Genomic DNA, 42,394 nt, shown 5'->3' with positions numbered 1-42,394 from the left:
GGAATACGCGTGGTCTTAGGGTCTCGTGGGCTCGAAGATTTGTATAAGAGACAGTCGCCCCGCTCACCGGCCGGCAGCGGGGCGCCCACGGACGACCTGAGGGCCGCCGCCTGACCCAGCAGGACCCCCGCCTCCTCGTGCCGTCCGGCGAGTGCCCGTGCGCCTGCCAGGCCCTCCAACGCCAGCGCCGTGGCCCGCGGGTCGCCGATCTTGCGGGCCACGGCGAGGCCCTGCGACTGAAGCTCCAGCGCGGCCGCCGCATCGCCGCGCTGCTCGGCGGCGAACCCCAGCTCGGCCAGGATCAACGCGGCTCCGGCCGCGCCCGCCACGTCCCTGACCCAGTCCAGCCACTTACGCAGCCGCCGCTCGGCTTCCTCCAGCCGGCCCCGCCGCCTGGCCACCAGCGCGAGCCCCAGCTCGGCGAACTCCTCGGCGGGCCGGTTCGACTGCGCCGCCGCCAGCCGCCTGGCCCGCTCGTGGTAGTCGTCGGCACTCTCGTAGTCGCCGGTCAGCAGGGCGATCCTGCCCAGCCGCGACAGCGCGTCCGGCACCGAGCTCCACAGGCCCAGCTCCTCGGCCATCCGCAGGCCCTCCCTGCGCAGTGCGGCGGCCTGACCGTAGTCGCCGGTGATCTCGGCGAGCGTGCCGAGGTTCTCCGCGGCCCGCATCTCGCCCCACCGGTCGCCGACCTTCCTGAACAGCGCCAGCCCCTGCTCGCCGTCCCGCCGCAGCGCCTCCAGGTCGCCCCGCATGGCGGCGTGCCGGGCGAGCACGTTCAGCGCCGCGGCGGTGCCCCACGTGTCGCCCAGCTCCCTGAAGACCTCCAACGCCTGGCGCACCAGGCTCATGCTCGCCGACAGATCGTCGTACCCGTACAGCGCGAACCCGGTGAACCACTTCGCCCTGGCCCTGACAAGGGGATCCTCGATGGCCTCGAACAACGCGGTGTCCGGTGCGTCGGGCTGCCCCGCCAGCATCCGCATCCCGGCCAGCCACACCCGGGTCTCCGCCGCATCGCCTACGGCCAGGGCGCTCTCCAGCGCCCGCCGGCCCTCGCCGAGCCTGCCGCGCAGCACCCAGTACCAGGCCATCGCGTTCACCAGCCGCACCGCCTCGCCGGCCGCGCCGAGCCGGACCGCCGTCTCCAGCGCCACCCTCAGGTTGGCGCCCTCGGCGTCGAGCAGCGCGAGCGTGCGCTGCTGCTCATGCCCTCGCAGGTACGGCTCCGCCCGCTCGGCCAGGGCCGTGTAGTAGCGGACGTGCCGCAGCGCGATCAGGTCGGCCTCGGCCGCCTCCCGCAGGCGTTCCTGGCAGTAGGCCGCGACCGACTCCAGCAGCCGGAACCGGGTCCCGCCGGCCCGCACCACCAGCGACCGGTCCACCAGCCTGGCAAGCAGGTCCAGCACGTCCACGCCCGGTTCGGCGCACACCTCCTCGGCCGCCTCCAGCGTGCACCCGTCGGCGTGCACGGCCAGCCGCCGCAACACCACCCGCTCGTCCGGGGAGAGCAGCTCCCAGCTCCAGTCGATCATCGCCCGCAACGTCTGCTGCCTGGCCGGGGCGTCGCGCGCGCCCGAGGCGAGCACTCGGAACCGGTCGTCCAGGCGGTCGGCGAGCTGGCGCGGGGTCAGCGCCCGCATCCTGGTCGCGGCCAGCTCCAGGGCCAGGGGGAGCCCGTCCAGCCTGGCGCAGATCTCCGCCACGTCCGCGTCCGGCTCGATCCCCGCCCGCGCCGCGAACAACTCCACCGCCGCCTCCGGCGCCAGCGGCGGCACGCTCCACAACCTCTCGCCCTCGATGCGCAGCGACTCCTGGCTGGTGGCCATGATCCGCAGCTCGGGCGCGGCACGCAGCAGGCGGGCCGTCAGCGTGGCGACCTGCTCGACGACGTGCTCGCAGTTGTCGAGGACGAGCAGTGTCCCCTTGCCTTCCAGGGCGGCCGCCAGCCGATCGACCATGGGCCCCGGCACGTCGTCCCGCAACCCCAGAACGCCGCCGACCGCCTCCGCCACCTCGACGACCCCCGCGTGCGGCCGCACCGCCGCCAGCTCCACCAGCCACGCGGCCCCGCCGAGCCCCGCCCCTTGGGAGGCGGCCGCCAAAGCCAGGCGCGTCTTGCCGACGCCTCCCGGCCCCGTGAGCGTGACGAGCCGGTTGGCCAGGAGCAGCGCACGAACCTCTGCCACCGCCGCCTCCCGCCCCACCAGACCGCTCAGGCGCGCGGGCAGGTTGGTCCGCGGCCGCACAGCGGCCACGTCCAGCGCCGGGTCCTGGCGCAGGATCGCCTGACGCAGCGCCGCCAGCTCCGGCCCGGGATCGAGCCCCAGCTCGTCGGCCAGCCGGCGCCTTAGATCCTCGTACGCCGCCAGCGCCTCGCTCTGCCGCCCCGCAAGGTAGAGCGCCCGCACGTGCACGGCCCGTAGCCGCTCGCGCAGCGGGTGTGCGGCCACCAGCTCGCCCAGGTCGGCGGCGACGAGCGCGGGCTCGCCCAGCTCCAGTCGCGCCTCCGCCAGCTCCTCCACGGCCGCCAGCCGCCGCTCCTCCAGCCGCGCCACGGCGGCCTGCGCGAACGGCTCGTCGGCGAACTCCGCGTAGGCGCCCCCACGCCACAGCTCCAGCGCCTCCCGGAGCAACGCGGCCCGGCCCCGGGGGTCATCGGCGCGTCGTGCGTTCGCCAGCAGCGCCTCGAAACGGCCGGCGTCCACCGCGTCCGGCTCCACGCGCAGCACGTATCCAGGCGCCCGGTACGCCACCAGCTCGCGATCCCCGAGCACACCGCGCAGCTGCGACGCTTTCACCCGCAGCGCGGCGGGCGCGTTGCCGGGCGGGCGGTCGCCCCACAGGTCCTCGATCAGCCGGTCGGCGGAGACCGTGCGGCCGGCGTGGATCAGCAGGTCGGCGAGGAGCGCCCGGACCTTGGTCTCGACCACCCGGACCGGCTCCCCGTCCGCCGTCCACACCGTGAGCGGTCCCAGCACCCCGAACCGCATTCCACCCCCCGTAACGGATTCCGAATCAGACCATAACGTCGCGCTCTGACACTTTTCGCATGCCTGACAACATCACCGTTCTCGGCCTCGGCCTCATGGGTTCCGCGCTCGCCCGGGCCCTGCTGGCCGCCGGCCACCACGTCACCGTGTGGAACCGCACGCCGGCCAAGGCCGACCCGTTGATCGCCAAGGGCGCGGCCCGCGCCGCCACCCCGGCGGAGGCCGTCGAGGCGAGCCCGCTGGTGATCGTCTGCCTGCTCGACTACCCGTCCGTCTACGAGGCCCTCAAGGAGGTCTCCCTGGCAGGGAAGACCGTCGTGAACCTCACCACGGGCCGGCCGGCCGAGGCGCGGGAGGCCGCCTCATGGGCGCGCGGCGCCGACTATCTGGACGGCGGCATCATGGCCGTCCCCCAAATGATCGCGGGCCCCGGCGCCCTCATCCTCTACAGCGGCTCCAAGGACGCCTTCGACCGCCACGAGCAGGCCCTCGCCGTCATGGCCGAGCCCAGGTACGTGGGGGCGGACCCGGGCATGGCGCCGCTGCTCGACCTGGCCATGCTGACCGGCATGTACGGCCAGATAGCCGGTTTCCTGGAGGCCGCGGCCCTGGTGACGTCGGCGAAATACCCGTTGACCGAGTTCACCACGACGTTGCTGATCCCGTGGCTCAACGCGATGGCCGCCCTCGGGTCGGCCTGGGCCGAGAAGATCGAGACAGGCGACCACCGCACGGAGGTGTCCAACCTGGAGATCAACAAGGCGGGCTTGGAGAACCTCGTCCGCACCTTCCGCGAGCAGGGTGTCAAACCCGACCTTCTGCTGCCCATGAAGACCGTCATCGACCAACGGGTGGCCAAGGGCCTCGGCCATGAGGGACTGTCGGTCCTGATCGAGGAGCTCGCCTAACGCGGCCGGAAGGCGGCCAGCGGGATGGGCAGCCACGTGGGCCGGTTCCTGGCCTCGTAGACCACCTCGTACACCGCCTTCGCCAGCTCGAACGCCCGCAGCAGCGCCGCGTCACCGCGGTTGATCCGGCCGCCGCCGGCCACGTACCCGTCCAGGAAGGTGCCCCGGTTGCGGTCCGCCCACTCCTGGGCCCTGGGCTCCAGCTCGGCGGCCTCGGGATGGCCGGCCAGCAGGTGCCTGGCCGCGTAGTCGAACGAGCGCAGCATCCCCGCCACGTCGCGCAGCGGCGACGACAGCGCCCTGCGCTCGGCCAGCGGTTGACCGGGCTCGCCCTCGAAGTCCAGCACCACCCAGTCGGTCGGTGTCCGCATGACCTGGCCCAGGTGGTAGTCGCCGTGAACCCGCTGCACGAACACCTCGTTGGTGAGCTGCTCCACCTGGTGGTAGGCGTCCTCAAGGGCGCCCACATGCTGCCGCAGCTCGGGCACCTCGGCCACGGCCCGGCCCAGCCGGCGTCTGAAGGCCTCCGCCATGCGCTTGACCTCGTGCGACTCCACGACATCCGTGGGGAAGGAGGCGGCCAGCTCGCGGTGCACGCGGGCGGTGGCGATGCCCAGCCGCTCCGACTCGGCCGCGAAGTCGCCGCCCGCCTCGGCGGCCGAGACCTCGGGCATGGAGGCGTACAGGTCGCGCACGCTGGCCAGCGCCAGGTCCCAGCCGTCGTTCGCGTTGGACAGGAACTCCTGCATGAACGCCAGCGTGGTGTCCGTGCCGTCGAGATCGGTCTCGATCCACCCGTACGGCTGCGCGATGTGCGGCGCGTTCCTGGCCGCCAGGGTGGTGATGATCTCCAGCTCCGGGTTGATCCCGGGGATGAGGCGGCGGAAGAGCTTGCAGATGTAGGCGTCGCCGTACACGAGAGAGGTGTTGGACTGCTCGGCCCCGAGCACGAGGCTGCGGGGCGAGGTGTCGATCTCGACACCGGGAACGTGGCGCATGCGCAGACCGCTGCGGGTCTCGTCGTGGGCCATGCCCTCGAGCAGCCAGCCGGTGCGGTCGGGGTCGTGTGCGGCGTCGTACAGGTAGATGTCGTCGATCGTGGCGATCAGGGCGTGGTTCAGCCGGTCGGGCAGCTCCGTGCGCTCGCCCAGCAGCAACTGGTAGCGGTCGCGCGAGTCGTCCTGCCAGACGGCGACGATCAAGTGTCTGAGTCCGGGCGTCAGCTCGACGTCCGAGTCGATCGAGAGCTGGTCGATCGGGCGCCCCTTGCCGCCGAACCATCGCTGGCGACTGATCCATGCGGCAAGGAGCTCAGCAAGCACGTCCTACTCCTCCTGGGTTATGGCCGGCGGGAGTGTGAACCAGTAGAACCCATGCCCAGGTAGCGTCAAAAGATACGGAAGTTCGCCAATTGCCGGAAATGGCACGCCTCCCATGGTTTCCACGGGGGAGACGCCGACGAATCTCCTCAGGTCTAGCTCGACCGGTTGCGGGAAGCGTGACAGGTTGTTCACGCAGAGCATCCGGTCGTCACCCAGCTCCCTGACGAACGCGAGCACGCTCGGGTTGGAGGAATTGAGCTCGATGTACTCGCCGAGGCCGAACACCGGGTGCCGCTTGCGGATCTCGATCATGCGCCTGGTCCAGTGCAGCAGCGAGCCGGCGTTCTTCTGCTGGGCCTCGACGTTGATGGCCTGGTAGCCATAGATCGGGTCCATGATCACCGGTAGGTAGAGCCGTCCCGGATCGGTGTCGGAGAAGCCGGCGTTGCGGTCCGGGTCCCACTGCATGGGCGTGCGCACGCCGTCGCGGTCACCGAGCCAGATGTTGTCGCCCATGCCGATCTCGTCGCCGTAGTAGAGCACCGGGGAGCCGGGCAGTGACAGGAGCAGCGCGGTGAACAGCTCGATCTGGTTGCGGTCGTTCTCCAGCAGGGGCGCCAGGCGGCGGCGGATGCCGACGTTCGCCCGCATGCGGGGGTCCTTGGCGTACTCGGTGTACATGTAGTCGCGTTCCTCGTCCGTGACCATCTCGAGCGTCAACTCATCGTGGTTACGGAGGAAGATCCCCCACTGGCAGTGCTCAGGAATCTTCGGCGTTTGAGCCAAGATTTCGGAAATGGGGTAACGGGACTCCCGGCGTACCGCCATGAAGATGCGAGGCATCAGCGGGAAGTGGAAGGCCATGTGGCACTCGTCCCCGCCGCCTACCGGGTCGCCGAAGTACTCCACCACGTCCGACGGCCACTGGTTGGCCTCGGCGAGCAGCACGCGGTCCGGGAAGAGCCGGTCCACCTCGGTACGGATGCGCTTGAGGTATTCGTGCGTCCTCGGCAGGTTCTCGCAGTTGGTGCCCTCCTCCTCGAAGAGGTAGGGGACCGCGTCCAGCCGGAACCCGTCGATGCCCAGGTCCAGCCAGAACCGCAGCACCTCCAGCATGGCCTCCTGCACGTCCGGGTTCTCGTAGTTGAGGTCCGGCTGGTGGTGGAAGAAGCGGTGCCAGTAGTACTGGCCGCGCACCGGGTCGTAGGTCCAGTTGGACGTCTCGGTGTCGATGAAGATGATCCGGGCGTCCTGGTACCTCTCATCGGTGTCGGACCACACGTAGAAGTCGCCGAACGGCCCCTCCGGATCGTGCCGGGAAGCCTGGAACCACGGGTGCGCGTCGCTGGTGTGGTTCATGACCAGGTCGGCGATGACGCGCATGCCGCGTTTGTGCGCCTCCTCGACGAGCCGCACGAAGTCGCCCAGGTCCCCGAACTCGGGGAGGATCTTCATGAAGTCGGCGATGTCGTAGCCGCCGTCCCGCAGCGGTGACTCGAACAACGGCAGCAGCCAGAGGCAGTCGACGCCCAGCCACTGCAGGTAGTCGAGCTTGTTGATGAGGCCACGGATGTCGCCGGTGCCGTCGCCGTTGGAGTCGGCGAAGCCCCTGATGAGCACCTCGTAGAAGACGGCCCGCTTGTACCAGTACGGATCGCGAGGCTTTTCCTCGTCAAAGGTGTTGGGAATGGGTGTGGAGCTCATGAGCGCCCTCGCCGAGTGCTCATGAGGGAGGCGCTTTCACACACGTTGAGGACTCCCCGCTGAATTCTGTTCTACCGTGGCGCGGCTCGGACGGTGAGAATGTGGGCAGGCTGGATGTGGGGGTCGAGGCGTACATAGTTGTTCTGCCTCCAGCGGTACGACTCGCCTGATAGCTCGTCGTCGACGACGAACTCGGCGCTCCAGTCGAGGCCGAGCGCGGGCAGGTCAAGATCAACAGTTGCCTCGTGGGTGTGGTGCGGATCCAGGTTGACCACCGCCAGAACGACGTCGCCCAGCCCGTGCCTTCGTGTGGCCGTGTCATAGGCGCCCGGAAGCCGCTTCGAGAAGCAGACGATGTCCGGTTGGTCGACCCTGTGGAACCGTAGATTACGCAATTCCTGCAGTGCCGGATGCGCTCTTCGGAACAAATTCAGGTGCGTGATGAAGGGAGCCAGGCTCCGCCCTTCCCGCTCAGCGGTAATCCAATCGCGGGGCTTGTACTGATATTTCTCGCTATCTAGATATTCCTCACTGCCTGGGCGAACCGGGATGTTTTCGCCGAGTTCGTACCCGGAATAGACGCCCCAGGTCGGCGACGTGAGCGCCGCCAGCACCGCCCTGATCTTGAACGCCGGGATCCCGCCGTGCTGCAGGTATTCGTGCAGGATGTCCGGCGTGTTGACGAACAGGTTCGGCCGCAGGTAGGCGGAGGTCTCGTGGGCGAGCTCCCCGAGGTACGTCTCCACGTCGTACTTGGAGTTCTTCCAGGTGTAGTACGTGTACGACTGGTGAAAACCGATCTTGGCCAGCGTGCGCAACATCGCCGGCCGGGTGAACGCCTCCGACAGGAAGATCACATCCGGGTCCGTCGTGTGGATGTCGGCCAGCAGCCGCTCCCAGAACCCCACCGGCTTGGTGTGCGGATTGTCCACCCGGAAGATCCGCACCCCGTGGCTCATCCAGTGCCGCACCACTCGTCTGACCTCGGCGTAGATGCCCTCGGGGTCCTTGTCGAAGTTGATCGGATAGATGTCCTGGTATTTCTTCGGCGGGTTCTCCGCGTACGCGATCGTGCCGTCGGCCCTGATCGTGAACCACTCGGGGTGCTCCTTGACCCACGGGTGGTCGGGCGAGCACTGCAGCGCGAGGTCCAGTGCGACCTCCATGCCCAGCTCGCGCGTGTGCGCCACGAACTCGTCGAAGTCCTCGATCGTGCCGAGGTCCGGGTGGATCGCGTCGTGGCCGCCGTCCTCCGACCCGATCGCCCAGGGCGAGCCCGGCTCGTCGGGCTCCGGGCTCAGCGTGTTGTTCCGCCCTTTGCGGAATGTGGAGCCGATGGGGTGGACGGGCGGCAGGTAAACGACGTCGAACCCCATCTTGGCGACCGCAGGGAGCCTCTTTGCTGCTGTCTGGAAATTTCCGGACTTGGAGATGCCGTTGTCGCTGACGATCGCCCCCTCCGACCGGGGGAAGAACTCGTACCACGAGCCGTAGAGCGCCCGGCGCCGGTCCACCCTGATCTTGTGGGACTTGGACCGGGTCACGAGATCGCGGTAGGGGTGCGCCTCCAGCAGCGCGGCGGTCTCCGGCAACTGCGCGATCGACAACCGGGCCCTGGGATCCAGGTTCTCGTCCCGCAACGTGGCGGAGATCGAGAGCAGCGCCGCCCGGTGCCCGCAGGCGCTCTCGCCGTTGCCGTTCTGTGTCTTGTGGCCTTTCGTGCCGCTCTGTCCGTTCTTGGGGGATCCGTTGGGGCAGTCCTGCATGCGTACGGCCTTGGCGGCCCGCTCGAAGAGCCTGGCGCCTTCCTCGCACATGAGATCGACGTCCATGCCGCGCGGAATCTTGATCTCCGCGTCGTGCAGCCACGTGTGGATGGGGTCGCTCCACGCCTCCACGCGGAACAGCCAGTCGCCCTCCGCGGGCAGAGTCACGTCCACGCCCCAGCGATCGGTGCCGGGCGCGAGCTCGCGCATCGGTCTCAGGCGACCACGCTGCCCGTCGGGCGCGGTCAGCACCACGCCCGCGGCCACGGCGTCGTGGCCCTCTCTGAACACGGTCGCCGAGACCTTGAAGGTCTCGCCGGCGACCGCCTTGGCGGGCCACTGCCCGCAGTCGACGACGGGGGAGATGTCCGTGATGGGAATTCGTCCGATCATCGCATTTCAAGGGTTTGCGGCGGCGCACCCGGTGCCGCCGGAGGCTTTCCTCGGCAGGATCGATCCTTGCACGTAAATTGTGGACAGCAGCGGATAGACCTCCCGAGTGTGGTGCGGGAGAGCCCAACAATAGGGAAAGTTGCCCCAATGCTCCCTCTTCATGCTCGTTCCCGGAAGGGGTTTGAACGGCCTTCGTGGGGGTGAAGGACTGACTGGTCCCTCCTAGCCCGTAGGGTGCACATCGTGAGAGCAATCCGCCGGTTCACCGTCCGCACCGTCCTGCCTGCGGAGCTGGCCGCCCTCGGCGAGCTCGTGCACAACCTCCGCTGGTCATGGCACCCGGAGACACTGGATCTCTTCGCTGAGGTCGACGCGGATCTCTGGGAGCAGGTCGGGCACGATCCCGTGGCCCTCCTCGGGGCCGTCACGCCGGCCAGGCTGACCGAGCTGGCCGCCGACCGCCGCTTCCTGCGCCGTCTCGCCGACGCCGCAGATGACCTGCGTGAATACATGACCTCGCCGCGCTGGTACCAGACGCTGCCGGACGGCGCGCGGACCATCGCGTATTTCTCACCGGAGTACGGCATCGCGGCCGCGCTGCCCCAGTATTCCGGCGGTCTCGGCATCCTGGCCGGCGACCACCTCAAGGCCGCCAGTGACCTGGGCGTGCCGATCCTCGCGGTCGGCCTGCTCTACCGGCACGGCTACTTCACGCAGTCGCTCTCGCCCGAGGGCTGGCAGATGGAGCACTACCCGTCGCTCGACGCGGGCGGCCTGCCACTGAGCCTGCTCAAGGAGGCCGACGGCACCGCCGTCAAGATCCGCCTCTCCCTTCCCGACGAGCGCGTGCTGCACGCGCAGGTGTGGGTGGCGCAGGTGGGCCGGGTGCCGCTGCTGCTGCTCGACTCCGACGTGGCCGACAACGACAACGCCGCCCGCGACATCACCGACCGCCTCTACGGCGGCGGCACCGACCACCGGCTCATGCAGGAGCTGCTGCTGGGCGTCGGCGGTGTGCGCGCCATCAGGGCGTACTGCCGCATCACCGGGCATGCCGAGCCCGAGGTCTTCCACACCAACGAGGGCCACGCCGGCTTCCTCGGCCTGGAGCGCATCCGTGAGCTGACCGAGGCCCGCCTCTCCTTCGACGAGGCGCTGGAGGCCGTGCGGGCGGGGACGGTGTTCACCACGCACACGCCCGTGCCCGCGGGCATCGACCGGTTCCCCGTGGACATGATCGAGCGCCACTTCGGCGGCACGGCCGCCTGGCCGACCGTGCCCGTCGAGCGCATCCTGGCGCTGGGCGCCGAGGCCGACCCCGGCCGGTTCAACATGGCCGTCATGGGCATGCGGCTGGCCCAGCGGGTCAACGGCGTGTCCCGGCTGCACGGCCATGTCAGCCGGGAGATGTTCAAGAATCTCTGGCCGGGATTCGACGTGGACGAGGTCCCGATCGGGTCGATCACCAATGGTGTGCACGCGCCGACCTGGGTCGGCCGGGAGTTCATGGAGCTGGCCGGCCGCGAGCTGCCCTCGCTGATCGAGCGGGCCCGCGGCTGGGAGGGCATCCAGAAGATCTCCGACAGCGACATCTGGAAGATCAGGGGCACGCTGCGGCGCCGCCTGGTCGAGGGCGCCCGGGTACGCCTGCGCAAGGCCTGGCGCGAGCGCGGCGCCTCCGACGCCGAGCTGGGGTGGATCGACGACGCGCTCGACCCCGAGGTGCTGACGATCGGCTTCGCCCGGCGCGTTCCGTCGTACAAGCGGCTCACGCTCATGCTGCGCGACCCGCAACGGCTGGCCGAGCTCCTGCTCGACCCGGAGAAGCCGGTCCAGATCGTGATCGCCGGCAAGGCCCACCCGGCCGACGAGGGCGGCAAGAAGCTGATCCAGCAGATCGTCAAGTTCGCCGACCAGCCGCGCGTCAGGCACCGGATCGTGTTCCTGCCCGACTACGACATGACGCTGGGCCAGCTCATGGTCCAGGGCTGCGACGTGTGGCTGAACAACCCGCTGCGGCCCTTGGAGGCGTCCGGCACCTCCGGCATGAAGTCCGCGCTGAACGGCGGGCTCAACCTGTCGATCCGCGACGGCTGGTGGGACGAGTGGTACGACGGCACCAACGGCTGGGCCATCCCCACCGCCGACGGCGTGGGCGATGCGGAGCGGCGTGACGAGCTCGAAGCCGCCGCCCTGTACGACCAGATCGAGCACGAGGTGTCCGACCGGTTCTACGACCGCCCCACCGACGGGCTGCCGCGGCGCTGGATGGAGATGGTCAAGCACACGCTGGCCTCGCTCGGGCCCAAGGTGCTCGCCGGGCGCATGCTCAGGGACTACGTCGTGGACCTGTACACCCCGGCCGCGAAGGCCGCCAGGGAGCTGTCGGCGGATTCGTACGCGCCGGCGAAGGCGTTCGCCGCCTGGCGGGTCCGGGTCACCAGGGCGTGGCCCGGCATCCGGGTGGAGCACGCGGAGGCGCTGGGCGTGGGGGACACGCCTGAGGTCGGTGCCACCGTCGAGCTGCACGCCACGATCGCGCTCGGTGACCTGGAGCCCGGCGACGTGCTGGTCGAGGCGGCCTATGGCAAGGTCGGGCCGCACGACGAGCTGATGCATCCCTCGTACGCGAAGCTGACCGTGGGGTCGGTGGACGACGACGGGAAGGCGCACTACACGGGCACGGTGCCGCTCGACCGCACGGGTGCCTTCGGGTACACCGTCCGGGTCGTCCCGTACCACCCGCTCCTCGCGACCCCCGCTGAGTTGGGGCTGATCGCCGTGCCCGAGGAGCCGGTGGGCATGACGAACGGCACGTTGCGTTAATCACGCCCTGTCGCAGCATTTCGGGCCCGGCTCGGCCATTCGCCCCAGGGGGGATAATCGGGACCGTGGACGACAGCGGCAACGGCCTGCGGGCCGACACTCTGGTGGCCACGGTTCGCGGTGTGCTGCCGTCCTTGACGCCGGCCGCCCAGACCGTCGCCCGGCTCATCCTGGAAGACCCGGCCACGGTGGCCAGGAGCACCATCACGGAGCTCTCCGCCGCCTCGGGCACCAGCGAGGCCACGATCGTGCGGACGGCCCGGCTGCTCGGGTTCGCCGGCTATCCGCAGTTGCGCCTGGCCCTGGCGGCCGCCGCCGCGCAGCCGGACCGGCTGGTGCCCGGCGACCTGGCCCCGGACGACCCGCTGTCGGAGGTGATCCAGAAGGTCGCGCGGGCCGAGTCCGAGGCGATCAACGACACGGTGGCCCAGCTGACCTCGGAGCGGCTCGGCCTGGTCGTGGACGCCATCGTCGCGGCCCGGCGGATCGACGCGTACGGAGTCGGCGCCTCCGGGCTGGTGGCCGAGGACGTGGCGCAGAAGCTGCTGCGCATCGGCCTGTCCAGCCACGCCTTCCAGGACGCGCACCTGGCGCTGACCAGCGCCGTCCTGCTCAGAGAGGGCGACGTGGCCATCGGGATCAGCACGTCGGGGGAGACCCCCGACGTGATCGAGCCGCTGTCGCGGGCGAAGGAGGCGGGCGCGACCACGGTCGCGATCACCAACAACCCGCGCTCGTCCATCGCGGAGCTGGCCGAACACGTGCTGATCTCCGCCGGGCGCGAGACGGAGTTCCGCCCCGGCGCCCTGGCCAGCCGGATCAGCCAGCTCCTCGTCGTCGACTGCGTGTTCGTCGGCGTCGCCCAGCGCACGTACGACTCCTCTCAGGAGGCGCTCGCGAGCACCAGGCGCGCCGTCAAGGAGTTCACCCGGAGAAACTCACCTGCACGTCGTCAGCCTTGACGAACATCACGCGGTGGCCGAACTGGATCTGCAGGTACTTGGTCTTGCCGCGCACCACCTTGTGGTCCTCCAGGTTGAAGGTGACCGCCCGGTAGTACTCGGTGGCCGCCAGTCCCGCGAGCGTGTACTTCTCGCCCGCCGAGAACGTGTACTGCAGCGGGGTCACCGCCTGGTAGGGGATGCCCTCCGGGTACGCCTCCTGCTCCGGGTACGCCCTGCCGTACACCGGGACGGTCGCCTTGCCCGGCTTCGGGGTGACGACCAGGCCCATGGACGGGATGGCGGTCGGCGCGGCGGCCGGGTTGTGGAACCACGCCTTCTGGCCGAGGTACCAGATCGCCGTCCAGTCGCCCTGGCGGTCGGCCACCGCGAAGCGCTGGCCGGTGCTGGCGCGGGCACTGTGGTCGTACACGCTGTAGAGGGACTCGCCGGTGGGGTGCTTGCCGATGTCCTTGACCAGCGGCGCGTCGGCACGCGGCTCGGTCCGCAGCCAGACGGTGCCGGCGGGCAGCGGCGGGCAGGCCGCTGACGGGTTCTTGCGGTCGCAACCGTAGAAGTAGGGCTTGTTCGTGGCGAAGTCCGGCCTGATCATGATCGATCCGGCCTGCGGCCCGCCGAACTGGTGCAGCGGCGCCCCCATCAGCTGGAAGTAGTGCGCCCAGTCCCAGAAGGGCCCCGGGTCCTCGTGCATCTGCCGGACCGTCGTCGGCAGCGTGCCGGGCACGTTGTCGTGGCCCAGGATGTGGGCGCGGTCCAGCGGCACGCCGTGCCGGAGTGCCAGGTACCGGACCAGGCGGGCGGAGGAGCGGTACATCGCCTCGGTGTACCAGGTGCTGCCCTCGGCCAGGAAACCCTCGTGCTCGATGCCGATGGACTTGGCGTTGATGTACCAGTTGCCGGCCTGCCAGGCGACGTCCTTGCTCTTGATGTGCTGGGCGATGTGGCCGTCGGTGGAGCGGATGGAGTACTGCCAGCTCGCGCGGTAGTTCGGGTCCTGGTTGAGGCGGATGGACGGCAGGAAATATCCCTCCATGTCGTGAATGATGATGTAGTCGATCTTCTGGCTGAACGGCCGGTTCGCCAGGTCGTAGTGCCCGTATCCGTTGTTGGGCAACTGCTGGTAAGCCGCCGGAATCCACTCACAGGAGACCGAGGCGGGACACTCGACGCCGTCAGGGCGAGTCGGGCGCAGGCCGAGCTTCTCCAGCCACTTCTCGATCTTCTCGAGGCCGGGCACGGCAGCCAGCCGGACCCGCTCGCCGTCGTCGGTGGTCCGCTCGGCGCCGTCCTTGATCGTGCTGAAGACCTCGTCGGCGAAGAACTTGGCGGCGGCGGCCTCCTCGGCGCCCGAGTACCTGGCCACGGCGCCGTACCATTCGCCCGGGTCGTCGCTCAGCGGCGCGCCGAGCGCCTTCTGGTAGTCGGCCAGCAGCGCGGCGCCGCCTCGGATGTTGGCGGCGTCGTCCGTACGCAGCCGCTCGTGGCTCTCGCCGGTCAGCTCGGCCGCCCGCTCCATGGTGCGCAGTGCGGCGGGGATGTCGGCGGGCGCGGGCTGCGGCTCAGGTGGCGCGGGCAGCGGCCTGCTCTCGTCGCCACGAGCGTCCTCCTCGCCCTCGCTGTGATGGTTGGACGCGGTGTACGCGGCCGCGTCGGTCAAGTGCATGGGGCCGAATCCGGCGTCGCTGGACGGTTGCCCGGCGTGGGCATCCCAGCGGGACTCCAGGTAGGAGACGCCGAGCAGCACGCTCTCCGGCACCTGGAACTCCTCGGCGGCGGCGGCGAAGGCCTGCTGCCGGTCGGCGGGCTCCTGGGCACGGGCGGCGGTGGCGTTCGTTAAGGGCAAGACGGCGAGCATGGCGATCGCCAGTAGTCTGCGCATGAACCACTCCTCAGGGCTGGGGGCGCTGTGGCGCGATTCAGCGTCTCAACATTTTCCTTCGCTGGCGAGATCTTTGCGAAGACATTTTTCACTCCTTGACACCCTGCCATGCGAGGACTCGCCGCCGCCGGGGCAAGAGCGACCTCTGCTAGCTACAGGACGAGCCTCAGCGACGGGCGCTGGTCGGGCAGGCCGATGAGCTCACGTACGCGGGCGATGGGCCAGGCCAGCTCCTGGGCCAGGGTGGCGGCGGTCAGCCCGGTCTCCCGGGTGGCCAGGTCGAAGGCGTGGGCCAGCAGGACGGGCTGCTCGCCCGGGTAGCCGGAGACGGGCTCGTTGGTGAAGCCCGGCTGGTCCCGTAGCGCGGCCAGACGCTGGTAGGCGCGGCTCGCGGCCGAATCGGAGATCAGCCCGGTCTCTCTGCACCGGTAGAGCAGGGAGTCGACCGACACGCCCCACGTCCGCCGCAGCTCCGCGAGCTTGCGCAGGTCGGCGCGGAGCGGCAGCTGGGGCAGGATGCTCTCGCGCGGGGTCAGGAACTCGGCGGCGAACGCGTCGGCCTCGCGCTCCTGGTGGGTGTCCCCGGCGGCGGTGTCGCCGTGGAGGACGAGGTGGCCCAGCTCGTGTGCGGCGGTGAAGCGGTGGCGGTAGATGTCGTCGAACCTGTTGGGGGTCAGCACGACGATCGGCCTGGGCAGGCTGGAGGTGGAGAAGGCGTCGACGGTGACGGCGTCCGGGTCGTGGCGGGGGAAGGCGACGACGATGCCGTGCGCTTCCATGCGGCGTACGAGGTGGCTGATCGGGCCGGTGCCCAGCCCCCAGTGGGCACGCAGCGCACGGGCCGCGCCGGCCGGGTCGCGGGGCAGCGCCGAGTGCATCTCGCCGCCCGCGAACCCGGGCAGGTCCACGGCGGGCAGCTGGATGCGTTTCTCCAGCGCGTAGGTCAGCTCCCACACCTGCTCGACGAAGGCGACGGCCTTGGCCCGCTGGTAGGCGCGGGTGGAGCGCAGGCTGCGGAAATGCGCCATGGAGCCGTCGAGCTTGCCGTGGGGCCGCCCCGACAGGAAGAACGCCGTCGGCACCCCGAGCACCTCGGCCAGCAGCGGGATCAGATCGGGGCGCGGCCGGGTGACGCCTGCCTCGTACTGGCCGACCGCGGCCGGGGAGACACCGAGGTGCTCGGCGACCTCCTTCTTGGTCAGCGCGGCGAGGTGACGGGCTTGCGTGAGGCGGGTGGCGTCGAACGCGTCGGCGACGGCCTGCGGGGTCGGGGCCCCAGGTCGGAGACTATTCACCGCTCGCGGCTTCTGCCCTGATCGTGTGCGCCACCCGGGGGTTGAGCGCCGGCGTCGGCAGGGCGCCCTGGTCGAACGCGGCCCCGGGCAGCGCGGTCTGCTCAGCGCCGGCGTCCCTGGCCAGCGGGATCTCCTCGCAGTGGTGCCAGCGCAGGCTCCCGGTGCGGTCCAGCAGCTCGGCCTCGCCCCACCAGGCGTCCAGCAGCCCGGCGTGCGCGTTGCAGGCGTACGCGATCAGCACCAGGCTGGTGTCCCCGGGCAGGTCGCCGAGCGCCTCGGCCACCGGCACCGCGTGCGGCGCCACGTCGGCCAGCGCGAGCTGCCGCATCACCGGCTCGGGCCCGAACCGGTTGAAGAGCGCCTGGACCAGCGCCGACGGCCGGCCCTCGCCGATCCGCGCGCTCATCACGCTCACCGAACGGTCCTTGGCGTAGCGGAACGGGAACAGCAGCTTGCCGTCCAGCACCACCAGCTCGTGCGCCGACCCTGCGGGCTTGACGATCCGCACGTCGCCCATGTCCTCGAACGCCTCGGCCAGCGCCTCGAACTTGCGTGACATGAGCGTGAACCCGAACGGATGCGTGTGGTCGGTCTGCGCCGCCGTCTGCGCGTCGCGGGCGTTGTCCAGCGCGACCGACAACGCCTCGGCGATCCCCTGTCTGATCACCGGCGCACGCTGCCCGAACGTCTCCTGGGCCCACCGCGACACCAGCATGCGCACCTCCGGAACACTTTGCCCAGCAGCAGCCGCACACCGGAGCCGCTTCAATTTCCAACATCATAGTCCCGACCGTGCTTCACGGAGCCGCTTCTCCTGAGGGCGTGTCGTGTCGGCCTCGCTAAGATGCTGGCCTGACGTCAAGACGATCTGTAGGGGTTTGCGCGTGACCAGGTGGACCGTCAACTGCTCGATCCTCTACACGGACCTGCCCCTGCTCGAGCGCCCGGCCGAGGCGGCGGCCGACGGGTTCGGGGCGGTGGAGTTCTGGTGGCCGTGGCCGGTCGCGGTGCCCGCCGACCGGGACGTGGACGCGTTCGTGCGCGCCGTCGAGGACGCTGGAGTAAGGCTGACCGGGCTCAACTTCTTCGCCGGTGACATGCCGGGCGGTGACCGCGGCGTGGTGTCGTGGCCGGGGCGCTCGGGTGAGCTGCTCGACAACATCCCCGTGGTGGCCGCCATCGGGGAGCGGCTGGGGTGCCGGGCGTTCAACGCCCTGTACGGCAACCGCGTCGATGGCTTCGCGGCGAAGGAGCAGGACGAGCTGGCCGTGGAGATGCTGGCGGCCTGTGCGCGGGGCGTCGACGGCACCGTGCTGCTCGAGCCGGTCAGCGGGGCGCCGCACTACCCGCTGCGGTCCGCCGCCGACGCCGTGGCCGTGCTCGACCGGCTCGGTGACCTGCCGGACGTGGCGTTGCTGGCCGATCTCTACCACCTGGCGGTCAATGGCGACGACGTGCCTGCCGCCATCGAGCGGCACGCCGGGCGCATCGCTCATGTGCAGATCGCCGACGCCCCGGGCAGGGGCGCGCCGGGGACGGGCACGCTCCCGATCCTGGAATGGATCGACCAACTGCACGCAGCCGGATACGACGGATATGTCGGACTCGAATATCGCTCAGAAGGCCCCGGCGCCTTCGACTGGCTACCACGCGAGCAACGCGCCGCAGGAGATGAGTGAGCCGCATGCAATGCGGCGGGAGGATGAACGTGAGCCCCACCCAACGCCCGGGAGGACGACCGTGAGCAGCATCGCCTTCATCGGCCTCGGCATCATGGGCAGCCCCATGGCCGTGCACCTGGTCAGGGCCGGGCACAGTGTGGCCGGTTACAACCGCTCGCCGGCGAAGGCCAAAGCGCTGGCCGAGGCCGGGGGCCGGGTGGCCGCCTCGATCGCCGACGCCGTGACCGGCGCCGAGGTCGTCGCGCTCATGGTCCCCGACTCTCCTGACGTACGGGACGTGCTGACCGGCGACGACGGCGTGTTCGCGCACGCCGCCCCCGGCACGCTGATCATCGACTTCTCCTCGATCCGCCCCGACGTCACCCGCGAACTGGCCGAGGAGGCGGGCCGCCGCGGCCTGCGCTACCTGGACGCGCCGGTCTCGGGTGGGGAGGCCGGAGCCAGGAACGCCGCCCTGTCCATCATGGTGGGGGGCGATGGCGACGCCTTCGAGGCCGCCGAGCCGATCTTCGACGCGGTCGGCAAGACCGTGGTCCATGTGGGACCGAGCGGCGCCGGCCAGACGGTCAAGGCAGCCAATCAACTCATCGTGGCCGCCAACATCGAGGCGCTGGCCGAGGCCGTGGTGTTCCTGCGGGCGTACGGCGTGGACCTGGAGGCGGCGCTGGAGGTGCTCGGCGGCGGCCTGGCCGGCTCGGCGGTGCTGGCGCAGAAACAGGCGAACATGCTGAACCACTCCTTCGAGCCCGGCTTCCGCATCGCCCTGCACCACAAGGACATGGGCATCGTGACCTCCGCGGCCCGCGAGGCCGGCGTCGTCCTGCCCTTGGGGGCGCTGGTGGCCCAGCTCGTGGCGGCGGCGAACGCCAACGGCGACGGCGGCCTCGATCATTCGGCCCTGCTCCGCGGCGTCGAACGCCTCTCCGGCACCTCCTGACGAATCGTGCGACGCGCTCTCGTGATGAGCGGTGTCCGTGATCTGGTCGAGGGGGCGTCGAGCAGCCGGGTCTGCCGCGACCGTTCCCGCGCTCTCGTGGCCGGGAAACTGTCGGTGGCGTCGGGTTCAATCGCCCGCATGGAGACGAGGCCGCGCCAAGGGGTGTTCTGGGACATGATCGCGGCCGGGCGGCGCCGTCTGCCGCGGCGGAGACGCTGGGCTGGGAGCTCCTGCACGTGGACCCGGACCAGGGGACCATCGAGGTGGCCTTCGAGGCGAGCGACCGGTTCACCAACCCGGTGGGCGTGATCCAAGGCGGCTTCCTGGCCGCGATGCTCGACGACACCCTCGGCCCGGCGCTGGTCGCGACGTTGCCCGCGGGCCAGTTCGCGCCGACCCTCGACCTCCACGTCCAGTTCCTGCGCCCGGCCCGTCCTGGCCGGCTCGTGGGCCGGGGCCGAGTGGTGCGGCGCGGCAGGCAGGTGTGTTTCATGTCCGGCGAGCTCTTGGGCCCGGACGGCGAGCCCGTGGCCGTGGCCACCGCCACCGCCCACATCCAGTCCATCGGCCCGTGACGTCGCCCGCGCCCGGGCGACGCCATCGCGGCGTATATCTCGACCGGCCGGTTCCGCTGGGGTCTGGAGCGGGTGCCGGCCGGATCGGCGGAGGAGTAGTGCGCCAGGACGGCTGGACCTGAGGCCGTCCTGGCGCCACCGGCACGGACTCCCCCCGCGCGAGCCACGCGGCCGTGCCAGGACTAGCCGCTCCCGTCCTTGGCGTACGCCTGCGCGAGCCTGGCCAGCGCCAGCGCCCCGATCATGAGGCCGAAGTCGCGCAGTGCGATGTCGTAGAACCCGGAGTACGTCAGCAGGTTGACGATGATCCCGGCGAGCCAGAGGGCGACGACGTACGCCCCGATCCTGGGCGCGAACGCGACCAGCAGGCCGGCCAGGATCTCGATCACGCCGACGATCCTCATGGCCATCGCGGCGTCGCCGGGGACGAGGTTGTCGATCCACGGCGCGAGGTACGCCGTCCAGTCGGTCAGGATGTTGGTGAACTTGTCGAGCCCGAACAGGATCGGCGCGATCGTGAATCCAGTACGCAGCAGTGCGAACGCCTGATAAGAGGGATTCTTCAGGCGAGTCGAGAGATCAGTGCTCATGGTGGGCTCCTAACGGATGCTATTTTGTACGTTAGAGAGTCAACCCTTGTAACGTCAATGGCTTTCTCCGTTAGAAAGGCCGGCCGGTGCGCGGAGTCGACCAGAACATCACGGGCATAGGCGCCCTCGCCGACCCCGTGCGCCAGGAGCTGTACCTGTTCGTGTGCGCGCAGCCCGCACCCGTGAGCCGCGACCAGGCCGCTGAGGCGATCGGGATCGCCCGCCACAAGGCCAAGTTCCACCTCGACAAGCTCGAGTCAGAAGGCCTGCTCGAGGCCGTCTACGCCCGGCTCACCGGCAGGACCGGGCCGGGCGCGGGACGTAGCTCGAAGTTGTACCGCCGTGCGGCCCGCGAGTTCGCCGTCTCGTTGCCCAGCCGCGACTACCTGCTCGCCGGGCGGCTCATGGCCGACGCGATCGCCGAGTCGGCCAGGACCGGCGCGCCCGTCCTCGAGGTGCTCCGGCGGGTGGCGGCCGAGCACGGCGCCGCGATGGGCGGAGGGATGCTGGCCGCAGAGGGCCGGCCGGCCACCCCGCAGGCGGCGCTGGAGCTCGCGGTGGGGGCGCTGAGCGAGCACGGTTACGAGCCGCGGCGCGAGGGCGCCCGCGTCATCATGGCCAACTGCCCCTTCCACGCCCTCGCAGAGGCGCAGCGGGAGCTGGTCTGCCACATGAACCACGCCCTGATCACGGGCCTGGTGGAGAGCGTCGCGCCGCCCAAGGTAGAGGCCAGGCTCGAACCCGGCGACAACCGCTGCTGCGTGAGTCTGGCCCTGGGAGGCTAGGCGACCGGTCCCCGGAGCCGGGCCCTGAGAGGCGCCCGGCCCTGAGAGGCGCCCGGCCCTGAGAGGCGCCCGGCCCTGAGAGGCGCCCGGCCCTGAGAGGCGCCCGGCCCTGAGAGGCGCCCGGCCCTGAAAGGCGCCCGGCCCTGGGAGCTAGGGGAGCCGCCCCTGGTAGACGGCTCTCGCGCGCTCGTACAGCTCCACGTGGTCCCCGAGTTGCTCGTCGGTCTCGAACGTGCCGAACTCGCGCACCACCGCCTCCAGCCGGTCCAGCCACGCCAGGCACCACCGCACGTCCGCCTCCCTGGCCACGTGCTCACCCGCCACGTCCAGGTACACCGGGCTGCTGTGCGCGTACGCGCCGCGCCGGTGGAAGGCACGCGGGTGCGGCCCGCCCGTGGCCACGGCCACCACGTACGTCGGCTCGCTCACCTCCATCGAGGTGACGAGGTGCCCGGGCCGTCCCTGCGCCAGCAGGCCGTGCGCGGTGTGGATCTCCAGGTGCTCGACCTCGGGCCCGATCGAGGCCGCCACGATCTCCACCCGCTGCCCGGGCGCCAGCTGCAGCGTGTCGCCGGGCCCGTGCCCGTTCACGGTGAGCTCCAGCCACGGCCCGGTCGTGGCGAACGTGCGGCCGAGCAGGATCGCCTCGGCGAAGGACTCGGCGGTGAGCGGCCCGGCGACGTTGGCGTACACCCGCTCCCACCCCGGAGGGCCGGAGGCGGTGCCGCGGCGGCAGAAGGAGAGCACGGCGTCGGTGCCCGCGGTGACCGTGAGCCGGTTGCCCGCGCCGATGAGGCGGCGGTAGACGGCGGCCGTGGCGGCGATCGAGGAGTGGTTGAGCACGTCCAGGGTGTCGATCAGGCCCAGGGCGGCGTCGGCGACGATCTCTCTGGCCGAGCAGTTGCGCCCGCGCGAGAGCACCACATCGGGCGGATCGTCGTCGTCGAACGGCGTGTGGAACGGGTGCCCGTACCCGGTGACCGCGCCGAGCGCGCGCAGCTCCTCGAGCGCGGTCGCGTTCGGCGGCCAGTCCACCGTGTCGAGGAAGCCGGTGTGGTACCGCTTGGGCAGGCCGCGCAGGCCGAACGCGCTGAAGTGCCCGACCAGGTCGTTCCGGTACTCCACCCCGAGCCTGGCCAGATGCCTGTCGTCCGACCACGGCAGGTCCTCGCCCACCCAGTGCTCCAGTGCCTCCACGTCGTAGACCCGCTCGCTCGCGACGTTGCCCGCCACCAGGTTGAGCACGTGTAGGTCCTCGCCGTGCTGCGCGGCCGCGGCCAGCGCGGGCGCGGCGGGCTCCTCGCCCATCCAGTTGAGGTGGACGTGCAGGTCGCCGCCGTACCAGCCGCGGGCTGCGGCGTCGTACAGCCGTTCGGGCGCCAGCTCGACGAGCGTCTCCCTGCCCGCGCCGGGGGTCACCTCGGCTTCGGCGGAGGTGTACTCCATGCCCCTGGTCACCGTCACCGTGATCGGCTCGGCGGGCACGGTGACCACGAGGTCGTCGCCATGGAAGTACGGCCTGCCGTGGGCGTCCAGCTTGGGCGGGGCGCCCTCCGGATACCAGCCCTGCCCGTTCGCGGTCGTCACGCTCCACCGGCACGGGAACCCGGCCCGCACCCGGATCGTGGCCGTGGCCGCCCGCCTGACCAGCGGCGACAGGTCCACCGGCCGGCCGCCGACGGTGACCTCCCGTTCCAGCTCGACGACCTTGGCGCCGCGCGGCGGCACCACGTACGCCGTGCCGTCCACGACGACCTCGACCTGCTCGCCGGCGCTGGAGTCCAGCAGCAACGCCGTGCGGAAGGGGCGGTCGTCCAGCACCACCCGTGTGTCCGCCTCCAGCGTGGCCCCCGAGGCGGTGAGGCGCAGCGCGGGCAGGTTGTCCGGCACGTCGCCGCCGAGCGCGTCGCGGAGCAGCCGGGCCAGGTCCACCTCTTCCATGTGGTCCTCGAGCTCGTCGGGGGGAACATCGGGGTAACGCTCGGCCAGCTGGCTCAGGGCCGTGCCCCAGTAATCGTAGCGAGAGTCGAGGAAGACCGTGGCCCACGCCTGGTCGACGTACGACAGGGGCGGCTCACCCCAGCAGGGCCCGTGGGCGTCACGCAGGGCACGGCAGTCGGCCAGCGCGCGGGCGACGGAGTCAGGTAGCAGCGGATCGTTACACATCGGGCACCCCCTGAAGAGATCGCGCCGTCATCGTGACACGGAGGAGGGGCCCATGCGAGCGATATCTGGGGGTACGTGAAACCGCATGACGCACATCATCGATCGCGGAGCCGTACAGGACCTCGTCGCCGCCCGGCAGGCCCAGCTGGTCGAGGTGCTGCCGGAGGAGGAGTACGCGTGGGCGCACCTGCCCAGGGCCGTGAACCTGCCGATCGGCGCCCTCGACGACGCCTCCTCGACGCTGGACCGGGCGCGGCCGGTCGTCGTCTACTGCCATGACGCGCTGTGCGATCTGAGCCCGCGCGCCGCCCACCGGCTCGAACGGCTGGGATTCGGCGAGGTGCACGACTACGGAGCCGGAAAGATGGACTGGCTGGCGGCCGGCCTGCCGTACGAGGGGGAGGCCCATCTGGTGTCGCAGAACGTGCGCCGCGACCCCGTCACCGCCGGCCTCGACGACCCGCTGGAGGAGCTCAGCGAGCGTATCCTCGGCGACCCCGCGGGGCTCGCGGTGGTGATCGACGAGGACGACGTGGTCCAGGGCGTCGTCGGGTCGAGCGAGCTCAAGGGCGCCGACATGAGCGGCACCGCCGAGCAGGCCATGCGCGCCGGGGTGACCACGGTGCGCCCGAGCGAGCAGCTCGAGTCGCTGATTCAGCGGATGGACCGGGCGAAGGTGGATCATGTCGTGGTCACACAGGCGGACGGCACGCTGGTGGGCCTGTTCGGGCTCGGTGACGTCCGCCCGCAGGCGACGGAGTCCGACCTCGGCTAGGCCCGCCGGTCCAGCCGGAACGTCGGCTGCCCGGGGGTGCCCGGCTGGGCGTCGAGCGACTTGTCGTCCAGTATCGCCACGGTGTCCTCGGCCACGAAGACCCGTACGTCCTCCGCCTCGATGACCTGGTCGCCGGCCTGCGGCTGGCTGGCCAGGGCGAGTTCGAGCGCACCAGCCTCGTCGGCCTTCGCGGAGATGCGCAGGCCGGCATCGGCGGGCACGTCAACACCGGCCATCACGTCGCGGATCGCGACGACGGCGTTGTGAGTCAAAGTCAGCACGGGAAGCTCCTTCACCATCGAGAACCTCCGCCTCCCCGGCAGCGATATGCCCAAACGCGGCATGCCGGGTCCGCCGCCGGGTAGCGGGATCGGCATGAGCAAGACCGACAAAGCGGTCCTCGACGTGCTGCTTGACCGCTATGGCACCACGTTCGCGGGCGAGGCCGGGATCAAGCTGTCGGACCAGCCGAGGCCGCTGTACCAGCTGCTCGTCCTGGCCACCCTGCTCAGCGCGCGGATCTCGTCCGGCGTCGCGGTCGCGGCCGCCAAGGAGCTGTTCAAGGCCGGGTACGGCACGCCCAAAGGCATGCGGGACGCGAGCTGGCAGGACCGGGTGGACGCGCTGGGCCGCGGCCACTACCGCCGGTACGACGAACGTACCGCCACCATGCTCGGGGACGGCGCCGAGCTGCTGCTCGACCGCTGGAAGGGCGATCTGCGGCGGCTGCGTGACGAGGCCGAGGGCGACGACAGGAAGATCGCCTCGCTGCTGATGGAGTTCCCCGGCATCGGGCCGACGGGGGCGGACATCTTCCTGCGCGAGGTCCAGGCCGTGTGGCCCCAGGTCATGCCGCACCTCGACAAACGGGTGCTGGACGGCGCGGGCAAGCTGGGGCTGCCCCGCCAGGCCCGCCCGCTGGCCGAGCTGGCCCACTCGGGTGAGGAGCTGGCTCGCCTGTCGGCGGCGCTCGTACGCGTGTCGCGGAGCAAGAAGACGGTTGATGAGGTGAAGTCCGCCGCGCGATAGGTTGCAGACCATGGGTGAGTTTGTGAGCGTCGAGGTAGCCGATCAGATCGCCACGATCCGTCTGGACCGTCCGAAGATGAACGCGCTCAACGGCCAGGTCCAACTGGAGATCGCCGAAGCCGCGCGCCTCGTGGACGCCGACCCGCAGGTGCAGGCGGTGATTCTGTACGGCGGTGCGAGGGTCTTCGCCGCCGGCGCCGACATCAAGGAAATGGCCGACATGTCCTACGCGGACATGGCCCCCCATTCCCGCACGCTCCAGGCGTGCTTCACGGCGGTCGCCCAGATCGGCAAGCCGGTCATCGCCGCCATCACCGGCTACGCCCTGGGCGGCGGCTGCGAGCTCGCCCTGTGCGCCGACTTCCGGGTCGCCGGGGAGTCGGCCAAGCTGGGGCAGCCGGAGATCCTGCTGGGCATCATCCCCGGCGCGGGCGGCACCCAGCGCCTGCCCCGCCTCATCGGCCCCGCCCGCGCCAAGGATCTGATCTTCACCGGCCGCCACGTTCCCGCCGCCGAGGCGCGGGAGATGGGACTGGTGGACCGGGTGGTGCCGGACGAGCAGGTCTACACGGCCGCGCTCGAATGGGCCGCCACGTTCGTGGGTGGTCCCGCGATCGCGCTACGCGCCGCCAAGCAGGCGGTGGACCAGGGCCTGGAGGTGGATCTCGACACGGGGCTGGAGATCGAGCGGCTGCAGTTCTCGGCGCTCTTCGCCACGGACGACGCCAAGATCGGCATGCGGGCGTTCGCCGAGAAGTCCAAGCCCAAGTTCACCGGCCAGTAGGCCCGTTCGTTCAGGCCGTCCATGTGGCTCCGGGTTTGCCACTATGGTGGCGTTTCATGATGCGCGTCCTCGTCGCTGCCCGGCTCCGCAAGGCCGTGCGCACCTGGTTCGACTCTCGCTACATCTCCATCGCCGACCACCGTCGGGACATCAAGGACGCGCTCTGGGAAGTCCAGACGCTGCGGCGGGAAGTGGCCGGCCTCCAGGATGAGGTGGAGCGGCTCAGGAACGCCAAGCCACCGATGGCGGCCGACAAGGCGAAGGCCGACGACACCTACCGGCTCGCCCAGGAGACGGCGAAGGCGCTGGACGGGGTGCTCCAGAACGAGGTCCTCGTCTGGCAGGCCATCGACGAGCTCCGTGGCCGCCGCGCCGCCGAGGCGGGGGAGTGGCCTTGCGTGTGACGTGGGCTGTGACCTCGACCGGCGGGGACCTGAGCTTCCGGCTGGACCCTGAGGACGAGATCACCGGACGGGCCTCCGACGACTATCCCGTCAAGCTGGCCACCAACTCCTGCTCCATCGGCGGTGTCCCCGGCGACGCCCATCCCGACCTGTTCGCGGTCGCGGCCTGGACCGTCGTGGCGCCGTGGACCCGGCGGCGGATCGTCTTCGACCGGGCCATCTCGGCCGAGCTCGCCGCCGTCCTCCACGACGGCTGGGGCGTCGAGGCCGGGCCAGTGGGCGCGCAGGCCAGACAGGCGGGGCGCACGCTCGCGATCTCCTACAGCGGCGGCGCGGACTCCGTGGCCGCGGCCACGATCTACCCCGAGGCGCCTTTCGTGCACTTCCAGCGGGTGGCGCATCGGCGGGTGCCCAACCGGTGGCCGCATTACCGGGCCGACGTGCTGGCGGAGCTCGCCGCGACGACCGGCCGGGCGGTGAGCACGGTCACGTCCGACCTGGAGTTCACGCTCGCCGAGCCGAGGCCGGGCTACCCGGAGCATCACGCGGTGGCGGCGGGGGCGCTGCTCCTCGCCGACCGGCTGGACCTCGGCGGGCTGGCCTTCGGGTACGAGCTCGGCTCACGCTGGCTGGGTGGTGACCGCTATCTGCTCCGGTACACGCCCGACAACCCCATGTGGGCGCCGCACAGCCGATGGGGGAGGTTGTTCGCCGCGGCCGGGGTGCCCATCGCGCTGCCCGTCGGTGGCGTCAGCGAGGCGATCACCATGCGGGTGGCCATGAGCTCCGACCTCAAGGGGCAGGTGCGCTGGTGCTTGCGCGGCACTTCCGGCCCCTGCCGTACGTGCGGCAAATGCCTGTACAAGGAGCTCATCCAGGCCGCCGTCGAGCGGCGGCCGCTCGACACGCCCCTCACCGCCGACCGGCCCGTCGTGCGCAAGTGGCTCGGGAAGCCGCCGTACGGCGGTCAGGAGATGATCGAGTACGGGCTGGCGCGGGTTCCCGGCATCGAGAACACCGTTTTCGCGCGGGCGCTCGACTACTTCGAGGCCACGGAGGAGTCGACGAGCTGGCTCGACCACTGCTACCCGCTGGCCGTCGACGAGATCCCGCCGCAGTGGCGTGATCAGGCGGCCGCGTTCATGACGGCCCACGTCGGCTTCATGACCGAGGCCGAGGCCCGCCGGGTGGAAACATGGGGCCTCTGACCCCCACCCGCCCCGGCAGCCGGCCCTCGGCGAGGGCCGTGGAAGCATGGTGGGTCGGCCGTGCAGGTCTGGGGCTAGGTGAGGAGTTGGGTTCGTGAAGGTTTACCTGTCGGTGGACATGGAGGGCGTGACGGGGCTGACCGACCCCGAGGAGATGCACGCCGGCAAACGCGGCTACGAGCGCGGTTGCGAGCTGATGACCGCTGACGCCAACGCCGCCGTCGCGGGCGCGTACCAGGCCGGGGCCGCGAATGTGCTGGTCAACGACGCTCACGGATCGACCAAGAACCTCAGGATCGACCTGCTGGACGAGCGGGCCACGCTCATCCGGGGGCCGGGCAAGGCGCAGCGGATGGCCCAGGGCCTCGACGGCTCGTTCCAGGCCGCCGGTTTCGTCGGCTACCACGCCCGCGCGGGGGTGCAGGACGGCGTACTCAACCACACCTGGATGGGCAAGGAGATCCAGAACGTCTACCTCAACGGCGAGCTGTGCGGCGAGACCCGGCTGGTCGCGGCGTGCGCCGGGTTCCACGGCGTGCCGGTGGTGCTGGTCACCGGGGACGAGGCGGTCGGTGAGGAGGCGCGCGAGCTGCTCGGCGACGTCGAGACGGTCGCGGTGAAGAAGGGGATCGACAAGTTCTCGGCCGAGTTGCTGCCGCCGGCCGTCGCCCAGGCTCAGATCCGTGAGGCCACGGCTCGCGCCCTCGGTCGGTTGAGCGACTTCACGCCCTACCGGGTGGCGGCGCCGTACACGCTCGGGGTGGAGTGGAACTCCACCGCCATCGCCGCGGCCGTCGCGCTGATTCCCGGCGTGAAGACCGCCGGCTCGCGGCACATCGAGTTCACCACTGACGACTTCACCCAGATCATGGCGCTGTTCGGGATCTTCGCCACCATCGGTGGCCAGGTCGCCTGCGGCAGCGGCCCCTACGGCTGAGGGAGGGGAGGGGCGTGGAAGGCGCGAGCTCCGCGGTGCTGACCCGGCGGGGACTGCTCGTCGGGATCGGGGCGGTGGGTGGCGCGGGCGCCATGTACGCCGCCATGGGCGCCCTGGGCCTGGCGCCGTCCGGGCAGGACAAGCAGTTCGCCGCCCCCAGGCCCGGCGACTTCGCCCTGCGCGGGAAGGCCGCGGCCAAGGTGGTGATCCTCGGCGCGGGCGTCGCCGGCTTGATCGCCGCGTACGAGCTCGGCAAGGCCGGCTACGACTGCACCCTCCTCGAGGCCAGGGAGAAGGCGGGCGGCAGGAACCTGACGCTGCGCGGCGGCGACCGGCTGACGGAGCTGAACGGCCCGGCCCAGGAGGTGACGTTCGGCGAGGGCGTCTACTTCAACGCCGGTCCCGGCCGCATCGCCCCCTGGATGGTGACCCTCGACTACTGCCGCGAGCTGGGCATCCCCATCGAGACGTTCGTGAACAACAACGCCTCCGCCTACGTGCACACCAACGGCCAGACGGTACGGGCCCGCACCGCGCGAGCCGACATGTACGGCTATGTCGCCGAATTACTTGCCAAGGCCACGAACCTCGGCGCCCTCGACAAGACCATCACCCAGGATGACCAGGAACGCCTGCTCGACTTCCTCAGAAGGTTCGGCGACCTCGGCCCCAAGCTCGAGTACGAGGGCTCCCACCGCCGCGGTTTCGTGAAATATCCGGCAATCGACCTCGGCGCCCCCCTCGACCGCCCCGGCACCCTCCGCCAGGTCCTCGCCGCCGGCACCGGCCGCGCGATCACCAACGACTTCGGCTACGACCAGGCCACCCCCATGTTCCAGCCCGTCGGCGGCATGGACACGATCGTCGCCAGGCTCACCGAGGCGGTAGGCGAGGACCGGATCACCACGGGCGCCAAGGTCACCAAGATCACCACTCTGGCCGACGGCGTGGAGGTCGTCCACGACGGCGGCACCGTCAAGGCCGACTACTGCATCGCCACCCTCCCGCCGCACGTCCTCGCCAAGATCCCGCACAACCTCGGCCCCCAGGTCACCGCCGCGCTCAGGACCCCGGTCCCGATCGCCGCCGGCAAGATCGGCCTGGAGTACGGCACACGCTGGTGGGAGCTGGAGGACCGCGTCTACGGCGGCGTGACCGAGACCGACCTGGACATCACCCACATCTGGTATCCATCCCACGACTACCACTCGGAACGCGGCGTCATCGTCGGCTACTACAACACCGAGCGGAACGCCGAGCTCTACGGCGCCCTCACCCCGGAGGACAGAAGGCGCAGGGCGCTCACCCAGGGCAAGAAGATCCACGGCGACAAGTACCGCCAGAACCTCCTGTCCAGCGTCTCCATCGCCTGGGAACGCCAGCCGCACATCCAGGGCGGCTGGGTACGCTGGCCCGCCTTTGATTCGTCCTTCACTCTTCTGCAACGCCCCGCGGGGAGGGTTTACTTCGCGGGCGACTGGCTCACCCACCTGATCGCGTGGCAGGCGGGGGCCATGGAGTCCGCCCGCGGCGCCGTCACCCAGCTGCACCAGCGCGTGTTGCAGTCGCCGTGACAGCACGCTGCTCCCTGGACCGCATAGGGTCCTGGGAGAAGCGATCTTTGGAGACGGGCTCGAGGAGATGGGATGACGTTGCACTGGGTCCCCGCGACCGAAAGGGCCGACCTCCTGGCCGATCCCGTGGCCCACGCCGTGGCCGGCATGGAGGGCGTCGAGGTGGCCGAGATCGACCCTGATCTGGCCGACACCGCGGCGTTCTGCGAGCGGTACGGAGTACGGCTCGACGAATCGGCCAACTGCGTGGTCGTGGCGGCCAAACGGGGCGGCGAGACGCGCTACGCCGCCTGCATGGTGCTGGCGACCATGCGCGTCGACGTGAACGGCGTCGTACGCAGGCATCTCGACGCCCGCAAGGCCAGCTTCGCGCCGATGGACGACGCGGTCGAGCTGACCGGGATGGAGTACGGCGGCATCACGCCGCTCGGCCTGCCCGACGACTGGCCGATCCTGGTGGACGCGCACCTCGCCGAGCACCCGAGGGTGGTGATCGGCAGCGGCGTGCGCAGGTCGAAGCTCGCCGTCTCCGGCGCCACGCTGACCGGGCTGAAGCGAGCCGAAGTAATTCCCCTGGCAAACTGAAGCCGATTCGAGACCGTTGGATGGGAAACCGATGAGGCCATTGCGGACGTTGTACGAGTGGGAATGTGGCCTCATGGTTCATCTCGTGGGCGAGGATTAAGCCGGTATGGTGCTTCATGCCATGAACGATGACCGACTAGGCCCTTACCGGCTGCTCAGGCGGCTCGGTGAAGGCGGGATGGGCGTTGTCCACCTCGCTGTCGACCCGCAGGGGCGGCAGGTGGCGGTCAAGGTCCTGCGCGGAGAGGTCGCCGGCGACGAGGTCGCCAGGCGGCGGCTTTCGCGCGAGGTCGAGACCATGCGCCGGGTCCGGAGCAAATACATCGCCGAGGTCGTCGACGCCGACGTCACCGGTCATCGTCCCTACATCGTCACGCGTTTCGTGTCGGGCCGCCCGCTCGACGAGATCGTCAAGGATGACGGCCCGCTCGACCTGCCCGCGCTGATCAGGGTCGCGCACGGGGTGGCGGCGGCGCTGGCCGTCGTGCACTCGGTAGGCGTGATCCACCGAGACCTCAAGCCCGGCAACGTCATGATCCTGGACGGTGAGCCCGTCCTGATCGACTTCGGCATCGCCCAGGCGGTCGACGCGACCAGGCTGACGCAGACCGGCATGTTCATCGGCACGCCCGGCTACCTCGCGCCCGAGATCATCGAGGGGCAGGAGGCGGGGCCCGAGGTCGACATCCACGCGTGGGCGGGCACGCTGCTGTTCGCCGCGACCGGCCAGCCGCCCTTCGGCAAGGGCACGCTGGAGATGGTCTTCTACAACATCACCGCGGGCAAGGCCGACGTCAGCGCCGCCCCGGCGACGTTGCAGCCGCTGCTCAAGGCGGCCTTCCAGCGCCTGCCGCACAAGCGCCCCAAGGCGGCGGACCTGGCCGAGCAGACCGCCAGGCTGATGCCCAAGGCGCCGCCGGGCGGCACGCCCGACGAGATCTCCACCGTGCCGCACCCGGAGGCGCAGCCGCCGCGCACGACGGACAAGTCGGCCCCTCGCGTGACGGACAAGTCGGCCCCTCGCGTGACGGACAAGCCGGCCTACGACATCTCGACGCCGCCGGTCACGCCCAGGCGGCTGCTCGAAGGCCAGGACCAGCCCGCCGGGCCGCCGCAGGAGCAGCCGTACGTCTCGCTGCTGCCCAATCAGGCCGACCCGTGGCCGACGCGCCGGGTGACGCCCGAGGAGCTGCGGCAGATCCAGCGCGAGGGCGCGGCGGTGCCGCCGCCCAGCCAGCCGTGGCCGCAGCACCGGGCCAACAACCATCCGGCCGTGCCGGGCGAGGCCGACGTGCCGACCAGGCGCGTACGCCCCGACTCCCCTGACTACGGCAGGCTCAACGCGGGCCCCGGCCCGGTCACGCCCACCCCCGACATGGGCCGGGTGGGCCGCGGCCCTGATGTGCCCGACTACGGCAGGCCGAGCCCGACGCCGATCCAGCCGCCTCCTTACATCCCGGCGCAGCCGCAGCAGTATCCGCCGGACCCGAGGACCAAGCGGGAGCCGTACATCCCGGCGGCGGCGCCTGGCAACGCACTGCAGCGTTCCAGGGCCTACGGCGTGGCGAGCGCGATGTTGCTCCTCCTCATGACCGTGGCGGCGCTGCTGGCGCCCGTGGTGGTGGCCGCCGTGGCGATCCCGATCGCGGTGCTGCTGCGCGCGGCCGACCTGGCGCAGCCCCAGCTGACCGCCCGGCGGGCCGCCGGCGCCGCCGCGCTCGACGTGATCCGGGTGTTCGCCTACCCCAAGGCGCTGGCCAAGTCGGTGGGCATCACGCTCGCCCTGGTGCTCTACGCGCTCATCCTCGGGCTGCCGGTGACGCTGCTGCTCACGGTGGTGGCCAGGATGGACCCGGCCAACGCCCTGGCCTGGGGGGCGGCGGTCGCGTTGTGGACCGTTTGCGCCGGGCCCGGAGTGGAGGGTCCCGGCAAACAAATGCGCAGAACGCTCTCATCGCTCGTACCCTCGAGAACAGCGGCGATGGTGATGTCGGGAGTTCTCGCGGTGGGTGCCGCGCTCTCGCTGATCCTCGCTTACGGCACGTTCGGGGACAAGGCAAGGGGGGCCATATGGACTCCGTTGGACGTCTATCCAGTGGCGGAGCTGCTCAAGGATCTGAAGGACGGGGGATGACACGGGGAAAGCGGCGATGAACACCGAAGCACCAGAACGCCTCGGCCCGTACCGGCTCGTCAGGAAGATCGGCGAAGGCGGCATGGGGGTCGTCCACCTCGGTCTCGACGGCGAGGGCCGCGAGGTCGCCATCAAGGTGCTCCATCAGCACGTGGCCGCCGACCTCAAGGCGCGCGACCGGCTGACCCGCGAGGTCGAGACCATGCGGCGGGTACGCAGCCCGTTCGTCGCCGAGGTCATCGACGCCGAGCTCGTGGGCGGCCAGCCCTATGTCGTCACCCGCTTCGCCCCCGGCCGCACGCTGGAGGACACCGTCCTGACCGACGGCGCTCTGGAGGCGCGGCAGATCATCAGGCTGGCCCAGGGTCTCTGCCAGGCGCTGGTGGCCATTCACGCGGCCGACGTGATCCATCGCGACTTCAAGCCGTCCAACGTCATGCTGGTCGACGGCGAGCCGCTGGTCATCGACTTCGGCATCGCCCACCTGGTGAACGCCACCCGGCTGACGCAGACGGGCATGTTCGTCGGCACGCCCGGTTACCTGGCGCCGGAGATCATCCGCGACTCGGACATCACCCAGGCGGCCGACGTGCACGCCCTGGCGTCGACGGTGTTCTTCGCCGCGACCGGCGCGCCGCCCTTCGGCACGGGGACGTTCGAGGCGGTCTGCTTCAACATCATGGAGGGGCGGGCGCAGATCGACAAGGCGCCCGCGTGGTTGCGCGGCTGGCTCAGCCGGGCCCTGCAGGTCGACCCGGCGGCCCGGCCCAGCGCCCACGAGCTGCTGCGGATGGCCAGGGCGCTCGACCCGTCGGTGACCACGTTCAACGAGACAGCCTCCTTTGACGGGCCTACCGGGACCAAGCGCATGGGCAGCGGCACGCGCGTCATGGACTCGTACTCCGACCTGCTGCCTCCGGTCCGGTACGCCAAGCCCGCCCCGCCGTCCCCGGCGCCGCCGCGGCGCGAGGAGAAGCGGCGTGAGGAGAAGCGCCGCGAGCAGAAACCACCGCCGTACGTGCCGGCGCCGATGGCCGCCCGGCCGCCGCATGCCGACCAGCGGGTGGCCGGCTACCCGGCGCCGCAGCCGCGTACGGCCCCGCCGCCACCGGCGCCTCGGTACACCCCGCCGCCCCAGTACACTCCGCCGGCCGAGCGTAAGAAATATCTGTTCGGCAGCCAGTTCACGGGGCTGTTGTTGCTGGTGACGCTGATCGCGCTGACCGTCATGATGCCGGTCATGGTGGGCGCGGTGGCGGTCGTGCTGGCGCTGGTGCTGCGGCTCGGCGAATACCTGTTCGGTGACCTGGTCAAGCGGCGGCAGATGCGCGGGAACAGCGGGGCGGACCCGCTGCTCGTGGTGGTCGGCACCCCCTGGGCGCTGGTGAAGTCGGCGCTCGTGACGGTCGTGCACGTGCCGCTGGCGCTGCTGTTCGGCGTGTGCGTCTGGGGAGTGCTCCACTGGGTGGGCCAGATGGGCGTCAACGAGGCGGCCGCCTACGCGGCCGGCGCGTTCGCCGCCGGTCTGTTCGTGCTGCCGGGCGGTGGCGCGCCGCGCAAGGCCGTCACCCGGTCGCTCACCGGCGTCCTGCGTACGCCGGGCGCCGCCCTGGTCGCGGTCGTGCTGGTGGGGACGGCGGCGTTGTTCGCGGTGATGTTCGCGCTGGGCCAGGAGCCGGTGTGGTCGCCGTGGCGGGCGCCGGAGTCGGTCATCAACGAGCTGGCCAGCGAGGCCAGGCAGAGCACGGTCGGACTGATCACCGGATTGATCGGGAGCCTGCTCGACGGGCTCGGGCTGGGCTTCCTGACCAACTGGTCCTGAGGCGTCCCCGCGGCCTGCCGGAAGGTATCCCCGTCCGGGGACGGCGCGTCAGGAGGACGGCGCCCGAGTGTCCCGGCGAGCCGTCAGGGGGAGAGTAAAGGTATGAGCGAGCGTCTCGGCCCCTATGAGCTACTCTCCCGGCTCGGGGCGGGCGGGTTCGGCGAGGTGCACCTCGCGCTCGACGCCGAGGGCCGTACGGTCGCGGTGAAGCTGCTGCACCCGCACGTCGCGGCCGACAGCGGAGCGCTCGCCCGGCTGGCGCGTGAGGTGGAGACCATGCGCAGGGTCAGCGGGCCGCACGTGGCGGAGGTGCTCGACGCCTCGCTGGAGGGCGCCAGGCCCTACCTCGTGACCCGCTACGTGCAGGGCCGCCCGCTCAGCGCCCTGCCGGCGCCCGTGGACGACCTGCGCAGGCTGGCCTCCGGGCTGGCCGGAGCGTTGCTGGCCATGCACGAGGCCGGGGTGATCCACCGCGACCTCAAGCCGGCGAACGTGATGATGGCCGAAGGTGATCCCGTCGTCATCGACTTCGGCATCGCCAGCGCGCTCGACTCGCTGTCGGTCACCGCCTCGGGCGCGGTGGTGGGCACGCCCGGCTACCTCGCTCCCGAGGTGCTGGAGGGCAAGCAGGCGGGCCTGGAGGCCGACGTGTTCTCGTTCGGGGCGACGCTGGCGTACGCGGCGACCGGGCGGCAGCCGTACGGGCGGGGTCCGGCGTCCGCGGTGGCGTACCGGGTCGTGCACCATCCGCCCGATCTGGAAGGCGTGCCGGAGTGGCTGGCGCCGCTGTTACGGGAGTGCCTGTCCGTGGATCCGGGCGCGCGGCCGACGGCCGCGGGGATCTGCGCCAAGCTGGGCGTCGCCCACGTGCCGTCCCCTCCGCGGCGCCGTTCCCCCGGCGCGGCCGACCATGCGATGACGATGGAGTGGCGGCCGGGCAAGGACCGGCATCGGCGGTCGGTGGAGGAGTCGAGGGCCCGGCATCGGGAGAAGGTGCGCCGGCGGTGGCTGATCGGCTCGGGGCTGTTCGTGTCGTTGCTGGCGGCGGCCGCTCGGGAGCCGCTGCCCGAGGTCGCGCTCTTCCTGCTGGCGGCGTACGCGCTGGCCGTGGTGGCGGACGCGGGGGTGGCGGTGTTCTCGCGGGGCCCGTACCGGCGCAGTCGCATGATCGTGGATATGGTGAGCGTTGCGGGGGTGGCCGGGCTCTGTTTCGGGCTGGCGGCGATGTTCAGCACGTTCACGCTGGCGCTGTTCGCGGGCACGGCGCTGGTGGTGGGGATCGTGTTCCTGCTGTCGGCGTGACGTTCGGGGCCGGGCCTGATGGTCGCCAACAGAATTAAGCTCGGTATGGTGGCTATTGTTCGTCCGCACCCGCGGCGGTTTGCGCGTAAGCTACTCATGGGTAACATGACCGCGACAAGCCACCCTCTGCCGGGGGCCCGGAGGACACCTGGCAGTCTGGACAGCATTGCATCCGGCGCCCACCGCAGCGACGCGGTGGCGCACGCGAAACGGGAGGTCGGCCACCGGCCATGAACATCGTCGTCTGCGTGAAGCAGGTCCCCGACACGGCGACCGAGCGCAAGCTGCGGTCCGATGACAAGACGCTCGACCGCGACGCCGCCGACGGCGTGGTCAACGAGCTTGACGAGTACGCGGTCGAGGAGGCGCTGAAGCTCAAGGAGGCCCACGGTGGCGAGGTCACCGTGCTCACCATGGGCCCAGGCAGGGCCACCGAGACCATCCGCAAGGCCCTGGCCATGGGTGCCGACAAGGCCGTGCACCTGAGCGACGATGCCCTGCACGGCTCGGACGCGCTGTCGACCTCGTACGCGATGGCCCAGGTGCTCAAGAAGATCGGGTTCGACCTGGTCATCCTGGGCTCGGAGTCCACCGACGCGCGCACCGGCGTGCTCGCCGCCATGCTGGCCGAGCGCCTCGGCGCGCCGCAGCTCACGCTGGCCAACAAGGTCGAGATCGAGGGCACCTCGATCACGATCCAGCGCCTCACCGACTACGGCTTCGACAAGGTCGCGGCCTCGCTGCCCGCCGTCGTGTCCGTGGTCGAGAAGATCAACGAGCCGCGCTACCCGTCGTTCAAGGGCATCATGGCGGCCAAGAAGAAGCCGGTCGAGACGCTCGCCATCGGCGACGCCTCCATCGACGCCGCCCAGGTCGGTCTGGCCGCTGCCTGGTCCGAGGTCGTCGACTTCGCCGCGGCCCCGCCGCGCGCGGCCGGCACGATCGTCAAGGACGAGGGCGACGGTGGCGACAAGGCCGCCGAGTTCCTCGCGTCCAAGAAGTTCATCTGAGAACGGGGGTTTACTGAAATGTCGGAGATTCTCGTTCTCGTCGAGCAGGTTGACGGCGAGGTCAAGAAGGTCACGCTGGAGCTGCTCACGCTGGCTCGCTCCCTCGGGACCCCCGCCGCCGTCTGGGCCGGCCCCGGCATCACGCCGGACGCCAAGGCCAAGCTGGCCGAGTACGGCGCCGAGAAGATCTATGTCGCTCCGTCGAGCGACATCGTCGAGTACGTGGTCGCGCCGAAGGCCGAGCTGCTCGCCCAGCTGGTGGCCGGCAAGTCGCCGTCGGCCGTGCTCGTCGCCGCCACGCCGGAGGGCAAGGAGATCGCCGGCCGCCTCGCGATCAAGACCGACTCCGGCGTCATCACCGACGCCGTGGGCCTCGGCGAAGGCTTCGTGGCCGACCAGTCCATCTTCGGCGGCGGCATCAACGTGCAGTCGAAGGTCCGCAAGGGCACCCCGATCGTCGCCGTACGCCCCAACTCCACGGCCCCCGCACCCGCCGCCGGGGCCGGGACGGAGGAGGAGATCTCGGTGGCGCTGTCCGACGCGGCCAAGGCGGCCCGCGTCGTGGAGCGCGTCAAGCAGGAGAAGGGCGCCCGCCCCGAGCTGACCGAGGCCGCGATCGTGGTCTCCGGCGGCCGCGGCGTCGGCTCGGCCGAGAACTTCTCCATCATCGAGAACCTGGCGGACGCCCTGGGCGCGGCCGTGGGCGCCTCGCGCGCCGCCACGGACGCGGGCTGGTACCCGCACCAGTTCCAGGTGGGCCAGACGGGTAAGACGGTGTCGCCGCAGCTGTACATCGCGGCGGGCATCTCGGGGGCCATTCAGCACCGGGCCGGCATGCAGACCGCGAAGACGATCGTCGCGATCAACAAGGACCCGGAGGCCCCGATCTTCGAGCTGGCGGACTATGGCGTGGTGGGCGACCTCCACCAGGTCGTGCCGCAGCTCACGGAGGAAGTCAAGAAGCGGAAGTAGGTTGTCTGGGGGCAAGCACGGTCTTCGCCAAGAAGCGCTACGCGCAAGGAAGCTCAGGCTGTGACTTTGGGGGGCGCGGCCCCCCAAACCCCCGGCTCAAGAGCCGCTTCGCCGATTTGTCGGCCGATCGCGTACGCGCTCCCCGGCCATCCATGATCGGTCTCGAGGGAACGCTTGAGGAGTTGAACCTCGAGTCTCGACTTCATGATCACGAAGGTTCTTCAGCGTCTCCCTTTCCTCAAACGAGGTCACGAAGGCATTGCTACGCTTGTAGCGCATAGCCTACGCTCGTGGTATGACAGCTATTCCTGCCCGAGAATTGCGAAACAACACTGCCGATGTTCTGCGGCGTGTTGAATCCGGCGAGGAGATCGAGGTTCTGCGAGACAATCGCCCGGTCGCGAAGATCATCCCGTTCTCTCGCCGCCGCCGATGGATCTCCGCTGTCGAAATTGGTACCGAACTGACCCGTCTCGGTGCGGACACCACAGGCCTTGCGGGCGAACTGCGGGAGACGCTCACCGAGACGACGGACGATCTCCCGTGGTAGAGCGCAAACGCGCGTTGGCTGACACCTCGATCTTCATTGGGCTAGAGGCGGAGCGCTTCGATGCCGGCCGGTTCGCCGACTATGAGTGGGGTGTCTCTGTGGTGACCCTCGGTGAGCTGAGGCTCGGTGTGCTTCAGGCTCGCGATCCTGACACATCGGCCCGACGGCTCTCCACGTATCAGCTCGCCGAACGTTTCGAGCCCATCGCCATCGACGAGCCGGTCTCCGACGCATGGGCTTTGCTGGTTTCTCGACTACGTGCCGCCGGGCGGAAGGCACCCATTAGCGATAGCTGGATCGCCGCGACGGCCATCGCGCACAACGTTCCCGTCGTCACACAGGATGCGGACTACGACGAAATGCCAGGCGTCGAGGTCATCAAGCTCTGAACCTCACGGCTGTAGATCAGTTGATCGCCAACGTCGCATGCATGCGGTGAGCAAGATCATGGCCGATGGCTGGTCGGCGCTTCAGGACATGGCGTCGGGTAGCGACATGACGAGGCCGAGCCCAGGCTCTCATCCCGTGCCTGAGAGCAGAGTTGATCGAGAGGCAACACGTCCGCCGAACCTGACACCTGTCATGGGCGACCCGGAATCACGGCGGCCAACAGAGTTGGCTGCGTCACTCTGATGCAGATTGCCGCAGCTCAAATGGCTTGCGTGGGCGTTCCGCTGGAATCACTGAGCCGGGAGGTGGATGTGGAAGGCGGCGCCTTCACCTGGGGAGGAGCGGACCTCCACCCGTCCCCCGTGGGCGGTGACGATGGAGCGGACGATGGCGAGGCCCAGCCCCGCGCCTCCCGTCGTGCGGGTCCGTGAGCTGTCCGCCCGGTAGAACCGGTCGAAGACTCTTGCCGCTTCCCCGGCGCTGAGTCCCGGGCCCTCGTCTGCGATCACCAGCACGGCCTCCGAGCCGGACGTGCCCACGCCGATCCGCACCGGGGTGCCCGGTGGTGTGTGGGTGACGGCATTGCCGACCAGGTTGCTGACCACCTGCCGGAGGCGAGCCTCGTCGCCCAGCACCGGGGCGCTCGCCGCCGGCCCGCCGGACGGCCCGGTGAAGGCGATCGGGCGGGACGGGTCGAGGGCGGAGAAGTCGTGTCGGGCGTCGGCGGCGAGCGTGCGAAGGTCCATCGGGGTGAGGTCCAGGGCAGGGCCGTCGGTGTCGTCGAGGCCCGCCAGGAGCAGCAGGTCTTCCACCAGGCGCGCCAGGCGGCCCGACTCGCTTTCGATACGGGCCAGCGCCGGTCCGGCCTCCGTGCCGCCCATGCGGTACAGCTCCGAGAAGCCCTTGATGCCGAACAGCGGGGTACGGAGCTCGTGGCTGACGTCGGCGACGAAGCGGCGCATGCGGGCCTCGGACTCGGCGCTGGCCGCGACGCCCTGCTCGATCTGGGCGAGCATCTTGTTGAGTGAGCGCGCCAGTCGGCCGACCTCGGTGTTCGGCGGGGCGGGCTCGGGCACGCGCCTGGACAGGTCGCCGTCGGCGATGGCTGCGGCCGTTTCCTCCACGCGGCGCAGCGGCGCCAGCCCTGCCCTGATGGCGATGCCGCCCAGCAGCGTGAGCACGGCGAGCAGCACCGAGCCCGCGATCAGGCACGCGGCGCGGACCCTGTTGACGGTGGAGTGCATCGTCTCCAGCGACACGGCGGCGACCACGCCGGTCCATTCTGCGCCGGTGCGCGGCAGTGCCATGGCCCGCCATTCCTCGCCGTCCGGCTCGTGCAGGGTGAACGGCCGGCCCGCGTGGGCGGCCACTGTCGCGGCGTCGAGCTCGGGCAGGTCGGGGCCGGCCGGGTCGCCCAGCTCCCGGAGGACCGTGCCGTCGGCGGCCAGGTAGGCGACGTACCCCTTCTCGATCAGGCCGAGCTCTCCCAAGCCCAGCGGCACCCGGCTCCCCTGCCGCTCGATCAGGGTCGTGAGGCGCTCCGGAGGGATCGCGGACACCAGTTTGCCGATCGCCGTGAGCTGCGCGTCGACGCGGGTCATGAGCTGGGTCTCGAGTTGGCGCAGCATGACCGAGCTCACCGCCACCAGGCCGATCAGGAGCAGGCCCACCGTGATGGCCAGCAGCCTCACGCGGAGGGACAGTCTGCCGATCACTGTCGTCTCGGCTTGCGAAGCACGTAGCCGACCCCGTGCACGGTCTGGATCAGCCTGGGCGCGCCGTCGGAGTCGAGCTTGCGGCGCAGGTAGCTCACGTACGTGTCCACGATGCTGGTGTCGCCGGCGAAGTCGTAGCGCCAAACGTGTTCGAGAATCTGTGGTTTGGGCAGCACGTGGCCGGCGTTGAGCGCCAGGTAGTGGAGGAGGCGGAACTCCGTCGGCGACAGGCGCACCGGACGGCCCGCTCTGGTCACCTGGTGGCCGTCGGGGTCGACTTCCAGGTCGCCGACGACGATCGTGTGGTCGTCGGGGACCGCGCCGGTGCGCCGCAGGATGGCCCGGATGCGGGCGAGCAGCTCCTCCAGGTCGAACGGTTTGGTCACGTAGTCGTCGCCGCCCAGCCGGAGCCCGTTGATCTTGTCGGCTGTCGCGTCGCGCGCGGTCAGGAACAACACGGGTACGGGACCCGGCCTGCCGCCTGCCCGCGGGAGGCTCCGCAGCCGGCGGATCACCTCGAAACCGTCGAGGTCGGGCAGCATGACATCGAGCAGGACCAGGTCGGGCGGGTCACGCCGGGCCGACTCCAGCGCCTGGGCGCCGGTCTCCGCCGAGCTCACCGTGAAGCCCGCGAACCGTAACGTCGCCGAGAGCAGCTCCTTGACGGTGGGCTCGTCGTCGACCACCAGCAGTCTCTCGCCCACAGCACCTCCCCGGTCCAGAGTAGTCAGGCGTCGCGGTTCTTGAACTGGACGAACGCGACGACCAGCATGACCGCCACGAAGGCGACGAGGATGCCGGATCCCACCCAGACCGGGAGCTCGGACGTTCCGGAGACGGTCTGGAAGGCGGCCATGTTCGGCCAGTAGGTGGCGACGAAGTCCCGCACCGGTCCGGGGGAGACCGTGGAGAATATCGGCAGCAGGAGGAAGGCGGTGCTGACGTTCACGGCGGCGGCCGTGCCGCGCAGCAGGAAGCCGAGCGCCAGCCCGAACAGCGCCAGCAGCGTGAACACCAGCGGCCCGAGCAGCAGCAGCCGCAGGGCGGCCGGGTCGCCGGGCATGGTGTACGGCGCGCCGCCCGCGGCCAGGGTCGTCTGGCTCGCCACGTACATCAGCCACACCGCCGCCCCGCTCACCGGCAGCGCGGTCAGCGCGGTCAGCCCCACCTTGGCGGTCACCAGGCGGCCCCTCCTGCCCACGGCGGCGACGCTGGCCCGCATCGTGCCGGAGCCGTACTCGGAGGAGGCGACCAGCACGCCCAGCGCCGCCACCAGCAGTTGCGCGATGAACAACCCGCGCATGCCCATGTCGAGAGGCTGGAACTCCAGGCGTTCCTGTGGTGTGGCCGAGGCGTACTGATTGGCCGCGGCGTTGCTGAACAGCCACCCGAACGTCCCCGACGCCGCGACGGTCGCCAGTGACAGCACCATGGTGGCCCTGATGCTGCTGAACTTGGTCCACTCCGCCCTGAGCACTCCCGCGTCGATCATCGGGTCGCCCCCGCTCCGTACTCGACGCTGTCCCGGGTCAGCTCCATGAACGCCTCCTCCAGCGACGTGCGCCGCGGGGTGAGCTCGAACAGCGGCACCCCCTCGGCCGCCGCCAGCCGCCCGATGTCGGGCGCCGTCATGCCGGTCACGATCAGCGCGCCGTCCTGGCCCGCCGCCACGTGCGCGCCGGTCAGCTCCAGACGCCGGGCGAAGGAGGAGGCCTCGGGCGTGCGTACGAGCACCGCGGCGCCGTTCTCGGTGAATTCCCCGACGGCCGCCTCGGCGATGAGCCGGCCCTTGCCGATCACCACGAGGCGGTCGGCCGTCAGCGCCATTTCGCTCATCAGGTGGCTGGAGGCCAGCACCGTACGGCCCTCGGCGGCCAGGCCGCGGAGGAGCGTGCGCATCCACAACACGCCTTCCGGGTCCAGGCCGTTGACCGGCTCGTCGAGCAGCACCACCGGCGGGTCCCCGAGCAGGGCGGCGGCGATGCCCAGCCGCTGGCTCATGCCCAGCGAGAAGCCGCCGGCCTTCCTGTTCGCCGCGTCCGTCAGCCCGACCAGGTCGAGCACCTCGTCGACGCGGGCCGGCGGGAGGTCGTTCGTCTGTGCCAGGTAGAGCAGGTGCTTGCGTGCGGTGCGGCGCGGGTGCACGGCCTGGGCCTCCAGCAGGGCGCCGACCGCGCGCAGCGGGTGCGGGAGGTCCTGGTGGCGGCGGCCGCTGATGGTGGCGGTGCCGGAGGTGGGCAGGTCCAGGCCGAGGATCATGCGCATGGTCGTGGTCTTGCCTGCGCCGTTCGGGCCCAGGAAGCCGGTGACCAGGCCCGGCCGTACCGTGAAGGTGAGATCGTCCACGGCGAGCACGTCGCCGTAGCGTTTGGTCAGTCCGCTGAGCTGGATCATGCGTCCAGGGTGGGGCGGCGGGTTGGGGG

36 protein-coding genes are annotated in these 42,394 nt (G+C 70.6%); 22 read left to right on the top strand and 14 right to left on the bottom strand.

Annotation, left to right across the window (positions count from 1 at the left end; genetic code table 11):
- On the bottom strand, window positions 1-2,990 hold a 2,990-nt coding region (locus ETD86_RS22545), incomplete at its 3' end, for an AfsR/SARP family transcriptional regulator (RefSeq protein WP_138668139.1).
- Between the two features lie 59 nt (window positions 2,991-3,049).
- Here ETD86_RS22545 and ETD86_RS22540 point away from each other — a divergent pair.
- A complete protein-coding gene (locus ETD86_RS22540) occupies window positions 3,050-3,898 on the top strand; it encodes an NAD(P)-dependent oxidoreductase (protein ID WP_138668138.1) in 849 nt (282 codons plus the stop codon).
- Here ETD86_RS22540 and ETD86_RS22535 read toward each other — a convergent pair.
- From ETD86_RS22535 to ETD86_RS22525, 3 genes are all read right to left on the bottom strand, one after another.
- Window positions 3,895-5,220 carry a maltokinase N-terminal cap-like domain-containing protein gene (locus tag ETD86_RS22535; protein ID WP_138668137.1) on the bottom strand — a complete coding sequence of 442 codons (1,326 nt, stop codon included), beginning with the start codon at window positions 5,218-5,220 and terminating at the stop codon, window positions 3,895-3,897. The genes ETD86_RS22540 and ETD86_RS22535 overlap by 4 nt on opposite strands.
- A 3-nt stretch (window positions 5,221-5,223) precedes the next feature.
- On the bottom strand, window positions 5,224-6,924 hold the full coding sequence (gene treS, locus ETD86_RS22530; RefSeq protein WP_138668136.1) for a maltose alpha-D-glucosyltransferase: 1,701 nt from the start codon (window positions 6,922-6,924) through the stop codon (window positions 5,224-5,226).
- A 71-nt stretch (window positions 6,925-6,995) separates the two neighbouring features.
- Window positions 6,996-9,083 carry an alpha-1,4-glucan--maltose-1-phosphate maltosyltransferase gene (locus ETD86_RS22525; protein ID WP_138668135.1) on the bottom strand — a complete coding sequence of 696 codons (2,088 nt, stop codon included), beginning with the start codon at window positions 9,081-9,083 and terminating at the stop codon, window positions 6,996-6,998.
- Window positions 9,084-9,326: 243 nt separating this feature from the next.
- On the opposite strand from ETD86_RS22525, the gene glgP reads away from it, so the two are divergent.
- Window positions 9,327-11,909, top strand: a complete 2,583-nt coding sequence (gene glgP / locus ETD86_RS22520) for an alpha-glucan family phosphorylase (RefSeq protein WP_138668134.1) — start codon at window positions 9,327-9,329, stop codon at window positions 11,907-11,909.
- A 65-nt stretch (window positions 11,910-11,974) separates the two neighbouring features.
- Complete coding sequence (locus tag ETD86_RS22515) at window positions 11,975-12,871, top strand: MurR/RpiR family transcriptional regulator (RefSeq protein WP_127936130.1); 897 nt, start codon at window positions 11,975-11,977, stop codon at window positions 12,869-12,871.
- On the opposite strand, the gene ETD86_RS22510 is transcribed toward ETD86_RS22515, so the two are convergent.
- From ETD86_RS22510 to ETD86_RS22500, 3 genes are all read right to left on the bottom strand, one after another.
- Window positions 12,834-14,750, bottom strand: a complete 1,917-nt coding sequence (locus ETD86_RS22510) for an N-acetylmuramoyl-L-alanine amidase (RefSeq protein WP_138668133.1) — start codon at window positions 14,748-14,750, stop codon at window positions 12,834-12,836. The two genes, ETD86_RS22515 and ETD86_RS22510, sit on opposite strands and share 38 nt — an antisense overlap.
- 152 nt (window positions 14,751-14,902) lie before the next feature.
- Entirely contained in the window at window positions 14,903-16,045 is a 1,143-nt protein-coding gene (locus tag ETD86_RS22505) for a helix-turn-helix domain-containing protein (RefSeq protein WP_138668132.1), read from the bottom strand.
- Window positions 16,038-16,760, bottom strand: a complete 723-nt coding sequence (locus tag ETD86_RS22500) for a hypothetical protein (RefSeq protein ID WP_138668131.1) — start codon at window positions 16,758-16,760, stop codon at window positions 16,038-16,040. Before ETD86_RS22500 ends, ETD86_RS22505 begins: the two co-directional genes overlap by 8 nt.
- A 163-nt stretch (window positions 16,761-16,923) precedes the next feature.
- Between ETD86_RS22500 and ETD86_RS22495 the strand changes: the two genes are divergently transcribed.
- The 3 genes from ETD86_RS22495 (at window position 16,924) to ETD86_RS22485 (ending at window position 19,239) form a co-directional block, all read left to right on the top strand.
- Window positions 16,924-17,724 carry a hydroxypyruvate isomerase family protein gene (locus ETD86_RS22495; RefSeq protein WP_211370233.1) on the top strand — a complete coding sequence of 267 codons (801 nt, stop codon included), beginning with the start codon at window positions 16,924-16,926 and terminating at the stop codon, window positions 17,722-17,724.
- A 10-nt stretch (window positions 17,725-17,734) separates the two neighbouring features.
- Complete coding sequence (locus ETD86_RS22490) at window positions 17,735-18,664, top strand: 2-hydroxy-3-oxopropionate reductase (RefSeq protein WP_211370234.1); 930 nt, start codon at window positions 17,735-17,737, stop codon at window positions 18,662-18,664.
- Window positions 18,665-18,900: 236 nt separating this feature from the next.
- Entirely contained in the window at window positions 18,901-19,239 is a 339-nt protein-coding gene (locus ETD86_RS22485) for a PaaI family thioesterase (protein WP_211370232.1), read from the top strand.
- A gap of 182 nt (window positions 19,240-19,421) precedes the next feature.
- Here the strand turns inward: ETD86_RS22485 and ETD86_RS22480 are convergent, their stop codons facing one another.
- Entirely contained in the window at window positions 19,422-19,829 is a 408-nt protein-coding gene (locus ETD86_RS22480) for a hypothetical protein (protein ID WP_138668128.1), read from the bottom strand.
- Between the two features lie 86 nt (window positions 19,830-19,915).
- On the opposite strand from ETD86_RS22480, the gene ETD86_RS22475 reads away from it, so the two are divergent.
- Window positions 19,916-20,614 carry a helix-turn-helix transcriptional regulator gene (locus ETD86_RS22475; RefSeq protein ID WP_138668127.1) on the top strand — a complete coding sequence of 233 codons (699 nt, stop codon included), beginning with the start codon at window positions 19,916-19,918 and terminating at the stop codon, window positions 20,612-20,614.
- Window positions 20,615-20,764: 150 nt separating this feature from the next.
- Here ETD86_RS22475 and ETD86_RS22470 read toward each other — a convergent pair whose 3' ends face one another.
- The gene (locus ETD86_RS22470) at window positions 20,765-22,780 is read right to left on the bottom strand and encodes a CehA/McbA family metallohydrolase (protein WP_246148083.1); all 2,016 of its coding nucleotides are present in this window, start codon (window positions 22,778-22,780) and stop codon (window positions 20,765-20,767) included.
- 85 nt (window positions 22,781-22,865) lie between these two features.
- On the opposite strand from ETD86_RS22470, the gene ETD86_RS22465 reads away from it, so the two are divergent.
- Entirely contained in the window at window positions 22,866-23,555 is a 690-nt protein-coding gene (locus ETD86_RS22465; RefSeq protein ID WP_138668126.1) for a CBS domain-containing protein, read from the top strand.
- Here ETD86_RS22465 and ETD86_RS22460 read toward each other — a convergent pair.
- Window positions 23,552-23,836 carry a Fe-S cluster assembly protein HesB gene (locus ETD86_RS22460; protein ID WP_138668125.1) on the bottom strand — a complete coding sequence of 95 codons (285 nt, stop codon included), beginning with the start codon at window positions 23,834-23,836 and terminating at the stop codon, window positions 23,552-23,554. The genes ETD86_RS22465 and ETD86_RS22460 overlap by 4 nt on opposite strands.
- Before the next feature lie 94 nt (window positions 23,837-23,930).
- On the opposite strand from ETD86_RS22460, the gene ETD86_RS22455 reads away from it, so the two are divergent.
- From ETD86_RS22455 to ETD86_RS22390, 14 genes are all read left to right on the top strand, one after another.
- On the top strand, window positions 23,931-24,584 hold the full coding sequence (locus tag ETD86_RS22455) for a hypothetical protein (protein ID WP_138668124.1): 654 nt from the start codon (window positions 23,931-23,933) through the stop codon (window positions 24,582-24,584).
- A 10-nt stretch (window positions 24,585-24,594) separates the two neighbouring features.
- Window positions 24,595-25,368, top strand: coding sequence for an enoyl-CoA hydratase/isomerase family protein (locus ETD86_RS22450; protein ID WP_138668123.1), 774 nt, complete (start codon window positions 24,595-24,597; stop codon window positions 25,366-25,368).
- A 56-nt stretch (window positions 25,369-25,424) separates the two neighbouring features.
- Entirely contained in the window at window positions 25,425-25,772 is a 348-nt protein-coding gene (locus ETD86_RS22445) for a hypothetical protein (RefSeq protein ID WP_138668122.1), read from the top strand.
- Window positions 25,769-26,980, top strand: a complete 1,212-nt coding sequence (locus tag ETD86_RS22440) for a DUF6395 domain-containing protein (RefSeq protein WP_246148082.1) — start codon at window positions 25,769-25,771, stop codon at window positions 26,978-26,980. Before ETD86_RS22445 ends, ETD86_RS22440 begins: the two co-directional genes overlap by 4 nt.
- Window positions 26,981-27,074: 94 nt before the next feature.
- Window positions 27,075-27,917 (top strand): M55 family metallopeptidase, encoded by an 843-nt coding sequence (locus tag ETD86_RS22435; RefSeq protein WP_138668120.1) that lies wholly within the window; start codon window positions 27,075-27,077, stop codon window positions 27,915-27,917.
- A 14-nt stretch (window positions 27,918-27,931) separates the two neighbouring features.
- On the top strand, window positions 27,932-29,491 hold the full coding sequence (locus ETD86_RS22430) for a flavin monoamine oxidase family protein (protein WP_246148081.1): 1,560 nt from the start codon (window positions 27,932-27,934) through the stop codon (window positions 29,489-29,491).
- A gap of 72 nt (window positions 29,492-29,563) precedes the next feature.
- Window positions 29,564-30,076, top strand: coding sequence for a YbaK/EbsC family protein (locus ETD86_RS22425; protein WP_138668119.1), 513 nt, complete (start codon window positions 29,564-29,566; stop codon window positions 30,074-30,076).
- A 121-nt stretch (window positions 30,077-30,197) separates the two neighbouring features.
- Complete coding sequence (locus tag ETD86_RS57110; protein ID WP_211370231.1) at window positions 30,198-32,210, top strand: serine/threonine-protein kinase; 2,013 nt, start codon at window positions 30,198-30,200, stop codon at window positions 32,208-32,210.
- A gap of 16 nt (window positions 32,211-32,226) precedes the next feature.
- The gene (locus ETD86_RS22415; RefSeq protein WP_138668118.1) at window positions 32,227-34,032 is read left to right on the top strand and encodes a serine/threonine-protein kinase; all 1,806 of its coding nucleotides are present in this window, start codon (window positions 32,227-32,229) and stop codon (window positions 34,030-34,032) included.
- Window positions 34,033-34,134: 102 nt separating this feature from the next.
- Window positions 34,135-35,334: a serine/threonine-protein kinase gene (locus ETD86_RS22410; RefSeq protein ID WP_138668117.1), complete on the top strand. Its 1,200-nt coding sequence runs from the start codon at window positions 34,135-34,137 to the stop codon at window positions 35,332-35,334.
- 230 nt (window positions 35,335-35,564) lie between these two features.
- The gene (locus ETD86_RS22405) at window positions 35,565-36,344 is read left to right on the top strand and encodes an electron transfer flavoprotein subunit beta/FixA family protein (protein ID WP_138668116.1); all 780 of its coding nucleotides are present in this window, start codon (window positions 35,565-35,567) and stop codon (window positions 36,342-36,344) included.
- Between the two features lie 18 nt (window positions 36,345-36,362).
- Complete coding sequence (locus ETD86_RS22400) at window positions 36,363-37,316, top strand: electron transfer flavoprotein subunit alpha/FixB family protein (RefSeq protein ID WP_138668115.1); 954 nt, start codon at window positions 36,363-36,365, stop codon at window positions 37,314-37,316.
- 295 nt (window positions 37,317-37,611) lie between these two features.
- Window positions 37,612-37,866, top strand: coding sequence for a type II toxin-antitoxin system Phd/YefM family antitoxin (locus ETD86_RS22395; RefSeq protein WP_138668114.1), 255 nt, complete (start codon window positions 37,612-37,614; stop codon window positions 37,864-37,866).
- On the top strand, window positions 37,860-38,255 hold the full coding sequence (locus tag ETD86_RS22390) for a type II toxin-antitoxin system VapC family toxin (RefSeq protein ID WP_246148080.1): 396 nt from the start codon (window positions 37,860-37,862) through the stop codon (window positions 38,253-38,255). Before ETD86_RS22395 ends, ETD86_RS22390 begins: the two co-directional genes overlap by 7 nt.
- Before the next feature lie 291 nt (window positions 38,256-38,546).
- Here ETD86_RS22390 and ETD86_RS22385 read toward each other — a convergent pair whose 3' ends face one another.
- Genes ETD86_RS22385 through ETD86_RS22370 form a run of 4 tightly spaced genes read right to left on the bottom strand, consistent with a single transcriptional unit; the run spans window position 38,547 to window position 42,365 of the window.
- The gene (locus ETD86_RS22385; protein ID WP_211370230.1) at window positions 38,547-39,947 is read right to left on the bottom strand and encodes a sensor histidine kinase; all 1,401 of its coding nucleotides are present in this window, start codon (window positions 39,945-39,947) and stop codon (window positions 38,547-38,549) included.
- A gap of 20 nt (window positions 39,948-39,967) precedes the next feature.
- Window positions 39,968-40,675, bottom strand: coding sequence for a response regulator transcription factor (locus tag ETD86_RS22380; protein WP_138668112.1), 708 nt, complete (start codon window positions 40,673-40,675; stop codon window positions 39,968-39,970).
- 23 nt (window positions 40,676-40,698) lie between these two features.
- Complete coding sequence (locus ETD86_RS22375; protein WP_138668111.1) at window positions 40,699-41,463, bottom strand: YibE/F family protein; 765 nt, start codon at window positions 41,461-41,463, stop codon at window positions 40,699-40,701.
- On the bottom strand, window positions 41,460-42,365 hold the full coding sequence (locus ETD86_RS22370; protein WP_138668110.1) for an ABC transporter ATP-binding protein: 906 nt from the start codon (window positions 42,363-42,365) through the stop codon (window positions 41,460-41,462). Before ETD86_RS22370 ends, ETD86_RS22375 begins: the two co-directional genes overlap by 4 nt.
- Window positions 42,366-42,394 lie beyond the last annotated feature (29 nt).

Source organism: Nonomuraea turkmeniaca (assembly GCF_005889735.1).
GTDB classification, from domain to species: domain Bacteria; phylum Actinomycetota; class Actinomycetes; order Streptosporangiales; family Streptosporangiaceae; genus Nonomuraea; species Nonomuraea turkmeniaca.
Note: the sequence above shows the minus strand (reverse complement) of the source record. Positions and strands in the feature narration are given on the sequence as shown.

Coding starts and splice junctions, on each gene's coding strand:
- ETD86_RS22540 (WP_138668138.1), top strand. CDS start 3,050: ATGCCTGACAACATCACCGTTCTCGGCCTCGGCCTCATGGGTTCCGCG.
- treS (WP_138668136.1), bottom strand. CDS start 6,924: ATGAGCTCCACACCCATTCCCAACACCTTTGACGAGGAAAAGCCTCGC.
- ETD86_RS22525 (WP_138668135.1), bottom strand. CDS start 9,083: ATGATCGGACGAATTCCCATCACGGACATCTCCCCCGTCGTCGACTGC.
- ETD86_RS22510 (WP_138668133.1), bottom strand. CDS start 14,750: ATGCGCAGACTACTGGCGATCGCCATGCTCGCCGTCTTGCCCTTAACG.
- ETD86_RS22500 (WP_138668131.1), bottom strand. CDS start 16,760: ATGCTGGTGTCGCGGTGGGCCCAGGAGACGTTCGGGCAGCGTGCGCCG.
- ETD86_RS22490 (WP_211370234.1), top strand. CDS start 17,735: ATGCGGCGGGAGGATGAACGTGAGCCCCACCCAACGCCCGGGAGGACG.
- ETD86_RS22480 (WP_138668128.1), bottom strand. CDS start 19,829: ATGAGCACTGATCTCTCGACTCGCCTGAAGAATCCCTCTTATCAGGCG.
- ETD86_RS22470 (WP_246148083.1), bottom strand. CDS start 22,780: ATGTGTAACGATCCGCTGCTACCTGACTCCGTCGCCCGCGCGCTGGCC.
- ETD86_RS22465 (WP_138668126.1), top strand. CDS start 22,866: ATGACGCACATCATCGATCGCGGAGCCGTACAGGACCTCGTCGCCGCC.
- ETD86_RS22455 (WP_138668124.1), top strand. CDS start 23,931: ATGAGCAAGACCGACAAAGCGGTCCTCGACGTGCTGCTTGACCGCTAT.
- ETD86_RS22450 (WP_138668123.1), top strand. CDS start 24,595: ATGGGTGAGTTTGTGAGCGTCGAGGTAGCCGATCAGATCGCCACGATC.
- ETD86_RS22445 (WP_138668122.1), top strand. CDS start 25,425: ATGATGCGCGTCCTCGTCGCTGCCCGGCTCCGCAAGGCCGTGCGCACC.
- ETD86_RS22425 (WP_138668119.1), top strand. CDS start 29,564: ATGACGTTGCACTGGGTCCCCGCGACCGAAAGGGCCGACCTCCTGGCC.
- ETD86_RS57110 (WP_211370231.1), top strand. CDS start 30,198: ATGAACGATGACCGACTAGGCCCTTACCGGCTGCTCAGGCGGCTCGGT.
- ETD86_RS22415 (WP_138668118.1), top strand. CDS start 32,227: ATGAACACCGAAGCACCAGAACGCCTCGGCCCGTACCGGCTCGTCAGG.
- ETD86_RS22410 (WP_138668117.1), top strand. CDS start 34,135: ATGAGCGAGCGTCTCGGCCCCTATGAGCTACTCTCCCGGCTCGGGGCG.
- ETD86_RS22405 (WP_138668116.1), top strand. CDS start 35,565: ATGAACATCGTCGTCTGCGTGAAGCAGGTCCCCGACACGGCGACCGAG.
- ETD86_RS22400 (WP_138668115.1), top strand. CDS start 36,363: ATGTCGGAGATTCTCGTTCTCGTCGAGCAGGTTGACGGCGAGGTCAAG.
- ETD86_RS22395 (WP_138668114.1), top strand. CDS start 37,612: ATGACAGCTATTCCTGCCCGAGAATTGCGAAACAACACTGCCGATGTT.
- ETD86_RS22375 (WP_138668111.1), bottom strand. CDS start 41,463: ATGATCGACGCGGGAGTGCTCAGGGCGGAGTGGACCAAGTTCAGCAGC.
- ETD86_RS22370 (WP_138668110.1), bottom strand. CDS start 42,365: ATGATCCAGCTCAGCGGACTGACCAAACGCTACGGCGACGTGCTCGCC.